The sequence below is a fragment of the Paenibacillus sp. LS1 genome (genome assembly GCF_026013365.1).
GTDB lineage: Bacteria > Bacillota > Bacilli > Paenibacillales > Paenibacillaceae > Paenibacillus.
This window is the reverse complement of the sequence record NZ_JAPDOE010000002.1, coordinates 1,038,090-1,095,760: the sequence shown is the minus strand read 5'-3', so window position 1 is coordinate 1,095,760 and position 57,671 is coordinate 1,038,090. Positions and strand designations below refer to the sequence as shown.

Annotated in this window: 56 protein-coding genes and 2 pseudogenes (2 of these 58 cut by a window edge); 47 read left to right on the top strand and 11 right to left on the bottom strand. The window is 46.7% G+C overall.

What is annotated here, in order from left to right; all coding sequences use genetic code 11:
- The 18 genes and pseudogenes from OM416_RS14235 to OM416_RS14150 form a co-directional block, all read left to right on the top strand.
- Nucleotides 1–367: the 3' end of a YdcF family protein gene (locus OM416_RS14235; RefSeq protein WP_264930228.1), read on the top strand. Its footprint begins 368 nt before the window's first position; only the last 367 of its 735 coding nucleotides appear in the window; its start codon lies off the left edge, out of view; its stop codon occupies nt 365–367.
- Nucleotides 368–535: 168 nt separating this feature from the next.
- A complete protein-coding gene (locus OM416_RS14230) occupies nt 536–1,057 on the top strand; it encodes a hypothetical protein (protein ID WP_264930226.1) in 522 nt (173 codons plus the stop codon).
- A 117-nt stretch (nt 1,058–1,174) separates the two neighbouring features.
- Complete coding sequence (locus OM416_RS14225) at nt 1,175–2,065, top strand: TIGR01777 family oxidoreductase (protein WP_264930222.1); 891 nt, start codon at nt 1,175–1,177, stop codon at nt 2,063–2,065.
- Nucleotides 2,066–2,626: 561 nt separating this feature from the next.
- Nucleotides 2,627–3,628: a beta-ketoacyl-ACP synthase III gene (locus tag OM416_RS14220; RefSeq protein WP_264930219.1), complete on the top strand. Its 1,002-nt coding sequence runs from the start codon at nt 2,627–2,629 to the stop codon at nt 3,626–3,628.
- A complete protein-coding gene (locus OM416_RS14215; protein WP_264930217.1) occupies nt 3,618–4,910 on the top strand; it encodes an ATP-grasp domain-containing protein in 1,293 nt (430 codons plus the stop codon). Before OM416_RS14220 ends, OM416_RS14215 begins: the two co-directional genes overlap by 11 nt.
- A complete protein-coding gene (locus OM416_RS14210) occupies nt 4,907–5,902 on the top strand; it encodes an NAD-dependent epimerase/dehydratase family protein (protein WP_264930215.1) in 996 nt (331 codons plus the stop codon). Before OM416_RS14215 ends, OM416_RS14210 begins: the two co-directional genes overlap by 4 nt.
- Nucleotides 5,896–6,756 (top strand): MBL fold metallo-hydrolase, encoded by an 861-nt coding sequence (locus OM416_RS14205; protein ID WP_264930212.1) that lies wholly within the window; start codon nt 5,896–5,898, stop codon nt 6,754–6,756. Before OM416_RS14210 ends, OM416_RS14205 begins: the two co-directional genes overlap by 7 nt.
- A complete protein-coding gene (locus OM416_RS14200; RefSeq protein WP_264930209.1) occupies nt 6,753–8,072 on the top strand; it encodes a F390 synthetase-related protein in 1,320 nt (439 codons plus the stop codon). The genes OM416_RS14205 and OM416_RS14200 overlap by 4 nt, the downstream gene beginning before the upstream one ends.
- 60 nt (nt 8,073–8,132) lie before the next feature.
- Nucleotides 8,133–9,053, top strand: a complete 921-nt coding sequence (locus OM416_RS14195) for an SDR family oxidoreductase (protein ID WP_264930207.1) — start codon at nt 8,133–8,135, stop codon at nt 9,051–9,053.
- Between the two features lie 205 nt (nt 9,054–9,258).
- Complete coding sequence (locus OM416_RS14190; RefSeq protein ID WP_264930205.1) at nt 9,259–9,840, top strand: DJ-1/PfpI family protein; 582 nt, start codon at nt 9,259–9,261, stop codon at nt 9,838–9,840.
- Complete coding sequence (locus OM416_RS14185) at nt 9,837–10,415, top strand: GNAT family N-acetyltransferase (RefSeq protein WP_264930203.1); 579 nt, start codon at nt 9,837–9,839, stop codon at nt 10,413–10,415. The genes OM416_RS14190 and OM416_RS14185 overlap by 4 nt, the downstream gene beginning before the upstream one ends.
- Nucleotides 10,412–11,298 (top strand): annotated as a pseudogene (locus OM416_RS14180) (serine/threonine protein kinase). The gene OM416_RS14185 and the pseudogene OM416_RS14180 overlap by 4 nt, the downstream one beginning before the upstream one ends.
- Before the next feature lie 88 nt (nt 11,299–11,386).
- The gene (locus tag OM416_RS14175; RefSeq protein ID WP_264930201.1) at nt 11,387–11,755 is read left to right on the top strand and encodes a hypothetical protein; all 369 of its coding nucleotides are present in this window, start codon (nt 11,387–11,389) and stop codon (nt 11,753–11,755) included.
- Between the two features lie 2 nt (nt 11,756–11,757).
- Nucleotides 11,758–12,477, top strand: coding sequence for a GNAT family N-acetyltransferase (locus OM416_RS14170; RefSeq protein WP_264930199.1), 720 nt, complete (start codon nt 11,758–11,760; stop codon nt 12,475–12,477).
- Entirely contained in the window at nt 12,474–12,656 is a 183-nt protein-coding gene (locus tag OM416_RS14165) for a hypothetical protein (protein WP_264930197.1), read from the top strand. The genes OM416_RS14170 and OM416_RS14165 overlap by 4 nt, the downstream gene beginning before the upstream one ends.
- The gene (locus OM416_RS14160; protein ID WP_264930195.1) at nt 12,653–13,039 is read left to right on the top strand and encodes a hypothetical protein; all 387 of its coding nucleotides are present in this window, start codon (nt 12,653–12,655) and stop codon (nt 13,037–13,039) included. The genes OM416_RS14165 and OM416_RS14160 overlap by 4 nt, the downstream gene beginning before the upstream one ends.
- A gap of 211 nt (nt 13,040–13,250) precedes the next feature.
- Nucleotides 13,251–14,033, top strand: coding sequence for a glutamate racemase (murI, locus tag OM416_RS14155; RefSeq protein WP_264930193.1), 783 nt, complete (start codon nt 13,251–13,253; stop codon nt 14,031–14,033).
- 25 nt (nt 14,034–14,058) lie between these two features.
- Nucleotides 14,059–14,610, top strand: a complete 552-nt coding sequence (locus tag OM416_RS14150; protein ID WP_264930191.1) for a histidine phosphatase family protein — start codon at nt 14,059–14,061, stop codon at nt 14,608–14,610.
- Nucleotides 14,611–14,679: 69 nt separating this feature from the next.
- Here the strand turns inward: OM416_RS14150 and OM416_RS14145 are convergent, their stop codons facing one another.
- The gene (locus OM416_RS14145) at nt 14,680–15,042 is read right to left on the bottom strand and encodes a DUF423 domain-containing protein (RefSeq protein WP_076330238.1); all 363 of its coding nucleotides are present in this window, start codon (nt 15,040–15,042) and stop codon (nt 14,680–14,682) included.
- A 68-nt stretch (nt 15,043–15,110) separates the two neighbouring features.
- Complete coding sequence (gene coaA / locus OM416_RS14140; protein ID WP_264930188.1) at nt 15,111–16,040, bottom strand: type I pantothenate kinase; 930 nt, start codon at nt 16,038–16,040, stop codon at nt 15,111–15,113.
- A gap of 194 nt (nt 16,041–16,234) precedes the next feature.
- Between coaA and OM416_RS14135 the strand changes: the two genes are divergently transcribed.
- The 5 genes from OM416_RS14135 (at nt 16,235) to odhB (ending at nt 23,314) form a co-directional block, all read left to right on the top strand.
- Nucleotides 16,235–17,023 carry a DUF3891 family protein gene (locus OM416_RS14135; protein WP_264930186.1) on the top strand — a complete coding sequence of 263 codons (789 nt, stop codon included), beginning with the start codon at nt 16,235–16,237 and terminating at the stop codon, nt 17,021–17,023.
- A gap of 230 nt (nt 17,024–17,253) precedes the next feature.
- Entirely contained in the window at nt 17,254–17,763 is a 510-nt protein-coding gene (locus OM416_RS14130; protein ID WP_264930184.1) for an 8-oxo-dGTP diphosphatase, read from the top strand.
- A gap of 291 nt (nt 17,764–18,054) precedes the next feature.
- The gene (locus OM416_RS14125; RefSeq protein WP_062833408.1) at nt 18,055–18,540 is read left to right on the top strand and encodes a GNAT family N-acetyltransferase; all 486 of its coding nucleotides are present in this window, start codon (nt 18,055–18,057) and stop codon (nt 18,538–18,540) included.
- Between the two features lie 623 nt (nt 18,541–19,163).
- Nucleotides 19,164–22,037, top strand: coding sequence for a 2-oxoglutarate dehydrogenase E1 component (locus OM416_RS14120; RefSeq protein ID WP_169478884.1), 2,874 nt, complete (start codon nt 19,164–19,166; stop codon nt 22,035–22,037).
- Between the two features lie 5 nt (nt 22,038–22,042).
- Entirely contained in the window at nt 22,043–23,314 is a 1,272-nt protein-coding gene (gene odhB, locus OM416_RS14115; protein WP_264930181.1) for a 2-oxoglutarate dehydrogenase complex dihydrolipoyllysine-residue succinyltransferase, read from the top strand.
- 137 nt (nt 23,315–23,451) lie between these two features.
- Here the strand turns inward: odhB and OM416_RS14110 are convergent, their stop codons facing one another.
- From OM416_RS14110 to OM416_RS14095, 4 genes are all read right to left on the bottom strand, one after another.
- The gene (locus OM416_RS14110) at nt 23,452–24,432 is read right to left on the bottom strand and encodes a lysophospholipase (protein WP_264930179.1); all 981 of its coding nucleotides are present in this window, start codon (nt 24,430–24,432) and stop codon (nt 23,452–23,454) included.
- A 41-nt stretch (nt 24,433–24,473) separates the two neighbouring features.
- A complete protein-coding gene (locus tag OM416_RS14105; RefSeq protein ID WP_264930177.1) occupies nt 24,474–25,454 on the bottom strand; it encodes a type I phosphomannose isomerase catalytic subunit in 981 nt (326 codons plus the stop codon).
- Between the two features lie 189 nt (nt 25,455–25,643).
- On the bottom strand, nt 25,644–26,228 hold the full coding sequence (locus tag OM416_RS14100; protein ID WP_264930176.1) for a class I SAM-dependent methyltransferase: 585 nt from the start codon (nt 26,226–26,228) through the stop codon (nt 25,644–25,646).
- Nucleotides 26,229–27,182 carry a TIGR01212 family radical SAM protein gene (locus OM416_RS14095; protein ID WP_264930174.1) on the bottom strand — a complete coding sequence of 318 codons (954 nt, stop codon included), beginning with the start codon at nt 27,180–27,182 and terminating at the stop codon, nt 26,229–26,231.
- 439 nt (nt 27,183–27,621) lie between these two features.
- On the opposite strand from OM416_RS14095, the gene OM416_RS14090 reads away from it, so the two are divergent.
- Nucleotides 27,622–27,822: a hypothetical protein gene (locus tag OM416_RS14090; protein ID WP_036610190.1), complete on the top strand. Its 201-nt coding sequence runs from the start codon at nt 27,622–27,624 to the stop codon at nt 27,820–27,822.
- 152 nt (nt 27,823–27,974) lie between these two features.
- Nucleotides 27,975–28,730 carry a tRNA (guanosine(46)-N7)-methyltransferase TrmB gene (gene trmB / locus OM416_RS14085; protein WP_264930171.1) on the top strand — a complete coding sequence of 252 codons (756 nt, stop codon included), beginning with the start codon at nt 27,975–27,977 and terminating at the stop codon, nt 28,728–28,730.
- Nucleotides 28,731–28,860: 130 nt separating this feature from the next.
- Here trmB and OM416_RS14080 read toward each other — a convergent pair whose 3' ends face one another.
- A complete protein-coding gene (locus tag OM416_RS14080; protein ID WP_264930169.1) occupies nt 28,861–30,264 on the bottom strand; it encodes a helix-turn-helix transcriptional regulator in 1,404 nt (467 codons plus the stop codon).
- Nucleotides 30,265–30,312: 48 nt separating this feature from the next.
- Between OM416_RS14080 and OM416_RS14075 the strand changes: the two are divergent.
- The 3 genes and pseudogenes from OM416_RS14075 to OM416_RS14065 form a co-directional block, all read left to right on the top strand.
- Nucleotides 30,313–30,603: pseudogene (locus OM416_RS14075) on the top strand (sugar ABC transporter permease); the annotation flags it as partial.
- Between the two features lie 96 nt (nt 30,604–30,699).
- On the top strand, nt 30,700–31,563 hold the full coding sequence (locus OM416_RS14070; protein WP_371327924.1) for a carbohydrate ABC transporter permease: 864 nt from the start codon (nt 30,700–30,702) through the stop codon (nt 31,561–31,563).
- A gap of 100 nt (nt 31,564–31,663) precedes the next feature.
- Nucleotides 31,664–33,217, top strand: a complete 1,554-nt coding sequence (locus tag OM416_RS14065; protein ID WP_413775784.1) for an ABC transporter substrate-binding protein — start codon at nt 31,664–31,666, stop codon at nt 33,215–33,217.
- A 140-nt stretch (nt 33,218–33,357) separates the two neighbouring features.
- Here the strand turns inward: OM416_RS14065 and OM416_RS14060 are convergent, their stop codons facing one another.
- Nucleotides 33,358–34,509, bottom strand: coding sequence for an MGDG synthase family glycosyltransferase (locus OM416_RS14060; RefSeq protein ID WP_264930162.1), 1,152 nt, complete (start codon nt 34,507–34,509; stop codon nt 33,358–33,360).
- A gap of 50 nt (nt 34,510–34,559) precedes the next feature.
- Nucleotides 34,560–35,087: a phosphatase PAP2 family protein gene (locus OM416_RS14055; protein ID WP_169478872.1), complete on the bottom strand. Its 528-nt coding sequence runs from the start codon at nt 35,085–35,087 to the stop codon at nt 34,560–34,562.
- 712 nt (nt 35,088–35,799) lie between these two features.
- On the opposite strand from OM416_RS14055, the gene OM416_RS14050 reads away from it, so the two are divergent.
- From OM416_RS14050 to OM416_RS14010, 9 genes are all read left to right on the top strand, one after another.
- Nucleotides 35,800–37,038, top strand: a complete 1,239-nt coding sequence (locus OM416_RS14050; protein ID WP_062833421.1) for a glycosyltransferase family 2 protein — start codon at nt 35,800–35,802, stop codon at nt 37,036–37,038.
- Between the two features lie 345 nt (nt 37,039–37,383).
- Complete coding sequence (gene infC / locus OM416_RS14045; RefSeq protein WP_062833422.1) at nt 37,384–37,878, top strand: translation initiation factor IF-3; 495 nt, start codon at nt 37,384–37,386, stop codon at nt 37,876–37,878.
- 24 nt (nt 37,879–37,902) lie between these two features.
- Nucleotides 37,903–38,106 carry a 50S ribosomal protein L35 gene (gene rpmI, locus OM416_RS14040; protein ID WP_017689665.1) on the top strand — a complete coding sequence of 68 codons (204 nt, stop codon included), beginning with the start codon at nt 37,903–37,905 and terminating at the stop codon, nt 38,104–38,106.
- Between the two features lie 88 nt (nt 38,107–38,194).
- Nucleotides 38,195–38,554, top strand: a complete 360-nt coding sequence (gene rplT, locus OM416_RS14035) for a 50S ribosomal protein L20 (RefSeq protein WP_017689664.1) — start codon at nt 38,195–38,197, stop codon at nt 38,552–38,554.
- A gap of 578 nt (nt 38,555–39,132) precedes the next feature.
- Complete coding sequence (locus OM416_RS14030) at nt 39,133–40,173, top strand: BMP family lipoprotein (protein WP_062833423.1); 1,041 nt, start codon at nt 39,133–39,135, stop codon at nt 40,171–40,173.
- A gap of 183 nt (nt 40,174–40,356) precedes the next feature.
- The gene (locus OM416_RS14025; protein ID WP_062833424.1) at nt 40,357–41,895 is read left to right on the top strand and encodes an ABC transporter ATP-binding protein; all 1,539 of its coding nucleotides are present in this window, start codon (nt 40,357–40,359) and stop codon (nt 41,893–41,895) included.
- Nucleotides 41,888–42,967: an ABC transporter permease gene (locus tag OM416_RS14020; RefSeq protein ID WP_169478866.1), complete on the top strand. Its 1,080-nt coding sequence runs from the start codon at nt 41,888–41,890 to the stop codon at nt 42,965–42,967. Before OM416_RS14025 ends, OM416_RS14020 begins: the two co-directional genes overlap by 8 nt.
- On the top strand, nt 42,968–43,930 hold the full coding sequence (locus OM416_RS14015) for an ABC transporter permease (protein ID WP_264930149.1): 963 nt from the start codon (nt 42,968–42,970) through the stop codon (nt 43,928–43,930). It abuts the gene before it with no gap.
- A 215-nt stretch (nt 43,931–44,145) separates the two neighbouring features.
- The gene (locus OM416_RS14010; RefSeq protein WP_047842246.1) at nt 44,146–44,535 is read left to right on the top strand and encodes a hypothetical protein; all 390 of its coding nucleotides are present in this window, start codon (nt 44,146–44,148) and stop codon (nt 44,533–44,535) included.
- A 6-nt stretch (nt 44,536–44,541) separates the two neighbouring features.
- Here OM416_RS14010 and OM416_RS14005 read toward each other — a convergent pair whose 3' ends face one another.
- Nucleotides 44,542–44,985, bottom strand: coding sequence for a GNAT family N-acetyltransferase (locus OM416_RS14005; protein ID WP_413775791.1), 444 nt, complete (start codon nt 44,983–44,985; stop codon nt 44,542–44,544).
- A gap of 604 nt (nt 44,986–45,589) precedes the next feature.
- Between OM416_RS14005 and ilvB the strand changes: the two genes are divergently transcribed.
- The 4 genes from ilvB to OM416_RS13985 all read left to right on the top strand — a co-directional run bounded on the left by ilvB (nt 45,590) and on the right by OM416_RS13985 (nt 50,758).
- Complete coding sequence (gene ilvB / locus OM416_RS14000) at nt 45,590–47,341, top strand: biosynthetic-type acetolactate synthase large subunit (RefSeq protein ID WP_264930145.1); 1,752 nt, start codon at nt 45,590–45,592, stop codon at nt 47,339–47,341.
- A complete protein-coding gene (ilvN, locus tag OM416_RS13995) occupies nt 47,338–47,820 on the top strand; it encodes an acetolactate synthase small subunit (protein ID WP_024628317.1) in 483 nt (160 codons plus the stop codon). The genes ilvB and ilvN overlap by 4 nt, the downstream gene beginning before the upstream one ends.
- Nucleotides 47,821–48,084: 264 nt before the next feature.
- Nucleotides 48,085–49,077 carry a ketol-acid reductoisomerase gene (gene ilvC / locus OM416_RS13990; RefSeq protein WP_036669754.1) on the top strand — a complete coding sequence of 331 codons (993 nt, stop codon included), beginning with the start codon at nt 48,085–48,087 and terminating at the stop codon, nt 49,075–49,077.
- A 139-nt stretch (nt 49,078–49,216) separates the two neighbouring features.
- Nucleotides 49,217–50,758 carry a 2-isopropylmalate synthase gene (locus OM416_RS13985; RefSeq protein WP_264930144.1) on the top strand — a complete coding sequence of 514 codons (1,542 nt, stop codon included), beginning with the start codon at nt 49,217–49,219 and terminating at the stop codon, nt 50,756–50,758.
- Between the two features lie 260 nt (nt 50,759–51,018).
- Here the strand turns inward: OM416_RS13985 and OM416_RS13980 are convergent, their stop codons facing one another.
- Entirely contained in the window at nt 51,019–51,999 is a 981-nt protein-coding gene (locus OM416_RS13980; protein WP_036669756.1) for an aldo/keto reductase, read from the bottom strand.
- 231 nt (nt 52,000–52,230) lie between these two features.
- Between OM416_RS13980 and leuB the strand changes: the two genes are divergently transcribed.
- From leuB to OM416_RS13950, 6 genes are all read left to right on the top strand, one after another.
- The gene (gene leuB / locus OM416_RS13975) at nt 52,231–53,316 is read left to right on the top strand and encodes a 3-isopropylmalate dehydrogenase (protein ID WP_264930143.1); all 1,086 of its coding nucleotides are present in this window, start codon (nt 52,231–52,233) and stop codon (nt 53,314–53,316) included.
- Nucleotides 53,317–53,594: 278 nt separating this feature from the next.
- Nucleotides 53,595–54,134 carry a peroxiredoxin gene (locus tag OM416_RS13970; RefSeq protein WP_036610146.1) on the top strand — a complete coding sequence of 180 codons (540 nt, stop codon included), beginning with the start codon at nt 53,595–53,597 and terminating at the stop codon, nt 54,132–54,134.
- Between the two features lie 356 nt (nt 54,135–54,490).
- A complete protein-coding gene (locus OM416_RS13965; protein WP_017689649.1) occupies nt 54,491–54,907 on the top strand; it encodes a hypothetical protein in 417 nt (138 codons plus the stop codon).
- Nucleotides 54,908–55,354: 447 nt separating this feature from the next.
- A complete protein-coding gene (locus OM416_RS13960; RefSeq protein WP_264930141.1) occupies nt 55,355–56,461 on the top strand; it encodes a PAS domain-containing sensor histidine kinase in 1,107 nt (368 codons plus the stop codon).
- A 121-nt stretch (nt 56,462–56,582) separates the two neighbouring features.
- Nucleotides 56,583–57,548 carry an AAA family ATPase gene (locus tag OM416_RS13955; protein ID WP_264930140.1) on the top strand — a complete coding sequence of 322 codons (966 nt, stop codon included), beginning with the start codon at nt 56,583–56,585 and terminating at the stop codon, nt 57,546–57,548.
- Nucleotides 57,549–57,552: 4 nt separating this feature from the next.
- Nucleotides 57,553–57,671, top strand: the 5' portion of a protein-coding gene (locus OM416_RS13950; protein WP_264930139.1) for a DUF58 domain-containing protein. Its footprint extends 997 nt past the window's final position; 119 of the gene's 1,116 nt are visible here — the first part of the coding sequence; its start codon is at nt 57,553–57,555; its stop codon lies off the right edge, out of view.

Genomic DNA, 57,671 nt, shown 5'->3' with positions numbered 1-57,671 from the left:
CAGTCATCCTCAGACACCGGTCATTGTATCGGGTGGGCAGGGACCTGGAGAATCGATTCCTGAAGCGCTCGCCATGAAAAACTATCTGATTGAACAGGGGATTAGCCCTACCCAAGTCATTATGGAAGATCGCTCCACAAGCACACAGGAGAATTTGGCCTTTTCCAAAAAAATCATTATTGATTCCGGGCTGGAGCACCCCGAGATCATGATCGTCACCAGTGACTATCATATGTTCCGCTCCAAATATATCGCTGCCAAGAACGGTTATGCGGCAGAATACGGCATATCCGCTCCGTCACCGGGATATTTGAAACCGGTCAACATGATCCGTGAATATTTTGCTACGATCAAAACATTTATCTAGTCTATCGGCATAAATCCAAAACAAAGAAAAAGAAAAAGAGAGTCTCAACTCAAGAAGACATCGGTTTACTCCTGACAGCGTGCGAACGTTGTCTTTTTGTGTTCAGATATCTGAATCTCAAACCATGTTATAATATAGGTCATTAATAGAAGAACGATGTAGGAGTGAATGATCATTACAGCATATCAATTACCTGCTCTATATGAGCAGAAGAAAGTTTCAATGCACGAGATGGAAGAGATTGTACGACTGTTGGCCCAAGCACCGCTACTATATGATGATGGGCAGAGCATTCAGGTTCAGGATTACATGGGAGGATTGGAGGTCGAACTTGAGCATGAGGTACGTCGTGCAGTGACCGAGTTGTACGAACTGGCTGTTCAGGCCTGCCGCGCCTTCGCTGATCCATTGGCGTATGAGCAGTTTCAGGATGCGCTTGGGTTACAGGCTGAGTTATGGCAGGAGGAAGTGCTCACTCTTGCGAAGTGGATGGACTGGTTGAAGCAGATTAGTGAAGGAAAGAAAATACTGCCAGAGTATAACTTTACAGCCATGCTTGGCAACTTGCCAGACGGATTCATGATCCATGACTTTTATGATGAACTCCGATATCAATTGGAACAAAACCCTGCAAACGCATGGGCGATCGAAGAGCGGGATTGCTTGTACGCAGCCCTGGGTGCGAATTAAATCAAACCAATGGGTCACCAGCGGTGTTTAATCTAATATAAGCAATTTGCATGCATAGAAACATTCCAATCTATATCTTGCGAGTTCTTTACCCAGTATGGGAAATGAGGGGATACCGTGAAGAAGATTGTATTGGCTGGTGGAACGGGATTTGTCGGACAGGATTTTGCCCAGAGGTTCAAGAAGCTGGGTTATGAGGTGCTGATCATCTCGCGTCAGCCCGGTCATATTGTCTGGGAGGATCGAGCAGGAATCATAGGGGCATTGGAAGAAGCAGAGATGCTGATTAACCTGGCAGGTAAATCGGTGAACTGCCGTTATACGGATGAGAATCGCAAAGTCATTCTGGAATCCAGAACCCGTACAACACGAATTCTCGGCGAAGCCGTGCTGGCTTGTAATCATCCTCCCGAACTATGGATTAATTCGAGTACAGCAACCATATACAGACATGCCGAAGATCGCCCCATGACGGAAAAAGAGGGCGAGATTGGCTCGGGCTTCTCGGTTGACGTTGCCAAGGCGTGGGAACGGGCTTTCTTCGAATTCAGTCTGCCGTCTACACGTCAGATTGCATTGCGGATTGCGATTGTGCTGGGTGAGGGCGGCGTAATGGTGCCCATGACGAACCTGGTCCGTTTTGGCCTGGGTGGTTCGCAAGGAGCTGGAACACAGCAGTTCAGCTGGATTCATATCGAGGATCTGTTCCGCATGGTGATCTATCTGCAGGAGCATCCACACCTGAATGGTGTGTTCAATGCCTCCTCGCCGCATCCCGTTACGAATCGCGAGCTGATGGCGAGCCTGAGAGAGCAGATGGGTGTTCGGATCGGATTACCTTCCCCTCGCTGGATGCTTGAAGTGGGCGCACGTTTTATTCAGACCGAAACAGAGCTTGTCCTCAAAAGCCGATGGGTGATTCCCGAGCGATTGGAGAGGGAAGGATTCACTTTCACATACGGTACGCTAGATACTGCTCTTGCGGAGATTCTGAATAAGAAGAAATGACACTTCATACAAAAGAAAACACAACAGGAAGGGCAGAGGCATCTGCCCTTTTATTATATATTTCAAAGCTGCTATTTGATGGCGTTTCGCCATTTGAGGTGGAGGATTCATTTCATTTATAAATGTTCAACTAAACATTTACACGATAACGGAGAGGGCAGAAATAACTTGAAGAAGCAGAGCGGTCGCCTAAAAGCTTTCTGCAAGAAAGCTGCATCGGAAGCATATGCTTATCCCCGGATTTTCCCTTCTTAAGAAGGGAATCAAAAAAATCTGGGGATAACAGCGATCGGAAAGTTGTTCTGTCATCGGAGTATCAGTGTAAATACAATTAGCTGAACTTATAGAGGTTTTTCAAAAAGTCCGCTTTTGATTACGAAGGATGCCTAGTGGCATCATCAGCATCGAATATGGTATTCAGCCGAAATGTCCGTTGCTCACGTAGTTTTCCTACGCTCCGCTACTCCATTTCTAGCTTCATCCCATCTTCTCGGTACTGAAAACCGGTCTTTTTGAATACGAACTTATTATCAGTCAGATGAACAGAAAGAGGTTGGGGAAATGCAACTTAGAAGAGTAAGGATCGCGGGAACAGGGAAGTACCTGCCGGAACAGGAAGTCACCGATGAGGAACTGGATCGCCGTTTGGGCGTGCCTGCCGGATGGGTCAGCAAAGCCACAGGCGTAGGTGTGCGCCATTATGCTTCGGGTGAAGAAACCTCCTCCTTCATGGGCGCGCGAGCTGCCGAAGCTGCACTGGCGGATGCAGGATTGCAATTCAGTGATATCGACTGCCTGGTGTGTACCAGTGGCACGAAGGAACAACCGTTACCAAGTACGGCAGTGTTTATCCAGCAGGCCATGGGGCAGCAAGATTCGGGCGTACCTGCCTTTGATATGGATGCAACCTGCTTAAGTTTCCTGAACGGACTGGATGTGATCTCCTATATGGTAGATGCCGGACGTTACCAGCGAGTACTGCTCGTAGCCACTGAGATTGCCTCAGCCGGACTGAATTGGTCGGATAAAGAAAGTGCGGCCCTGTTCGGAGATGGAGCGGCCGCCGTTATTATTGAACGTTCGCCTGAAGGATCATCGTCACAGATCGTCCATGCTTCACTTCGAACCTACAGCCGAGGTGCTCGCTTCTCGGAGATTGCCGGTGGAGGCACACGGCTGCATGCATCTAATTACAAGGCAGATCAGCCTGAACCCTACCTATTTCATATGGATGGACAGGCCATCTTCCGCATGGCTTCCAGACTTCTGCCCGGATTCATCAGCGACATGTTACAGGCGACCGGGAATCGGATGGAGGATTTCCAATTGGTTATTCCTCATCAGGGGAGTGCCATGGCGATGAGATTGATCCGCAAGAAGCTTGGGATTGCTGAAGATCGATTCATGGACATCACACGAAATCACGGCAATACGATTGCGGCATCCATCCCGATGGGGCTGCATGAAGCGATTAGACAACAGCGCATTCAACGGGGGGGTCGAGTGCTGATGATTGGCACAGCTGCCGGATTATCATTGGGAGGACTCATTTTTGACTACTAGATCTGGGGAAACCGGACATCACACATCTGCTTCTCTCCGTGTGCTGCTTACAGGCGGGAGGGCTCCCGTAACGCTCGATCTAGCACGCATGCTTCATCGGGCAGGCCATCGCGTCTATGTAGCGGAGAGTGCAGCAAGGCATCTGACCAAATCATCCAGTGCAGTGGAACAGTGTGCTGCGGTCCCATCGCCGCGACATGACACAAAAGCGTATCTGGCAGAGCTGGAACGGTTGGTTCAGGATTGGCAGATTGACCTGTTGATTCCGATGTGTGAAGAAGTCTTCTATGTGGCTCAAGGGGCAGACAGACTGAGTTCATACTGTCGTGTTCTGGTCTCTTCATTGGAGCAGCTGCATGAGCTGCATCATAAATATGATTTTATCCAGCTAGCAAGATCACTCGGTCTTTTGGTTCCGGATACACGCCTGATCAAAAGTCAGAAGGAATGGATGGAAACTCAAACTGTTCTGGAAACGATGGGGGATTGGGTATGGAAACCGGTGTACTCCCGTTTTGCCGCCAAAGTCCGCATGCCGAATCTTATGACAGATGACGCTGGGGCAGGGACGGATCAGCAAGGAAACGTAAGCGAAAAGAAACGTCGACATTTCCGTAACGACCCTCTGGACGAAGTAGCATTATCATCTATTTCACCTTGGGTTGCACAGGCCTACATTCCTGGTCAGATGTTATGTACATACAGCATAGCGCATGAAGGGCAACTGGTTGCGCATTCCACTTACGACAGCCGCTATCGTACAGGTAGCGTGGGAGCCAGTGTTTTTTTTGAACAGGTGGAACATGAAGGTGCCCTTGCGTGGGTGAGACAATTTGTCCAGGCAACGGGGTTTAGCGGACAGATTGGGTTTGATTTTATAGAAGGTCAGAATGGTCGAGTGTACGCAATTGAGTGTAATCCGAGGGCAACGAGTGGGATTCATCTGTTTCACCCCGGAGGTGACTTGGTACGTGCACTGACTGAACCTGAGACATTGATCAAAGAAAGAAAAATGATCATGCCGGCACAGGGCAGCAAAGCCATGCTCATGCTTCCCATGCTGGGAAGCGGGGTTCAGCAGATCTTCGGCAAAGGAAAGTTCCGGGTATGGATAGCAGCGTGGCGTGGCACCAGGGATGTGGTCTATGCACGACAGGATCTTCAACCTTTAATGGAACAATTCGGAGTGGTGCTGGCCGCATGGCGTCTGGCAAGATCGCAGAAGTGCTCGCTGACTGAAGCTTTGACTCACGACATAGAATGGAACGGTGAACAACAATGAACAGAGCATTGGTTACAGGAGCTACGGGATGTCTGGGTAGGCACCTCGCGATCCGACTAGCAAAAGAGGGATGGGAAGTCACCGGTATGGGCCGACAGCCTAAGGTTGGTGCAGAACTTGAGGCGGCAGGAATCCGATTCCAGAGTGGAGATATACGGGATGAGGCAGCAGTAAACGAAGCGTGTATGGGACAGGATGTGGTGTTTCACTGCGCAGCTCTATCCTCCCCATGGGGCCGATATCGTGATTTTTATAGCAGTAATGTAGAAGGGACACAGAATCTCGTAGATGGCGGTATACGTGGTAATGTACAGCGATTCATACACGTCTCCACGCCAAGTATATATTTTAACTACCACCCGCGATATAACGTACATGAGAATGATCCGTTGCCATCCAAACCAGCGAATCATTATGCCGCCACGAAGCTTCTCGCTGAGCAGGTTGTGATGGAGGGGCATGCGAAGGGACTTCCCTCGATCATGATTAGACCGCGAGCGATCTTTGGCCCGTATGATCAGACGTTATTTCCCAGAATTGTAGCAGCAAATGCGAAATCGGGCGTGCCCATGATCGGTGGTGGACAGGCATTAATCGATCTGACATGTGTGGATAATGTGGTGGATGCCCTATTCTTGTGCCGCGATGCCTCTGACGAAGCGCTCGGCCGAGCTTACAATATCTCCAACGGCGATCCGAGGGCGTTCAGTGAGTTGGTAAGCAGCTTGTTTGGCATGCTGGATATGTCATTGCGTCGTCGCAACATTCCTTATCGGACGGCATATGGAGCGGCGGCATTGCTGGAGCGAGTTCATGGCTTTATTCCTGCGTTGGGTGAACCTCCGTTGACACGGTACACAGTCGGCTCCTTATCCATTCCACAGACATTGGATATTACAGATGCACGGGAGCGATTGGGGTACATCCCTCGGGTATCTATTGAAGAGGGTTTGCAACAATTTGCAGACTGGTGGAGGGCTGAATCATGCTGACAACAACTCCGGTGAAACTATATTTGGGTGCGGCGGGTTACTGTACACATCCAGAGTTTCTGACGCTGCGCGGTGGTCGGTTGAGCCCAGTGACTTTCCCGGCAGGATTTGCCTGCATCATTCATCCCGTACATGGACCGATGCTGCTGGATACGGGTTATAGCTCCCGATTTTTTGAGGAAACGGCTCATCTGCCCAACGCACTGTATCGTCATATTACACCTGTGGTCTATCGTGAAGAGGATAGTGCCCTTCAATTTTTGGCTGGGCTTGGACTGAAAGCTTCCGATATTCGGTATATCATCCTCTCGCATTTTCACGGCGATCATATCGCGGGTGTACGAGATTTCCCAGAGGCACAATTCATCTATCTGCCCAGAGCTTATGATGCTGTGCGCTCACTCGGTCCGATTGCGGCTGTAAAGGCAGGCTTTCTTGCCGGGCTGTTGCCCGAGGATTTTATGGCCAGATCATTGCCTGTTACGTGTCAGCCTGAGCGGTTGACGAGAATAGGGGAAGGATTCCCTTTTGATGAGGTCTACGATATCTTCGGTGATGGCAGTCTGCTTGGGGTGGATGTATGCGGTCATGCGGAAGGCATGATGGGACTCCTGCTGCGTACAGAAGAACATGACTATTTTCTCTGCGCGGACGCGGTATGGTCGAGTCGGGCTTTTCGTGAACAGCGCAGACCTCATGCGCTCGCGGGTATTATTATGTCGAATCGACAGGAATACCACCGTAACTTTGACAAGCTGGTTCAGCTGCATCAGCAGTTTCCCCACATTCGGATTGTGCCGAGTCATTGTCGAGATGTACTGGACGTTTGGGGTGTGGGAGGGCCGAAACGATGAGCAATACCCTTCGTATTGTGGTTCATTATGCGCTTGCACGTGGGCTGCGAACATGGAAAACGCGAGAAAAACTGGAGCGCTGGCAAGAGCGCCGGGTTATTCGGCATGTCCATCAGATCCGTGCCCGCTCTCCGTTTTACCGGAAGTGGTGGGGTAGCTTGAACGCATCCGACTGGAGAAGATTTCCCTTGATTGATAAATCGATTATGATGGAGCACTTCGATACACTGAACACGGTGGGCATCACCAAGGACGAAGCGCTGGCTCTTGCAGGTGAAAGTGAAGCAACACGTGACTTCAAACCTTCCATTCAAGGCGTGACGGTTGGACTGTCTTCGGGCACGTCAGGGAACCGGGGGATATTTTTGGTGAGTGATCGGGAGCAGGATGCGTGGACGGGCACAGTGCTGGCCAAGTTGCTGCCTGGTGGACTGTGGAAACCTGCGAAGATTGCGTTTTTCCTGCGGGCCAACAGTAATCTTTATGAATCGGTGCAACGTGGCAAATTGCAGTTTCAGTACTTTGATCTGCTGGAGCGTGTGGAGACCTTGGTGAATCGGCTGGAAACCTACCAACCTACCGTGTGGGTGGCTCCTCCATCCATGCTGCGTCTGTTGGCGGATGCCTATGTGGCAGGCAATTTGACTGCTGTACCGGATAAAATCATCTCTGTTGCCGAGGTGTTGGACCCCCTGGATCGCAAGGTGCTGGAGCAGGTCTTCGGACAGACCGTTCATCAAGTCTATCAGTGTACGGAAGGATTTCTGGGTGCGACCTGTCGTTATGGCACACTACATTTGAATGAAGATATCGTGCATATTGAAAAAGAGTTCATTGATCCCGCCACCCGGCGGTTCGTGCCCATTATTACGGACTTTTCCAGAACATCACAGCCGATCATCCGGTATCGACTGAATGATATTCTGACCGAGGCGGCGATGCCATGTGCCTGTGGTTCCCCATTTACCGCCATTGAGCGGATCGAAGGCCGCTGTGATGACACGCTTTATTTTTCAAACATACATACGGGTGAGGCGGTACTAGTCTTTCCCGATTTCGTTACCCGTTCGGTTATTGCGGCTTCGCCGGATATTGAACATTATCGTGTGGTGCAGCAAGGGGACGGATCAATGGAAGTATCTCTTCGACTTGGCGGGAGCGCAGTGATGGCTCAGGTTGAGACAGATGTACTGCGGGAACTGATGAAGCTGGGAGAGCGGCTCGAATGTAATTTGCCTGAGGTCAAATTCGTTCCGTATACGTTCGAACCGGGAGTCACGAAGCTGCGCAGGGTGGAGAGACGGCATAGCGATTAAGCAGGAGTCTTGCGGTCTAGGTAGGAAGTAAGCAATTTACCGAGGAAAGAAGGTCACGCCGTGACAGCAGAGGAGCACTTAACAGAAGCCGGGCAGGGACGGATTAACACAGATTCGGATGTAGTGAAAAAAACGAAGGAGGGAGCTAACGCTCCTGTGGCCTTAATTACAGGTACATCCAGTGGTTTCGGTATGCTTACCGCAATCACCCTTGCCAAGCAAGGATATCGTGTTGTTGCTACAATGCGTGACCTGAGTCGAAGAGAAGAATTGGTGAAGCTGGCTGAACAGGCGGGGATATCCGAACGTTTGCAATATGTGCAACTGGATGTGACCGATGCTGAATCGGTGCATAAAGCTGTGAGTACCGTACTTCACAATAATGGCCGAATCGATATACTGGTGAACAATGCGGGATTTGCGGTGGGCGGGTTCATTGAGGAAGTATCGATGGAGGATTGGCGGCGTCAGATGGAAACCAATCTGTTTGGATTAATCGCCGTGACACGGGCGGTACTGCCTGTGATGCGTGAACAGAAGCAGGGACTGATTATTAACTTGTCCAGCGTCAGTGGGTTGTCCGGTTTTCCAGGGTATGCGCCCTATGCTGCCTCCAAATTCGCTGTGGAAGGATTCACGGAAAGTTTGCGCCATGAGATGTCTTCGTTTGGCGTTCGGGTGGTATTAGTTGAGCCTGGCTCTTATCGCACGCCGATCTGGAATAAAGGTTTGGGTGAGATTCACCGGAGCGAGAACTCCCCATATAAGCATAAGCTGGATGCGGTTCTTCGCTATTCCAAACATGCGAGTGAAACTGCACCTGACCCACAGGAAGTGGCAGATCTGATTGGCCGAATTGCGCGGATGCGTGCACCAAGGCTTCGATATGCGCTGGGAAAAGGTTCGCGTGTGCTGATCATAGGCAAAGCGGTACTACCTTGGAAGTGGCTAGAGCGGATCATCGCCCATGGCTTAAAATAGCGATTAGGCAGGAGATACGATTGCATAATTCCGATTGGGAGGGATAAGCATATTCGAATTCATCGTCATTATTTTACTTCTTGCGATTGTGGGTCTCCTCTTTCATATTAATAGCAAGTTGCCAGCGCGTGATCGGGTGAAGGAAGCAATGGAAAGGGATAAGGTTCGTAAAGCATCGCAATAAAAAAACACGGAGGTTTTTCATGTGAAAATTGCATTCGTTTTGTTTGATGGACTGACTTTCCTTGATTTTGCTGGATTTTATGATGTGATCAATCGGTTGAATTTCTTTGAACCAACCAAAGGGACGACGTGGGAAACCTGTGCCATGACAGATCAGGTCACGGATGAGTCTGGTTTAACGTTGAAGGTGGATCGAGTGAAGCCTGACCTGTCGGAATATGATCTCGTGTTTATCCCCGGGGGCATGGGAACGCGCAAGCTTCGATATGACGAGGCCTTCGTAGGTTGGCTGAAACAGGCTGAATCTGTGCCTTTGAAGGTTTCGGTGTGCACAGGCTCTCTGCTGCTAGGTGCGGCTGGTTTTTTATCCGGTAAAAAAGCAACAACACATCCCCGTGCATATGATTTGCTTGAGCCGTATGTCGCCGAGGTAATTCAGAAGCGAATTGTAAAAGATGGGAATGTAATTACAGCCGGTGGAGTAGCCACGTCCATTGATCTGGGGATTTATGTTGTTGGTTTGCTCGCAGGGCAGGAAGCGGCGGCGAATGTGAAACTTCAGATCGATTATCCTTATGAGATGCAGGGAGTGGTGGAAGAATGAACGAAGATCGAAAGCAAGAGACCTATATCATTCGCAATATTCAGCGAGATGAAGCAGACATCTACTGGCCTTTGCGACTGGAAGCACTGAAAAAACATCCTGAAGCCTTCGGGGCTTCGTTCGAGTTGTCCATTCAGATCCCCTTGAGTGAAGTGCAGGAGCGCATACATAATGAACCGGATGATTACATTCTGGGCGCATATACAGAAGAAGGAACCTTGGCGGGAATGATGGGTTTCAAAAGGGAACACGGCCTGAAGCTCAGGCACAAAGGTATGATCTGGGGCGTCTATGTAGCTCCGCAATATCGGGGAAGTGGGCTGGCTTCGCGCTTGCTCCGCGAGGTGCTGGATCGGGGAAGACATCTGGAGGGCATCAAGCAGATTAATCTGAGTGTTGTTACAACGAATGAATCAGCCAGACGTTTATACGAGCGATATGGATTTGAAGTATACGGCATTGAGCGAAACGCATTGGAAGTCCATGGTCAGGGATATGATGAGGCTCATATGAATTACTTTTATACGGAGCGTTCAACATTGGATGATGATACCAGCACAGGAGGAGTCCAATGACGGATCAGGTTAAACTTGAGATCGATGGTGTTTCTTTTGTCTTAAAAGAGTCTCATTCTTTCGATTGGTTACGGCCCTTGGGTACGGTCTTTCGCGTATTCGATCAGCAGGATTCAGGGAATCTCTCCTTCGGTATTGTGCAAAAGGATGGAAAGAAATTATTCGTAAAGTATGCGGGAGCACATACGATTCATGCGAATCATACGGGAAGTCCCCCGGAAGCTATTCGTAATCTGAAATCATCTGTTTCCGTCTACGAGGATTTGGCTCATGACACGTTGATTCGACTAACACATCATTTTGCAACGGATGAGGGCTATGCCTGTGTCTTCGATTGGGTGGATGGCGAGTGTCTGCACTCCCATTGGTATTTCCCGCCTCCGGCCAAGTATGAAGATCCACGTTCGCCCTACTATCGGTTCAGACAGCTTCCGGTGAAAACACGTATTCGGGCAATGGAGCAGATTCTGAATTTTCATATCGAGGTGGAACGAAGAGGTTATGTGGCTGTTGATTTGTAAATGGCAGTCTGATCTATGATTTTGACAGAGAATTCATGAAAATTTGCGATATCGATCTGTATCGGAAGGGCTCTTTTACCAATACCATGGGGCGTATGTGGGGATCTTCCCGCTTTATGTCTCCCGAAGAGTTTGAACTAGGCGCACCCATAGATGCGGTTACCAATGTATTCAATATGGGGGCAACGGCGTTCGGGTTGCTTGGCGGGGAGAAAGATCGTTCCTATGCCAGATGGGATGCCGGAGAAGCATTGTATCAGGTTGTGATGCGTGCGGTGAGTGCCGATCGGTCCGAGCGGTATGTAACGATTGCGGAACTCAGTGAGGCATGGAAAGAAGCTATGATGCAAGGTCATGAGTGAGTGGGTAGAATTTTCGCAAATATGCAAAATCCATTCGTATGTGCGTGTGAAATCCCGTATAATGGAAATTATTAAGGGGGTGCAGGCGATGTGCAGATATGCCATGTCAGGACCATACAAAGACATCTATGCATGCTTCAATTGTCGCAAATCATTTAAACAAGTTTCCCGACACGATCTGAGTCCTGAAGTGGCTACCAAGCTAGAATATAAGTGTCCGCAATGTGCCGTATCTATGGTTAGTATGGGACAGGATTTTCAGGCACCTAAGCAAAGTGATACCAAACAATGGACCAAAGTGATGACGCTATATCGTCATGGTTTTACCTACCATAATTGCGGGTGCGGGGCTGGATACCGTCCTTCTGAATTACGTGAATTGCCCGAATTTCTGGAGCAGCAGGAAGCTGGTAAAGGCAGTGTAGGCGAACGATTATTGCAAAGGTTAACTTCATAGTTATGCTTCCAAAATCGAACCTGTCACCTATGGAAATGTTGAAAATACAAGCGAATACTTTATATACGATCAACGAGCAGCAGCGCCTTTTAAATATTAACGAACCGGGTGGTGGGCAGGCTCCAGCCATTTTTATCGGCATGACTTCTGCCGGTTCACTGACCTATTACCATGAGCAGTTACCGCCGAATCTAATGGATCAGTTGGGTAAGGATAGCGAGCTTCCACTGGATATTCCAAAACTGATTCGAAAGATGGAAACCTTTGAGTCAGTCAACCGTGTGTGGATGGGACCAGCCTATGCTTTTCCTGAAACATTAGATGAGTGGGATCTGAAGGTGCAGTTGATTGGTCATGAGCAGCGTTATTTGCTTGCGGAGCATTTTCCGGAATTAACGGATCACTCGCATGAAAAAAGCCCTGTTGCCGCTTATGTTATTGAGGATTCTGCTGTGGCAGTGTGCTGCTCTGCATGGGTCTCCATTCATGGTGCAGAGGCGAGCCTCTATACCGCATCCGGTTATAGAGGACATGGATATGCAGCGGAGACGGTAAAGTGCTGGCAGTATGATGTTAAGGAGCGTGGACGCATGCCGATCTACAGTACATCCTGGGATAATCTCGCTTCACAGCATGTTGCCCGTAAATTGGGATTAATTCAGTTTGGTGTGGATTTCAGCATCACAACTCTGAATTCGAGGGAGGGCTGTGACGTCCAATGATCCGCACTTTCGTACAAAAGGACCTGCAATATGTCATCGAAGCGCATATCCGTATTTATCGAAAAGAGTATAATTATGATGATAGCTTTGCTGAATTTATTACAAATGCGGTGAATTCGTTTGGACTTACAGTCGAACCTGTTGAGTTTAACTCGTTGTTGAAAGGAGTGGTACAGTGAATCGCAGAAGACTGATTCTGGGTTTGTTATCCGTATGCACAGCATTGACGGTAGCAGCATGTTCGACTCGGACAGAAGACCAAGCATTATCAGTAACCATTGAAAGCAAGTTGCAGCAGATGGTTAGCGACCCTGTCCTCCTGACCAGCAGTAATCCAAATGATTATATTGCTGGTAACCGTGAGGCTTACGAGGACATCCTGAATACGGGTGAGGCAGGACTGCTTTTACTGCTACAGCAGCTCGAATCCAGTCCGGATAATAGTCTTAAGGAATGGATCATGGCTCAGGCTAGTAATGAACTGCTTGGAGAGCATAACCCCGTAGAGGCATGGCATAGTGGCAAGGACTGGCTCAGACAGTATAAAATGAACGTAGAATAATGGCTTATCTTCTCTATAGTACCTGACTTAGCGGAAGTAATGGAGGGGCGGAATCGATTCTGAAGAACGATCCGTAACCGGAATGGTTCCCGCAAGTCGTCAAGCACTGTAGTGTGTGATGAGCCGGAAGTACAAACCTCACCTCCAGTCAGCATGAGCAGCATTGAGAGGTTCCTGGAACCCGAAAGAATACATTATAGAGGTGAAATCCTTGACTAAGAAAATTGCTTTTTTTGATTCAGGCATTGGTGGTTTAACCGTTTTGCATAAGGCATTACAACAGTTTCCGGAAGAACAATTTCTGTATTATGCGGATACCTTGCATGTCCCATATGGAACCAAGTCTGCGGATGAGGTTAGAGGACATATTTTTGATTGTGTGGAAGCCATCTTTCAGGAGGATGTTCAAGCAATCGTTATTGCTTGTAATACAGCAACCAGTCTGGCTGTTAAGGATCTGCGCGCCAAGTACGATATTCCGATTATTGGCATGGAGCCTGCGGTGAAACCAGCCGTGGAGATGAATCGTGACAGTGGGAAGAGAGTGCTTGTATTTGCTACGGCCCTCACCTTGAGCCAAACCAAGTATAACGAACTGGTATCGCGTGTTGATGATCACCACAGTGTGGATTCCATTGCACTGCCGGAACTTGTGGAGTGGTGTGAACAGCTGGACTTTGATCCGAGCAAAATCGCTGATTATTTCCGGTTCAAGCTGGCAGATCTCGATCTTCAAGGGTATGGCACAGTGGTGCTTGGCTGCACGCATTATCCATTCTATACGTCCATTCTACGTACGGTTCTGCCAGATCATATACAGATTATTGATGGCAGTACAGGTACGGTCAACCACCTGAAACAGCGGCTTGAATTAGTGGGTCAGCATGAAGGCAGAACAGGAGAAAAAGTCACCTTTCTTAGTTCATCAGGCCGACCGGAAGAGCAGGAGAAGATGTACAGAGCACTTCAATATCTTGAGATGAACTCCAAGTAAGTTACACCATAGGGAGGTGATAGCTTTGCAGTCCATTTATCTTATCCGTCACGCCAAGGCCACAGGGCAGGAACCCCATGCAGAGCTTACAGATGAAGGGCTCAGGCAGGCTGAAAAACTTGCAGAAATCTTGGCTCATCATTCCATAACGTATATTGTCTCCAGTCCATGGAAAAGGGCCGTTCAGACGGCTATGCCACTGGGCATAGCAACGTCGCAACATATACATACGGATGAACGTCTCCAGGAGAGGATACTTAGCTCCGTTAATCTGCCTAACTGGATGGATGTGCTGAAACGTACATACGATGATGTGGACTGGGTGGAAGAAGGTGGGGAATCATCCAGAACCGCCGCTGCAAGAGGGATGGCATTACTGGAAGAGTTATGGAGCAGACCTGAACAGCACGGGGCCGTGGTTACACATGGAAACCTGTTATCACTACTTATTCGTGAGTATGAATCATCCTTTGGTTATGAAGAGTGGACCAAACTGTCTAACCCGGATGTGTATGTGCTGGAGCGACAACGGCCAGATGCAGGGCTACCCACCATTCGTAGAATTTGGACAAATTGAACAGCAAAAGAGTGCTCCAGTGATAGTATATCAGCCAGAACACTCTTTTCGTTTATCCATGGGGCATATTTACAATGCGGCAATAATGATCATAACCCATCCAGCTAGAAATGCGACTCCGCCAAGTGGGGTAATGGCTCCCAATTTGCGAACACCCGTTACACTTAAAGCGTACAAGCTACCCGAGAACAGGATGATCCCGGCGAACAGTAGCCATCCGGCAAGCATGACGAGTGAAGAGGATTCGAGACGGTCTGCCAGCAGTCCAATCAGGATGATTCCAAGTCCGTGGATAAGGTGATATTGAACGCCGGTTTCATAAATTTTGATCATGTCAGCGGATAATTTGCGCTTGAGCGCATGTGCGCCAAAAGCACCCAAAGCGACAGCCAGGAACATCATAATACTGCCTAGGATAATCAGGGTTTGCAATGTGTTTTTCTCTCCTTTTAAGGGTAATTAGATACAACATCAAATGAGTTGTCCAGCATGAATGTTGTTTACAGTTTGCGCAATTGAATCTGCCCAATGGAGTGATCGGCTTCCTTTTTCAGAATCAGCCTGGCCCGTCCTTTGGTTGGCAAAATGTTTTCATGCAGATTCTTGGCATTGATATCTTGCCAGATCTGGTTGGCCGTACGCACGGTTTCTTCTTCATCAATATTGGCGAATCGTTGATGGAAAAAGGAATCCGTGTTCTGAAACGCTGTATTGCGTAGCAGCTTGAAACGCTCAACGTACCAGTGTCTTATATGTTCTTCTTCCGCATCAATGTAGATGGAGAAATCAAAGAAATCACTGACCAGCAAAGGCGTTTCCTTTTTGATCTGAAGTACATTGATACCTTCAATAATGAGAATATCCGGTTGACAGATCTGCTTCTCTTCCCCTTGAATGACATCGTAGGCGAGGTGAGAATAGACCGGTGCTTTCACTTCGGGTTTGCCTGATTTCACATCGCCCATGAAATTAATCAGGGATTTGATATCATAGCTTTCCGGGAATCCCTTGCGGTTCATGATGCCCTTCTCTTGCAGCACGGCATTGGGGTATAAGAAACCGTCGGTTGTGACCAGGTCAACCTTGGGGCTATTCTTGCCTCTGGCGAGCAGTGCCTGAAGTAAGCGAGCCGCTGTACTTTTGCCCACGGCAACACTTCCCCCGATCCCAATGATGTAGGGGGTGGGGAGAGCTTCTTTTTTCATAAAGGATGCCGTCAGTCGATTCAGTTCTCGTGAAACTCTTGCATATAAGTCAATAAAGTGGGTAAGAGGCAGATATATATCTTCGACTTCTTGAATCGATACCTCTTCATTCAATCCCTTTAACTGTTCTAATTCGGCTTCCGTCAGTGGAAGAGTGGTCTGATGTTCTTTAAGCTCAGCCCATTCCTTGCGGTTAAACTCGATGTAAGGAGAGTATGAATTCATGAGATCCCGCTTTCTGTATGTAATATAATCGTGGACACAACCCTTAGTGTACCAAATTTCAGGAAACTGACAACACCTTTACATTGTGCATTCCACAATGCCTTTCGTCAAAATGGAGAGAAAAGCAACTTATAGGAAAGTTTAACCCAATTTATGTTAAAGTCAACGTATACCATGCGGAAGGGTGACAGCAAATGATCGTATATGAGAGAGAGCATGATTTTGTTTTGACCGCACAGCATGAGCATGGATTAGTAGCCGGAGAAATGGCTTCCCACTGGAAAAGTGAATTGCTTGCCGATGCTGCGCATCGGGATGATTTAATCCTGGCGGCGAGAGAACATGACCGTGGCTGGATCGAACTGGATTCATCTCCGTTCTGGAATGATTACAGTCAATCGCCGTATTCGTTTCGTGATTTTCCGCTGCGTCCGCGTTTTGTATTCTACCATAAAGGCATTGAAGAAGTTCGGCAGAAAAACCTCTACGCCGGATTACTGTGTAGCTTGATGTATACGGAACTATTCCAGAAAAATCTGGGGGCCAATGCTCAGGATGATGAAGACATCCGAGATTATCTGAACGAAGAGCTTGAACATCAGTTGAGTTGGGAGAACCAGCTTGGTGGTGATGCTGAAGCATTGAAACGAAGGTTGCAAAGCGATGTGGAAATCATGTTATTCTGTGATCAGCTCAGTCTGTTTCTCTGTATGGAGGAACCGGGAACACCTGCTGCGCGTTATGATTTTTTTGCAGAAGGCCTCAGTTGTACGTTTGATGCTTGTTCCAGACAACCGATTCAGGCAGAGTGGTTATCCAATGAGAAAGTGGGCCTGTCTTTTTTCCCGTTTGATGAAGACTTTACGGTTGTTTTGCCCTACAAATCGGTACCGAAGGCAAGTATCCGCAAATTTGGTATGCAGCAGGCTTATCGCCGGGCAGAGTGGAAGGAACGCCGGGTGTTGATTACGGAATTGAAGTGAGAACTCGAACATCCGAGCTTGAGGAATGCACAGCATAGAATATCACAAAACAGGCGGGCTTCTGATGTACAGGGCGTCCGCCTTTCGTATGCATATATATCATCATGAACTACACTTCGAGACTATTAAAAATACCAATAAATCAGCGTGGGAACAAAGAAGGAAAACACAGGTTATTCCCAGAAATGTTAGTGTACAGCAGAGAAGCGCACGTTAGCGGGAGGACGAAAATGAACACCAGAATAGAGATATTAACGATGTGTATGGTATGGGACAAAATGAATGATCAGGTGCTGCTCATGAATCGGCCGGATCGCAAAGGATTTCCGGGATATATCGCTCCTGGGGGAAAGGTAGATTTTCCAGAGAGTATCGTGGATGGTGCCGTGCGGGAGGTTTTGGAGGAGACGGGGTTAGCGGTCAATGAGATTACGTATAAAGGACTTGATGAGTTCTGTGATCCCGAACAAGGATTGCGGTACATGGTATTCAACTATTTGGCAACTTCATTTGAAGGTGAGTTATTGCAAGATCCTCCCGAAGGCGAACTGTTATGGGTGCCTGTGAAGCAGGTGTTCGAGTTACCTATGCAGGATTGGTTTGCTGAACGTATCCCGCGTTTTTTCCAAGCGGGTACCTTTGAGCGGAGTGTGATCTGGGAGAAGTCATCTGGACGTACCCTGCAGGAGACATTTATGGTGTATAGCGATTCGGTTCTTGAACAGAGTGAAGTTAGATAAGCCGATAGAAAGGTTGGATACAGCATGTAAAATTTCCATTACATGATGGATCATATTGTATCATCCCTATCTATATATTTATATCCATATATTATGATATAATGAAGTTTACTTTTTTTATGGGAGATGACGAGTGACATTATCAAAATCAATCCGGATCAGAAAGTGGTTAATAGATTGAGTGAACTAGTTTGTTGGAACGAAGAATAATATATTTGTAGATTCGCCATACATAGGCTTCTGCAAACAGGACGTAAATGAATATTGTACGATGAAAAGGTGGAGATTGGCATGAAATTGTCGTTCCGGATTTTGGACTGGGAAGAAGAGAAACCGTATGAGCTCTTATTGATGGCTGATCCTTCAAAAGCGATTGTTGACGAATACCTGAGCCGTGGTGTTTGTTTTATTGCCGAGTATGAAGGAGAGATGGTTGGGGAGTTCGTATTGTTGAAGACTCGTCCGGAGACTGCGGAGATTGTTAATATTGCCGTACAGGAAGAACTGCAGGGACAAGGTGTAGGCAAACATATGATCAAGGAAGCGATGGAAGCTGCACGGAGACTGGGCTGCCGGATTCTCGAGATTGGGACAGGTAACTCAAGCTTTCATCAATTAAAGTTATACCAACGTTGCGGATTCCGCATTATCGGGGTCGATCGCGACTTCTTTGTGAGGCACTATGAGGAAGAGATTATAGAGGACGGCATCCGCTGTGTAGATATGATCCGTATGGCCATAGATCTGGATGCTGTTACAGAGGATGAAAAGAAATAGGAATTACTCGCTGGGATTGAATTTGCTGTATCCAAAGAAGCTGCTCGGATCGTTTATGTCTGGGCTGGCTTTTTTCTGTTGAGCTTCTGAAGAAAAACCCAATTATTTGTTGAATGTGATGTCAATTGGTTAATGTTTAACTTGACGGTTTGTTTTTGAACATAATGGACCACAATTCAATTAAGGAGGTAAAATGGGAGATCGTATGCCTATTTGCTGTAATTAAGCGTTCGTTGTTCTACTCAAATTGCTCGATTTATTCGATTCATCTAATTTATGCATCAATTGAACTAAAAATAGGAAATGCTCCTGAGCGTAAAAGTTTATAGAATAGATATTAGAACACGGACTTCACTTGAAAAAGAGGAGAAGGTGTAACCTTCGAACGGATCAGGACAGTATTCGACATCTGTGCGACGGTATATACAATCATTGTTTTACTATGATTTTGAAAACGCAGACAAACCTTGACGGGAGCGTCGGACTAACGTTACTACCACCAACAGCACGATTATTGGACTTCATGAAAAATTTCGCTTAAAATGTTGAACGAACGCAAATTACGGCTTAGTCAATGATTTCCGTCAAAAACTTATGACTAAATCAAGACGGAGGGAACGTCGATGACGATCGTGGAAGGCAACAAGAAGCCCTGGGAAAGTTACTATGGCCCCAATATGGGATACGTACAGGAACAATATGAATTATTCACTCAAGACCCTGGTTCGGTAACACCGGCCTATCGGGAACTATTTGAACAATGGGGTGCACCGCCGATGTCTGGCAGGGATGCACGTACAACCTCTAATTCCGGCAACGCCCAATTGGCTTCCGGAAACGTAGACATTCAATTATTACAGAAAGCGGTTACAGCGGGCAAACTGGTATGGAATATCCGTACGTATGGTCATCTTGCTGCAGATATAGATCCGCTTGGAATCAGTGAAGATACAGATACATCTTTGCTGGAACCTCAGCATTTTGAATTAAACGAAGAAGATCTGAAAGCCTTGCCTGCTTCCCTAATCTGGGAAGGTGCAGATGGACAGACAGCAACCGGATGGGATGCAATCCAGCGCTTGCGTCAGATTTACACTGGACCTATGGCTTATGAATTCAGTCATGTGCACGAAGTTCAAGAGCGTGAGTGGCTGAATCGCCGTGCGGAATCCCGGACATCACCTGCCCCGCTTACAGCGAAGGAACGCAAGACTTTGCTGGAACGTTTGGTGGAAGTCGAGCAATTTGAGGATTACCTTCACAAAACATTTGTTGGGCAGAAACGTTTCTCTATCGAAGGTAACGATGTGCTTGTACCGATGTTGGATGAAGCTGTTCGCATCATGGCAGAAGCCGGATCAAGCCACATTTTGATGGGGATGGCCCACCGTGGACGGTTGAATGTATTGGCTCATGTTTTGGGCAAACCGTACAGCAAAATTTTCTCTGAGTTCCACCATGCTCCGAACAAAGACTTGGTTCCATCGGAAGGTTCGACCGGAATCAACTACGGTTGGACGGGGGATGTCAAATATCACATGGGTGCCAACCGTTTTGTGAAAGACGGGGAGACTGTGCAAGCCCGCCTTACTTTGGCGAATAACCCGAGCCATCTGGAATATGTCAATCCGGTTGTACAAGGATTTGCGCGTGCGGCTCAGGATGACCGTCGTGACCCTGGATATCCGAAGCAGGACGTAACGAAGGCAGCCACCATTTTGATGCATGGTGACGCAGCATTCCCTGGAGAGGGAATCGTTGCAGAGACGCTGAACTTCAAAGCTCTGCCAGGTTATCAGAATGGCGGAACCATTCATATTATCGTCAACAATCGTCTGGGCTTCACTACTGATAGCAGTGATTCCCGTTCAACGTATTACGCAAGTGACCTTGCCAAAGGGTACGAAATTCCGATTGTACACGTGAATGCGGACAATCCGGAAGCTTGTATTGCAGCCATTCGTATGGCAGCAGAGTATCGCAATCGTTTCAAAAAAGATTTCCTGATCGATTTGATCGGTTACCGTCGATACGGCCATAATGAAACGGATGATCCAGAAACGACGCAGCCTACCGTCTATGACAAGGTGAAAAACCATCCAACCGTAAGCCACTTGTATCAGGATCACTTGAAGCAAGAATCGGTTATCGATGATGCGTCTATTGCGAGTATTCGCGATGGAGTAATGAACAAATTAAAAGAAGCTTACGACCAGATGAAGAAAAATGAAGTACATGAATATTACCAACGAAAAATCAGCGAGCCAGAAGCCGTTACTATTACGCCGACTGCGGTACCACTGGAGAATCTGCGCAGCATTAATGCCGATTTGCTGAAATGGCCTGAGAACTTCAATGTGTATCCGAAGTTGCAGCGGATTTTGCAGCGCCGGAGCACTTCCCTGAACGAAGGGGAAAAAGTGGATTGGAGCCTTGCGGAGACACTCGCATTCGCAACCATTCTGGCAGATGGCAAGCCAATTCGGATTAGTGGACAGGATGCCGAGCGTGCTACATTCGCTCATCGGAATCTGGTGTTGCACGATTCGGAGAATGGAGCAAAGTTCTGCCCATTGCATCACTTGCCACAGGCAAAAGCATCCTTTGCAATCTATAACAGTCCGTTATCAGAAGAATCCGTTGTTGGATTCGAATACGGATATAACGTATATTCACCAGATACACTGGTTATCTGGGAAGCCCAATTCGGTGACTTTGCCAACTGTGCACAGGTTATTTTTGACCAGTTTGTATCAGCAGGTCGCGCCAAGTGGTCTCAAAAATCCAGTTTGGTTATGTTGCTTCCACATGCGAATGAGGGTCAGGGACCTGAACATACAAGTGCTCGTCTTGAACGCTTCCTGCAGCTTTGTGCAGAAGACAACATGACGGTTGCCAACTTGTCGAGTGCTTCCCAGTACTTCCACTTGTTGCGTCGTCAAGCTTCGTTGACTGAAACGGAAGATGCTCGTCCACTTGTGATGATGTCACCGAAAAGTCTCATTCGTAATCCGCGTGTTGCATCACCAGCAGTCGAATTCAGCGAAGGCAAGTTTGAGCTTGTGCTGGAGCAAGCTGGACTGGGTACACAGCCGGATCGCGTGGAGCGCATTATTTTGTGCAGTGGCAAGATTGCCATTGATCTAGAAGATGCTTTTGAAAAAGATAAAGCAGATTGGTCATGGCTTCACATTATTCGTGTGGAACAGCTGTATCCGTTCCCGGCAGAAGAGATCAAACGTGTACTCGCACGTTTCAGCAATGTAAAAGAGCTGGTATGGGTGCAGGAAGAAAACAAAAACATGGGTGCCTGGACATACATGGAGCCTCGTCTTCGTGAAGTCGCCCCGGAAGGCACAACCGTTAGATACGAAGGTCGCCCGGAACATGCAAGTCCTTCCAGCGGTTATCAACTTGTGCATAGTATGGAACAGCAACAGATTATTACATCTGCGTTGAAGCAAACGACGAAGAATAATATTCCACTGGGGAGGTAACAGCTGTGAGTGAAATTAAAGTACCTGCAATGGGTGAGTCAATAACTGAGGGAACTGTATCCAGATGGATGGTCAAAGAAGGGGAAACCGTTAATCAGGGCGATGTACTTCTTGAGCTGGAAACGGACAAAGTAAATATCGAAATCAGCGCAGAAGAAAGTGGAGTGCTGGAGAAGATCATTCGTCAGGAAGGGGAGACGGTAGAGATCGGTGAAACGATCGGTACACTCTCGGCTGGATCTGGAGGAGGAAGCGGTGCACCCGCTTCCGAACCGGCAGCAGCTGAGGAGAAAAAGACCGCTACTCCTGCACCTGAAGCCCCAATACCACCGGCACCTGTTGCGGCAGCACCAGAGTCATCCGATAGTGGCAAGACAGCTTCACCATCTGCTCGTAAACTTGCACGTGAGCGTGGGATCGAGTTGGATCAGGTTCAGAGCAAAGATCCGATTGGACGGGTATACCAGGATGATGTGAAGAGCCATAGCAATCAGGCGCCTGCTCCGGCTGCTCCACCTGCAAGTAAAGCTCCAGCAGCACCAAGTGCTCCGGCAGCGGGAAGTTCCACTTATACCAAACCAGTGGAGCGTCAACGCATGTCTCGTCGCCGTGCGACCATTGCCAAACGTCTGGTAGAGGCTCAGCAGACAGCAGCCATGTTGACTACGTTTAATGAAGTAGATATGACTGCTATCATGGATGTACGTAAACGCCGTAAGGACAAGTTCAAAGAGAAGCATGAAATTAACTTGGGCTTCATGTCCTTCTTCACCAAAGCAGTTGTGGGAGCTTTGAAAAAGTTCCCGACAATCAACGCAGAGATTGATGGCGAAGATGTTGTGCTCAAGAAGTATTATGATATCGGCATCGCCGTATCTGCGAAGGAAGGACTGGTTGTACCTGTTGTACGTGATGCTGATCGTCTGGGCTTTGCCGAGATCGAGAAGAGCATTGCGGATCTGGCATCCAAAGCTCGTTCCAATACGCTGGCATTGTCTGATCTACAAGGTGGAACGTTCACCATTACCAATGGTGGAACATTTGGTTCCTTGTTGTCTACACCAATTCTGAATACACCTCAAGTGGGTATTCTAGGGATGCATAAGATTCAGCTTCGTCCAGTGGCAATTGATGCAGAGCGGATGGAAAATCGTCCAATGATGTACATCGCATTGTCCTATGATCACCGGATTATCGACGGCAGTGAAGCCGTGCGTTTCCTGGTAACTGTAAAAGAACTGCTTGAAGACCCGGAATCCCTGTTAATTGAAGGTTAATCCATAAGGTTTGATCATGGCTATGGCTATTATTCATATTGTTTAACAAGAAAACCCCTGAACTGGAGCGCAGCGTGAGCTGTACATCCGATTCAGGGGCTTCTTGTTCTTGTGCTTGCTTATATGTTTCTGATCATTTAAATAGAGTCAGCCATCGCAGCAGGGCTCACTGCATCGTCGTGTTCACTAGAGTTAGGTGTATTCCGCTCTAGCCAGCTCACAACGTGCTGGGCCACTTCTGTTCGGTTCGTCTCATGCAGCATTTCATGGCGCCCACCTGGATACAGGTGGTACTCAATATTCTCCAGATGAAGCTTCTTATACTGGGAGACCAGATTAAGAACGCCTTTGCCATGAAGTCCAACAGGATCCTTCTCACCGGAGAATAGATATACGGGTTTATGTTTCGGTATACGCTCCATATTGTGTGGGAGATGGACTTCAAGTAGCAATTTGAAGAAGTCGCGGAAAAATCCTGCTGTACAGACCGCTCCGCACATGGGATCATCAATGAACCGTTGAACCTCTTGCGTGTCCCGGGACAACCAGTCAAAGGGTGTCGTCGCAGGGCGGAAAGAGCGGTTAAATCCTCCAAATACAATCGCATTGAGCAGCATGCTGGGATGAGTAGCACCCTGAATGCCACACTGCAAGAAGGCCAGTTTCTCTCCAACCCGGAGAAGACCGCGTCTGCCATTGGTCCCGGATAAAATAAAGGCATGGTACCGCTCATGACCAGCGTACATGAGATGCTGTACCAAGAACGAACCCATACTATGCCCCATTAGAAATAGGGGCACCCCAGGGTTTTCCTTGGCGGCTACTTCGCCCAGATTGATCATATCACTCGCCATCCAGCGGAAGGCATCGATACCAGCATTACCGAGCAAGCTGACACTTTCCACGGTTTTTCCATGACCCCGATGGTCATTGGCATAGACCGCGTAACCGTGTCGGGTAAGAGTGTCGGCAAACTCGGCGTATCGGGCCGCGGTTTCACCCATGCCGTGTGCGATTTGCACGACGCCCTTAACATTGCATTCCGGATCGGGAAGCCAGCGGTACACATGAATACGGGTACCTTCACTACCGACCAAGGCAAAGGTAGATTCCTGCATCTCGTGTAATTCCTCCTTCACAGGTTACATATAAGCTTGATTTATGGCAGATAAGAGCGAAGAACAGTGGTATTTCCATCTAATGTATAAGAACCCAGATTGGCTGGTAAGAGATAACATTGTCCGGCTTTCAATTCAATGTTGTCTGATTCAGCATGTGCCCACGACAGCGTTCCTTCGCCTTCACAGACAACGAGAATCGTGAAGCTATCAGGATTGGTGGAGAGTTCCCAGCGTTGTTCAGTCACGATGCCTTTTTCAACCACAAAATAAGGGCATTCCGCGAGCTTGAGCCATTCACCAGGAGTGGCGTTGTTTGTTTTCATCGTTGAGGCACCTGCGCCCTCATAGGCGGTTACATTCAGCGAGTCTTTAACATGCAACTCACGTGGCTTGCCATCCAGGCCTGGACGATTGTAATCGTAGATCCGATACGTCGTATCCGAGTTTTGCTGAATCTCAGCGACAACCACACCCGCACAGAGCGCATGTACCGTTCCTGCAGGAATAAAGAACGTATCACCAGCTTCAACAGGAACCTGACGAAGGGTATCCATCACCGTACCGTTCTCCAATGCTTCTTTCAATGTTGCACGGTCCACACCTTCATTTAAGCCATAGATGATGTGTGCGCCCGGTTTTGCGTCGAGTACATACCACATTTCTGTTTTGCCAAGCTCGCCAGGAGGAAGTGCCTCGTACTCGTCTGTCGGATGAACCTGAACGGACAGGTCATCGTTACAGTCGAGCAATTTAATCAAAAGGGGGAAGCGTCCACCTTTCTCGGAAACGCCTTTGGTTCCAAGCCATTCGGTGCCTAGCTGTTCACGAACTTCATCCAGACCCTTGCCAGCAAGTGCTCCATTTAATACCTTGGTTGTACCATTGGGATGATCTGCAATCATCCAGCCTTCTCCAATATGTCCTTCAGGGGGCGTAAGGCCAAATTGCTCCAGCGCACGACCGCCCCACACACGTTCTTTGAATTCAGGTTGGAATTGTAATGGGTATGGCGTAGACATCAGTAATCTCTCCTCTAGTATATGAAATGGTGGATCGCTTTAATCAGTCATGGGCATGTAGTCGCCATGAACAAACAAGTGAATACGTTTGCATATGTGTATGTAGAACACAGATCGCAGTAAGAGAACGCCAGTAATGGCTCACCTTGCGACTGTGTCTAGTTTATTGTATTTGGTGAACAAAGGAAATTATTTTTTCTCGATTCCGATCAGAAAAGGAGAAGTCTCTCGCTGTAATTGGCGATACATCACGACCTGTGCCTGTTCTACCGGCAGGGCAGAGGACCATTCCAATACAGCTTCTGCTTCCTGTGCCCCTCCGTCATGACCGGGGTAGAGCACAACCGTAATGATGCCGCGAGGACGTAATAAAGCAAGTGCAGCTTCGAGTGCAGCAATCGTACTGTCTGTCACGGTGATGATGGAGGAATCTGCACTTTCTGAAGGCAGGTACCCCAGATTGAACATGACCGCCCCAACTTCACCAACCCATGACTCAGGCACCGCTTCTGCCATGCGATCATGGCTTAATTCAAGCATGGATATGGAACCAAGCTTGGCTTCGTCGTTTTGTTTTCGTATGCGGGCCTGTGCCAACGTAAGGGCTTCACTTTGAATATCGAATCCAATCACTTGTCCACGTCTGCCTACTTGTTGTGCCAAAAATAATGTGTCTGCTCCTGTGCCGACCGTTGCATCTATGGCCAGATCACCTGGCTGCAGACGGGAAGCAATCCACTGATGCGCACAGCTGAGAACTGAAAGAAAGCCCATCTATGCTCGCCTCCAATACTTACCTTGCCAGGTATCCCGCTCTCGCAGCTCACGATCAATGGAGTTCAACACTTCCCATTTGTTCATGGACCACATCGGTCCAATCAGTAGCTCACGCGGTGCGTCGCCTGTAAGACGGTGTACGATCATTTCCGGTGGAAGCATCTCCAGTGTATCTACGATCAGCTTGATATACTCGTCCTGTTCCAGAAAACGTAGAAGTCCGGCTTCGTATTGCTTCACCATTGGTGTTTTGCGCATCAGATGTAGCAGGTGAATCTTGATGCCCTGTACATCCATGTTGGCGACGGCACGTCCAGTATCCAGCATCATCTCATGCGTCTCTTGCGGCAGACCATATATGATATGTGTACACACACGTATATTCCGTTTGCGCAGTTTCTCAACGGCTTCTTCGTAACACTTCGTGTCGTGCGCCCGATTGATCAATGTCGATGTGGAATCATGGATGGTTTGCAGCCCCATCTCAACCCACAGGTAGGTGCGCTCGTTCAGTTCAGCCAAATAATCAACGACGTCATCTGGCAAACAGTCCGGGCGAGTGGCGATGGACAAACCAACAACACCGGGTTGCTCTAGAATTTCTTCAAAATATTCGCGCAGCTCCTCAACCGGAGCATACGTGTTGGTATAGGCTTGGAAGTAGCCAATATAATGGGCTGTAGGCCACTTGAGATGTTGTTTATCTCTTATCGTATTGAACTGGGTGACCAGATCTTCACGTCTGCTGCCAGCAAAATCGCCTGATCCACGCGCACTGCAGAAGGTGCAACCACCTTTGGCAATGGAACCGTCACGGTTGGGACAGGTGAATCCGGCATCCAGCATCACTTTGAAAACCTTATTGTTAAATTGATCGCGCATCTCGTAATTCCAGGTATGGAATCGTTTATCTCCCCACAGGAGAGGGGGCTGTAATGCAGGTGCATTCATCTTCAGGGTACTCCTTTGGCTGTCGAATTACAGTAATCATACGTGAACAAAAGAAGAAGCGCTATGCGATTTCCATCAATGACAATCGATAGCGATAATAGGTGTCTTCATGAACATTAGCATTTTGCATTATTCGATTTGAATCGCTCACGGGTACAAGATATGGACAGGAAAAAGCATCCTGATCCATATCTTGCTGATTGGAAGACGCTTATGGGATTTATGCAAAATGCTCACTTTATCATTGTATCAAAAAACTGAAAAAAAAGGGAATCGAAACGCAAAAATAGGCCGTAAAATCAAGGTTTTCTGCTTGCTATAGTTTACACATTGTGTTATATTTAAATCAACGTCAGACACCATCTAATGGGTATTATTCATCATAGCATTTGAATCAACGTTGACGTCATGGACCATACTATACCGTGAGGTGATATGAATGAATTCCCAAGTTAAAAACAATGAATTGAATCATGTGTCTGTTGAATTGACGGCAGAAGAAGCACTGGCTTTAACAGGTGTTCGTTTTAATGGAAATCCGAAAGTGAAAGCGGCTGCAAGACAAAAAGTTCGCGATGCTTTCGAAAAGACATTTGATTTTTCACACCAAGATAAGGTAGACTATGAACTACTAAAGTAGTTGGACCCCAATTCCAAATAAATCGAAGAGGGAATCTTTGAGATTTGCCCAAAGTGGCAGATCCGAAGATTCCCTTTTCATTGCTCTTTACAATTTGCCAGTTCTTCGGCAAAATAAGTCTGAGACAAGTATGGGACAAACGGAGGAATAAAATGCGTTTACGTGGCAGAAAAGGGATAAGAGAAAATCTGGAGCAACAAGTCGATCTTGTTGTACTGGACCCCAAGCAACATAAAGGAAAATGGTCTGAACTGTTTGGCAATGACCATCCGATCTTCGTGGAATTTGGTATGGGTAAAGGTCAATTTATCAGCCAAATGAGTTATAAATATCCGGAATTTAATTTTATCGGTATTGATATGTATGATGAACTGGTACGTCGTGCCAGTGAGAAGGCTCGTAATGCGTGGAGTCAGGCTGATGTGGAGACACCTCCGAACCTGAAGCTTGCGCTGGCAAATATTGAACAGATCGAGGAAGTTTTTGAACCGGAAGAACTGGAACGCATTTATTTGAACTTCAGTGATCCTTGGCCGAAAGCAAAGCATGCACGCCGTCGGTTGACGCACCCGCGTTTCCTGAAGAAATATACGGAACTGCTTAATCCAAAAGGACAGATTCATTTCAAAACCGATTCCGAGACACTGTTTGATTTCTCGCTCAACGCGATTTCTGACTTTGGCCTGCAAATGACGAATCTGTCTCTGAATCTGCATCGCGATGGATTGAACGAAGAGCATGTGATGACGGAGTACGAGCAGAAATTCATGGGCAAAGGCATGAACATTCACCGCGTTGAAGTGATCGTTGGTGAAGAGGCCTTGCGTGAGTATCAGCAGACACGTCTGGACAAGTATAAAGTTCGTGAAGCTTCGGATGAGTCTGACGAAGATCAGGATCAGGAATAAAATCGAAATCAAAATTAAATTCATACAAGAAGAGCGACTTATGAGGTGAATGGTTCATTCTCATAGGTCGCTCTTTTTGGATCAACGCTCAATGTGCAACATTTAGTAAAACTCATGTCTTTTTATGAATTCAAAAGTTCTCTGAATGGAACTCTTTGCGGCGATAATCATTCGGTGTAACACCGTTGAACTTTTTGAACATGCGGTAGAAGTAGGAACTGTTGGTGAACCCGGTTCTCTCGGCAATATCGGCAACGGAGTTCTCAGTCTCTACCAGCAAATGCTGAGCTTTAGCTATCCGGGTTTCGTTAATCACATCCGTGAGCCCTTTCAGGGTGAGCTGTTTGTAGAGCCTGCTCACATAGATGGGCGACATGCCCAGTTCATCTGCAATTGAAGTTAGACAGAGATTGGGATCGGCATAGTCCCGCTCGATAATGCCATTGATTTTACGAATCAACTCTTCATGCTTCAGTGTGCGTTTCTCCTCGACTTTGGAACCAAGCTCATCAAACATCCGATAGAAGTGTTCATGTACTTCACTGATGTCTTCAGCGTCTTTGACAGGCAGCATTAAACCATCGGAGACGGAATCAAGCGTGAGCTGATTGTTCTTCTTGAGGGTGTTTCGTACATGATTCAATGTCATCGTCAGGTGGGATAAAGCTAGCTGGAAGACGGTAAACGGATAGGCGGCTGTCTCGCCGACGATGTCTGCATAGACTTGTTTGGCTTCTCTCGTCTTGCCTGTCATTAGATAATCGACAAGTTGTCTTTCCTTACCTGCCGGGAATGCGTATTCTTTCGTGTGATAAGCCATGATGTCAGCGGTATAGATTAGACAGCCTGGTCCCATGAACAAACGATGCAGTGAAGCTTCGGCTGATCTGGTGTAGGATGCAATACTGTCTTCCAATGAATCTTCTTCCGTGCCGATGGTGCAGGAGATGGAGCATTTTAAATGGGTCATTACAGCAGCCTGCATCATACGTAACAATTCTTCAATCCGGTTAGGAGCAGGTTGGCCAAGTTCAGGGAGTTCTTCTTTTTCATTGAAGATAAGAGTGATTAGATCGCCGCCCATGTCCACCGCTTCCGCATTGTAGTGGAGATCAGCCGTCTCGGTGCATATGTTCATCATGGCGTATTTTACAAGCTGGGTCTCGTCACGATACGTTTCATTGAATTCGGTAAAATGGTCAATCCGCAGCAATACTAGCCTGGATGCACGTTGAACGTCAATGGAGGAACCATAGAACCTCATTCGTTCTTCCAGCATACCTCCGGTTACTGTTTCACGGCCCTGCAGAGCCCCTCGCAGAAAATCCTGCCGTAACAAATGAAGACTGCCACGTCGCTCCGCTTCCATCACACGCAAACGTACAAGCACCTTATCAATAGGATGATACAGTTTTCGAGACACAAGGTAGGAGAGCAGCAAGCCTGCGATGAGAAGTCCGACACAAAACAGAACGGTGTGTGTACGCATACTCCGTATATCTGAGGTAATCAGATCATATGGTGTTATTCTCACATAACGCCAGCCCAGGTCATCGGGAGCGGTGTACGTAATGAGCGATTTCTCATCACGGTACCGATGCTGAAGCCAACTTTTGTCATTCTCCTGTTGTTCTCGCTTGGCAGCATCATGAAGGGGCAGTTCGACCTTTTCTATCAACTGATCGGCAACAACGGGGTGCTGTACAACGCGACGGATATCATCGATACGTATGTGTATCGTTCACTGAAAGTAACGTTTGATATCGGGATGGCAACAGCTGCCGGTTTGTATCAGTCGTTGTTCGGATTCATTTTGATCATGACCGTCAACTATATTATCCGCAAAGTAAATGAGGACTACGCCTTGTTCTAGAACGCCCGCAGGGCAGGAGGGAGAACGATCATGAACACGCCAATCAATACGCACACGCGAACGAATGCTCGTCTCAGAGATTCGGAATTCACCTTCATGTTTCAACTAATTGCATATAGCGTCATTATTATTTTATCGATCATGTGCTTGATACCGTTTCTGCTCATTCTATCCGGTTCATTCAGCAGCAACGAGTCCATTGTGAGGGATGGCTATCATCTCTTTCCGACGGACTTTTCCCTGGAAGGCTACAAAATGGTGTTCAAATTCCCGACCCAGGTGCTCAAGGCTTATGGGGTAACTGTCTTTACAACGGTGGTAGGGACTACGCTTGGACTTTTCCTCATCACAATGGCCGGATTTGTGCTTCAGCGCAAGGACTTTAAGTATCGAAATACCTTCTCATTTTTTATTTACTTCACAACATTGTTTGGTGGCGGACTCGTGCCCTGGTACATTATGCTGGCGAACTATTTCAATCTGACGGATACGTACACCGTACTTATTTTCCCAGGGTTGATGACGCCGTTTCTCATTATCCTGATGAAAAACTTCATTCGTTCGGCAGTGCCGGATGAATTGATTGAGTCCGCCAAAATTGATGGAGCGAATGACTTCCGCATCTATTTCAGCATTGTGTTGAAACTGGCGATGCCTGGTATCGCAACCGTAGGTCTGTTTCTGGCACTGGGGTACTGGAATGACTGGTTTACCTCATCGCTCTTCATTAACAATCCGGATATGTACCAGCTACAATTTTATCTTTATAACACAATGAACACGATTACCTTTATTGACCAGATGGCGATTGGCACAGGGATCACGCTCAGTCAGGATGTGCCAACAGAATCAACCAAGATGGCGATGGCGATCGTTGTGACGGGACCGATTTTGTTCCTGTATCCGTTTGTACAACGTTACTTTGTTAAAGGACTTACGATTGGTGCAGTGAAAGGTTAGAACGTGAACACGCTTTGGATATCAGGCCGTTCGTATTATCTCCGGTCTGAAGCATGGCGAGTCTGCGCTAACATATAAAGGTTCACCACAAAAAGGGAGGATGCGTATGCGTAACAAAACAATTCGGCACCTGTCTCTGGTACTTGCCCTGATGTTGTTCGCCGGGGTGCTTGCCGCATGTAATAACGGTTCGGGGGGATCGACGCAAGGAAGTGAGCAGGGAGGAACACCCGAGAACAAAGGCGAGAAAGTAACGTTACAATTTTACATGCTTGGGGATGCTCCCAAAGATCTGCCTGTCATTGAATCCGAGATCAATAAGCTGGCTGAGGCTGATCTGAATGTCAATGTGAAATTCAACTACACCTCATGGACCGACTGGGATCAAAAATATAAACTGCTTTTGTCTTCCGGACAGCCGATCGATCTGATCTTCACAGCGGATTGGACATTCTACCAATCCTATGCGAAGAAGGGCGCGTTCCTGCCGCTGGACGAAATGCTGCCAACAGCAGCGCCAGCACTGAAGGCTCATGTACCTGAGGATATGTGGAATGCTGTCAAAATCAATGACAAAATCTATACCGTTCCATCGACATGGATTGAGTATGTAACAGAGGGGATTGCGTACCGCGAGGACTTGCGCGAGAAGTACAATCTTCCGAAGCCGGAATCGCTGGAGACACTCGAAGCATATCTGGAGGGTATCAAAGCCAATGAACCGAACATGATTCCGATCGCGGATAGCAATGCTAACCATACCCATGGTATCCGTCAATTGACATCCAAGCTGGTTAATACGGCAGGTCAACTTCCATATGGACTGGATATTATGTATGACACACCATCGACCGTGACGTCCTACTGGGGATCGGCGCAGCATCTGGAAGACCTAAAAACATACAAGCGCTGGATGGACAAAGGCTTCTTCCCGAAAAACGTGCTGAATGTAAAGGATACTTCCAACTCATTGCTGCAAAATGGAAAAGCGGCAGTTGTTCTCTCCGGGGAGAACCCGAACAAATTTAATGCAGATGTAATCAAGGTGCAGTCTACGCATCCAGATTGGAAACTGGCTTATTTCCCATATCCGAATGCGAAAGGGTTTGCACAACCGGTTCACCCGATCCATAACGGATTTGCGATTCCGCGTAGCAGTAAAAACCCTGAAAAAGCATTGGCATTTTACGAGAAGCTCGTGACAGACAAACGTTACAACTGGTTGACTGAATACGGCGTTGAGGGCAAAAACTTCGAGGTAGATAATGGTTACTATAAAATGGTCGGCGATGCACAAACTAACGGCTTCCCGCGTGAAGGCATGAATGGTTGGGCATGGCGTAATCCGGAATTCATGCTCTATGATAAAACTTTTGATGATGTCCTGACCATGTTTGAAGATCTCGACAAAATCAAAAAGCCGGATATTTACACCGGATTTGCTGAAGACTGGACTCCGTACCAAGCCGAGAAGGCTGCATTGGAGCAAGTGGAAAAACAATATTTGTATCCGCTTAATGTAGGTTTGGTGGCAGACGTGGAGGCTGGATTGAACACATTTATGGAGAAGGCGAAGCAAGCAGGGTTGGAAAAAATTCAGGCAGAGTACATCAAGCAGTGGCAGGAGTACTTGAAGTCAGCAGGCATTCAATAATTTGTACTTTCCTTCATAAGAAAAGGTGCCTTCGGATTCGAAGGCACCTTTTCAATGTGGTTGCAGGCTTGTTTGAAGCCGTTGGTTAGAGCCGTGATTGGACCAACCCTGCGGGAAGCAGCCTCCCGTTTGGGATAAGATCATAAGCGAGCCTCTTCTGCGGATGAAGGACGAACGTCCTCAAGCAGATCGATGATGCTTTGAGCGCTCTCCATCGGATGAACCTTGGCGATCTCCGCCAGATGGCGTTGGCGTTTACGTACGACATCCGGGTAGTGATGCAACAGCTTGTTCATCCATTTGACCACTACGTCCAGCGAAGTTATGGGTTCACCCAAACCTCTTGCGGTAAAATAATGGACGTTTTCTTCTTCCTGACCAGGTATGGGGTTGTGAAACAACATTGGAATTCCTTTGGCCAAGCCTTCGCTGCAAGTCATTCCACCAGGTTTGGTGATCAGCAGGTCGGAAACTTCCATCAATTTGTCGATTTCGTTGGTGTAACCGATAATATGGATGTTTTCTTTTCGATACATCGGGTTCTGTTCCATGCTGATCCGTGCTTTATCATTGCGACCGAGACAAAAAATGATCTGGATATCTTCATGCCAGCGAGTTAGCAACGGATGGACCAACTTGTCACTTAACATTCCCCAACCGCCTCCCATGACCAGTACAGTCGGCATGTTCTTGAGGTTGAATCTGCTTCGGATCTCATCTCGTCCGGGATGCTCCCAGAAGTTCGGATGTACAGGAATGCCTGTGACTCGAATTTTGTCTATTGGTACGCCACGCAACATTAGTTTGGACTTAACCTCATCTGAAGAAACCAGATAAAGGTCTACTTCACGGTTAATCCATGTCCCATGTGCATCATAGTCGGTGATGACTGTGCATAGGGGAACCTGTACACCCAGACGTTTCAGTCTGGATATGACAGCACTTGGGATCGGATGGGTACAGACGATCGCATTGGGACGTAACTGACGCACGACGCTGCGTGTGTGTGTGTAGAACAGTTTATGCAGCGCCAGTGTTGTCAGCCGGTTCAATGATTTTTTATATTGATGTCTGTATACGTATCCTACGAGTTTGGGTTGGTTGGTAACCGTTTTTTTGTATGCCGTTATAATTAGAGGTGCCACCTTGGGATTTAAAAAACTTCCCAGTTCAAGCACTTTCGTCTGCACGTCTGGCGACAGCTTTCGCAAATTGCTGGACAGTGCATAGGCGGCTTGAGTATGACCCGTACCAAAGCCTTCAGATAATAGTAATACTCTTTTTTTCTCCACGCTTGCTTCACCTGTTCCTGCTAGGTTTTTCTGAGTCTAACATATCGGCTTTAAGACCAGAATGCAACTGTGGCAAGTGCGACTAAAGTACCTATTGTGGCACCTGCCAAAACATCGGATGGATAGTGTAATCCCAGATAAATTCGAGAGAATCCGACAATAAGGGCCACAGGCAACAATATTAGCAATAAGATTGGATCAGTGGTCATAAATGGAACCGTGACCGAAAAAATGGCAGTCGTGTGTCCTGAAGGAAACGAGTGATCCGTCAGGGGATTACGGAACGTGATGGTATCCGGCAAGGCCAGATAAGGCCGAATGCGGGGATACAATTTTTTCGCGATGGCTACAGGAATATGGCTGACCGCAAGAGCGATACAAGCCTGAAGTCCTGTTGTACTCCATGGAGCTGGAGCGAGCAACCAGATTAACAAGGATACTGCAATAGAAGAAGTTGCTCCACCCAGATGGGTGAAATAATACAGCCAAAAATTCATAAAACGATTATGAAGTCGGCCGTTGATCCACATAAAAACATTTCGATCATAATCTTGAAACTTTAAGAATAAACGGCTCATATTGGCCTCCTGCCAGTCAGGCCGCCCGTAATGGCGGCAGTATTTCCGGTGATTTTTCTGCATCCGGTTTCGTCCTGATTAGTATATAACCGTTTTTCGTGAACTTGAGGTTATTTCAGGTATATGTTTATCATATTTTTAAATGTTGTCCTTTTCAAGAAGAACACATGTAAAGAACGTAAAATTCATGTTAAAGAGTGGATATATACCCATCTTAACTTTTTGACTTGAGTCAGCCAAAAAAGATACAATGATTCAACATGGCTGAAATGAGGTAAAAAAAATGTGAGTTTTGGTTTAAACTTTTTGAGGTCTGTTTGCGTTATTTGTTATAGAGCCTCTGACGAAGAATAACATGCTGATGAAAAAAGCAGGGACTTTAGAAATAAAAATCAAGTAAACGGCTGAAAATAAGATATAACAGGCATGAATGCGAGGTTGTGGTATCACGAAGTGTCTATTCAGCGTTTAAAGATCACATTTCTGCTTAAGAAAGTGGAATTGGGGTTTTGACAAATCACTGAAAAGAATACAGAATCGATAAAGCAGCCAACTGATAGCAACCAAGCTTTGAAACATTGCCTGATATAATCACGTAGTACACAAAAGAACAGGGTCATATTCTGCAGATCACAAAAAAATAAATTGCAGAATCAGGAAGAGAAATGCTTGAGTAAACTGGGTTTTGAAAAAAAGGGGGTAACAGAGAACGATGTTGGACGCTATATTCGTCACGATGCAGGTCATTCTGGCACTGCTAGCCGTGTACCAATTCACGTTTTCGCTGTTCGGTCTGATTAAGAAAAAGAAAAAGAAACATTATCCGGCGACAAAATCATTCGCTGTACTCGTCGCAGCACACAATGAGGAACAGGTCATTGGTGCCTTGATGGAGAACTTGAAACAACTTGATTATCCTGAAGATCTGTATGATGTGTTCGTCATCTGTGACAACTGTACGGATGGAACGGCTCAAATTGTCAGAGAACATGGGTTGAATGCCTGTGTACGTACCAACGCCGATCTGAGAGGTAAAGGGTATGCCATCGAATGGATGCTTAAATACCTGTGGAAATTGCCACGTCAGTATGACGCAGTTGTTATGTTTGACGCGGATAACCTGGTTGACCGTAACTTCTTGCTTGAGATGAATGATGACTTGAACAATGGTTCGCGTGTTATCCAAGGATACATTGATACGAAAAATCCGGAGGATTCCTGGATCACTGCAGCATACGGTGTATCTTACTGGTACATTAACCGTCTATGGCAGTTGTCTCGTCATAACTTGAATATGGCGAACTTCCTCGGAGGTACCGGAATGTGCTTCGAGACCAACCTGTTGAAGGAAATTGGCTGGGGCGCAACAAGTCTGGTAGAGGATCTGGAGTTTACGATGCGCAGTGTGCAACGTAATGTGTATCCTGTTTTCAACTATGATGCCAAAGTATTTGATGAGAAGCCATTAACGTTCAAAGCTTCAGCGCGACAACGTCTCCGCTGGATGCAAGGTCACTTTACAGTTGCACGTAGATACTTCTTCCCACTGCTCTGGCAGTCCATTAAGGAAAGAAGCTTGGTGAAATTCGACCTTGCTATCTATGGAGCCAATGTCTATGTTGTATTGCTTACATTCCTGATGACTGCTGCGATGTGGGTAGACATGGCAATATTCAACGGTCCGCACATTGCGAATATTTATGGATACTTCCCGTTATGGGTTGGATTCGTGGCCATTGGCCTGAATATTCTGACGTTCCTGTTGTCCATGGCGCTGGAGAAGGTTACCTTTGCCAAAGTTTATCTATATCTGATTCTGTTCCCGATATACCTGCTGTCATGGTACCCGATCACGTTCTACGCTTTCTTTACGCAGAACAACAAACAGTGGAGTCACACCCAACACACGCGTGTTGTGCGCTTGGATGAGGTACAGAGCAAACAAGGGTAAGGAACATGCAAGCTTGACTTTGTCGGCATCGCATATAACAAATGTATAATTTCAGAAAATAAAGTTGTAGAGATGTTGACAATGCATTTCGTGAATGTTATAGTATTCAAGTGCTTTAAAACGGCTTTGAAACGAATAGCAATGGAATCACAAGTAGAAGTCCGACTTCTCACCTGATCAACATGATGTTGGCTGGTCAACGATCCCAATAATTTATGAAGTGTATACTCATGAAGAATTGTGTTGATTACAGGGATGTCGGTAGCTTGACCGGCATCCCTTTTATTTTTGTGTAACAGGATATTCAAAATGACCTGGAGGTGGACGGTTATTAGTAAAGATCACATGATTAATGATGAGATTCGGGCGAAGGAAGTACGCCTTGTCGGAGCTGAAGGAGAACAAATTGGGATTACGCCCATTCGCGAAGCACTGCAAATGGCGATTGACCTGAATTTGGATCTGGTCAATGTGGCACCACAGGCTAAACCGCCGGTGTGTCGCATCATGGACTATGGCAAATTCCGCTATGAGCAACAAAAGAAAGAAAAAGAAGCCCGTAAGAACCAGAAAATTGTTGACATTAAAGAAGTATGGTTCCGTTCCAATATTGAGGAGCACGATTATCAAACGAAGCTTCGTAATGTAGTTAAGTTTTTGAACGAAGGCGACAAAGTGAAATGTTCTGTTCGTTACCGCGGACGTGAAATTGCACATGCCGCGATTGGTCAACGGATTTTGGAACGCGTAAAGGTAGAAGTTGCAGAACTTTGTACTATTGAACGTCAACCGAAATTGGAAGGCCGCAGTATGATCATGATTTTGGCTCCTAAAGCCTGATAACATTGGAGGAGGAAACACAAAATGCCTAAAATGAAAACACACAGCAGTTTGAAAGGACGCTTCAAAATTACCGGTTCCGGTAAAGTCCTTCGTTACAAAGCTCACAAAAACCACTTGCTTTCCCACAAATCCAAACGTGCTAAGCGCGTTCTGAACGGTAACCCAGTTATGGCTGCCGGGGATGTTAGACGTTTGAAACAAGGTTTGGCTAACTTGAAAGGCTAATTCTAATTAGTACATTCCGTATGGGGGATCGGCTACGGCCGTACACATACCACGGATACATTTATATTTATTTGGGAGGTTCTTTAATATGGCAAGAGTAAAAGGCGGTTTTGTAGTACGTCGTCGTCATAAAAAGGTTTTGAAACTGGCAAGAGGTTATTTCGGTTCCAAACACCGTATTTTTAAAACAGCTAACGAGCAAGTAATGAAATCCCTGGTATACGCATACCGTGACCGTCGCAACACGAAACGTAACTTCCGCAGACTGTGGATCGTTCGTATCAATGCTGCAGCACGTATGAATGGTTTGTCTTACAACAAACTGATCCATGGTTTGAAACTTGCTGGAGTAGACATGAACCGCAAAATGTTGGCTGATCTGGCCGTTAACGACATCAATGCGTTCAACTCTTTGGCTACTGTAGCTAAAGGCAAAATCAACGCTTAAATTGTATGATACAAGCCGCCGTACCTATATGGCGGCTTTTTTTACGGCTTGGAAGAAATCTGAAAGTGAATCTCTGAATGAGTAGAGCGAATAGGCTATAGTCTGAAAGGGAACAATGAAACCAGATGACTGGTGAATAACAGACCATGGGAATACATAAAATACGAACGGTGAAATAATACAAATAAAAACAGGGGAACTCCAATCATCACTAAAGTCTGCGGTATGTTTTTGTTATATAACATCACATCACTGTAACGTTAGTGTGTTAAATCGCTAAAATATTAAGCGTTTTCAATAAAAAAAGAACAAAAAAATGTGATATTTGGTGATGAAACATCTGGATTTTAACACTGGTTGATTGTATAATCACCTCTAGTAGGCTAGTCCTAATTTTTCTCTCCATGTCATAATGTTCGGTTTTTCGACAGATGATTGGATGCTTTAAGGGTGAGAATGCGCTTTTAATGTCGAAGAAACCATACATTCTGCATAAAAGTCATTCCTGCTATCTGTTAACCGTTCAAATGTGGGCTGGATTGGAATGAGGATATATCATTAAGGGGGAAAAAGAGAAAATGAAAAAGATGCTCAGCTTGTCTTTGGTAATGTTGCTGGCGGTATCGGTTATGCTCGCAGGTTGCGGTAGCAAACCGAAAGAAGAAACAAATGCCGGAGGAGATACAGGTGGCACATCCACTGAAACTAAATCCGATCTCAAAATCGGTATGGTTACTGACGTAGGTGGAGTTAATGACAAATCCTTTAACCAATCCGCTTGGGAAGCTTTGCAAGCGACTGAAACAGAAACAGGTACTGCAGTTAAATACCTGCAAAGTAAATCCGATGAAGAGTACATTCCTAACCTGAACGAATTCGTTAAAGGCGGATATGATCTGACTTGGGGTATCGGTTTCCAATTGGCTGATGCAATCAAAACGGTTGCTGACCAAAACGCCGATGCAAAACTCGCGATCATTGACAGCGTAGTGGATTCTCCTAATGTTAAGTCCGTAACTTTTGCTGAAGAAGAAGGATCTTTCTTGGTTGGTGTTGTTGCCGGTCTGACAACAAAAACGAACAAAATTGGTTTTGTAGGCGGTATGGAAAGCCCACTGATCAAAAAGTTTGAAGTAGGATTCAGAGAAGGCGTTAAAGCAGTTAACCCTGATGCTCAATTCATTTCTAACTACACAGGTGCATTTGATAAACCTGACCTTGGTAAAGCAGCAGCAGCAACACTTTACAATGAAGGCGTAGATATTATCTTCCACGCTTCTGGCGCGACAGGTAACGGTGTGTTTAACGAAGCAAGTGCTCGTAAGAAACAAGGTCAAGATGTATGGGTTATCGGTGTTGACAAAGACCAATCTCTTGAGTTTGGTGATGAGATCACTTTGACTTCCATGATCAAAAAAGTTGACGAAGCTGTTAAGCGCGTTAACCAAGAAGTAATCGACGGTACATTTGCTGGCGGTTCCGAGAACCTGACGTTGAAAGAAAACGGCGTAGGTATTGCTGATACTTCTACTGCCAACGTATCTGCTGATATACTTGCAAAAGTAGAAGAGTACAAAGAAAAAATCATCAGCGGCGAAATCAAAGTACCTACTGAGTAATTTGATCTTCGTAGCAAAAGAATAATCATTGGGGCCGGTCTTGACCGGCCTTATGACTGCAAGAACAGGAACATTTGATCAAGTCATCATAACAATTGTACAAGGTCACTGTGTATCAACGCTCCGGTAGGAGCTTTTCTTTCGTTTGCGGAACCACACTATATCAGTTATAAGGGTGATTACATGGGTGCAGCAACCCCCGTCGTTGAGTTAAAACAAATTACGAAGCGTTTCCCAGGCATTGTTGCCAACGACGCCATCAGCCTTCAGCTTCGTAAAGGCGAGATCCATGCGCTACTGGGCGAAAATGGCGCTGGTAAGTCAACGTTGATGAATATTGTATTTGGTCTCTATCAGCCAGATGAAGGTTCCATTGAAGTGAATGGCAAGCCTGTCATCATCGACAGCCCTAACCGAGCGATCGATCTTGGCATCGGCATGGTGCATCAGCACTTTAAGCTTGTACAGCCGTTCACGGTAACAGAGAACATTATTTTGGGATCTGAACCAACGAAGGGTCTCAATATTAACTATAAAAAAGCAGCTGCTGAAGTTCAGCGTCTGTCCGAACAGTATGGACTCAAGGTGAATCCTCATGCCAAAATTCATGATATCTCTGTCGGAATGCAGCAACGTGTAGAGATTGTTAAAACGTTGTATCGCGGTGCAGATATTTTGATTTTTGACGAGCCTACAGCCGTATTGACTCCTCAAGAGATCAAAGAACTGATGACCATCATGAAGAAGCTCGTTGCCGAAGGCAAATCGATTATTCTGATCACGCACAAACTGAAAGAGATCATGGAGATCTCTGACACGGTAACGATTATCCGTCGAGGTAAAGTGATTGATTCGGTCAAAACATCGGAAACCAATCCAAATGAACTGGCTGAGAAAATGGTAGGTCGGAATGTCACATTCAAAGTGGACAAAAAGCCGGCTACACCTGGAGCCAATGTGCTCGAGGTCAGCAAACTAACCGCCAAGAATAAAGAAGGCATTGCAGTTCTGAACCAACTAAACCTGAATGTACGTGCGGGGGAGATTGTCGGAATCGCAGGCGTGGATGGTAACGGTCAAAGTGAACTGATTGAAGCCCTTACCGGACTTCGTAAAGTCGAGAGTGGTTCGATTCGTTTGGAGGGCAAGGAGCTGTCCAATCATTCTCCGCGCCATATTTCGGAGTCGGGTGTAGCCCACATTCCGGAAGATCGACATAAACACGGACTTGTACTTGATTTTTCAGTGAGTGAAAATATTGTTCTGGAATCGTACTATAAGGCACCATACACACGTAAAGGGTTCCTTAACTTCGATGCGATCAAAAAGCAGGCGAAGCGGCTTGTGGAGGCATTTGACGTGCGTACACCAAGCATCGAGACCAAAGCTCGTTCCTTGTCCGGAGGAAACCAGCAGAAGGCCATTATCGCCCGTGAGGTGGATAAAAACCCTGAACTGCTTATTGCTGCCCAACCAACGCGTGGTTTGGACGTAGGGGCTATTGAGTTCGTGCAAAAGCAATTGATTGCACAACGCGATCAAGGCAAGGCTGTTCTGCTGATTTCATTTGAGCTTGATGAGATTATCAATGTATCTGACCGAATTGCTGTTATCTATGAAGGTCAGATCGTTGGCGAGGTGCTGCCGGAAGAAACCAATGACAGGGAGCTCGGCTTGATGATGGCGGGCAGCACCCAAAAGAGAGGTACTGCGCATGAATAACGTATTGAAATGGTTTACCCGAGATTCATTTATTTTGCCTGTAGTCGCCATTGTTATGGGTCTGATTCTCGGTGGGGTTGTCATGCTGATCGGTGGTTACAATCCGATTGAAGCCTATGGCGCATTGTTCACCAAGGTATTTGGAGACATGTACAACTTTGGTGAAGCGGTACGTGAAATGACACCACTGATCATGACTGGACTTGCATTTGCATTTGCATCACGTGCAGGGCTGTTCAACATCGGGGGAGAAGGTCAATTTCTCGTCGGTATGACAGCTGCAACATTTGTTGGTGTTAAGTTTGCAGGTTTGCCGATCTACCTCCATGCGCCACTGGCTTTGATTGCCGGTGCATTGTTTGGTGGTCTTTGGGCCGCGATTGCTGGTTATCTGAAAGCAGCACGTGGGGTCAATGAAGTTATCAGTAGTATCATGTTGAACTGGATTGGTCTGTATTTGGCCAACCTTATCGTTCGCCAATTCTTGCTGTTAAAAGGTGAGAATCGTTCCGTGAATATCAGCGAATCGGCTTCGATTAGTTTGACATGGCTCTCTGAACTGATGGGCAACTCCCGTGTACACATGGGAACGTTGATTGCCATTGTGATGGCTGTGCTCTTTTATATCTATATGTGGAAAACAAAACAGGGTTATGAAATCCGCGCGGTAGGTTACAACCCTAATGCGGCTGAATATGCAGGTATGCATGTTAACCGAAATATCGTAAAAGCGATGTTCATCAGTGGTATGCTTGCCGGTCTTGGTGGTGCATTCCAGGTGCTTGGGGTGTTCCAGTACCAGACTGTAATGTCGGGTTCACCGGGAACAGGTTTTGACGGAATTGCGGTTGCCCTGATTGGTTTGAATCATCCGTTTGGGGTGTTATTGGGGGCAGTGCTGTTCGGTACCCTCACGTACGGATCTGCAGGTATGAGTTTTGCTGCGGATGTTCCGCCTGAGATTATTCGGATTGTGATCGGTTCGATTATCTTCTTCATTGCGGCACAAGGCATCGTGCGCTGGATACTTAAACCGTTCTATTCGAAGCGTAAGAAAGAGAAGGTGTTGTAGATGGACTTGTTGACAATTGGGCAAATTATCAATACGACGCTTGTCTTTGCTACGGCATTGATTTTTGCATCACTCGGCGGAATTTTTTCGGAAAAATCAGGTGTAACCAACCTTGGACTTGAAGGTTTTATGGTCTTTGGTGCCTTTGCAGCTGGAATCGGGGCGCATTATGCTCAAGAAGCGGGCATGGGTGGAACGACATCGGCCTGGATGGGGGTTTTGCTCGCGATTGTATTGGGCGTACTGGTATCTCTGATTCATGCCGTTGCGTCTATCACATTTAAGGCAGACCAGATTATCAGTGGTATCGTTATTAACTTTTTGGCAGCAGGAAGTACGTTGTACTTGGTTAAACTGTTGTTTGAAGGTTCTGGTGATTCACCGTTGGTTCAAGGCTTCAGCAAGTTTGATGTGCCATTCTTGAAAGACATTCCTTTGCTTGGAGAAGCCTTCTTTAAGAACGTATATCCAACGACATATCTGGCCATGTTATTCGTATTCCTGACGTATTACATCATGTTTAAAACGCCATTTGGTCTGCGCCTTCGTTCTGTTGGTGAACATCCAAGTGCGGCTGATACGGTAGGCGTTAAAGTGCTTCGTTATCGCTATATTGGCGTTATGATCAGTGGTGCGCTTGCGGCTATTGGTGGAGCTGCGATTACGTTGACGACTACGGGTACATTCTCACACAATACGGTTTCCGGCCAAGGTTATATTGCCATTGCAGCTATGATCTTTGGTAAGTGGAACCCGATTGGTGCCTTTGGTGCTGCTGTGTTCTTCGGATTCTCACAAGCGATCCGAAACTATGTACAGTTGTTCGAATGGTCACAAAGTATTCCCCAGGAAATTATTTTTATGTTGCCTTACCTGCTTACCATCATCGTTCTCGTTGCAGCGGTTGGACGTTCTTCGGCTCCGTCTGCACTCGGTGAAGCATATGATCCGGGTAAAAGGTAACAACCTTCTCCATATCAGTTTAGCTATTCAGAGTTTTGATAAAGGGTCCGCTTTGTGCGGGCCTTTTTTTTGTTTTTATGAACGCCCATCGACTTTGACACGCTTAACTTGGTTCTCGTGCAGATACCCATATTTTCAGGTAGGGACAAAGAAACAGGCGAATCCAGTCATGGACGAATACACTGTTTTGAACGATCCGAGGAGGAGGGGAAAGTATGAAACAACAAGTTACGCGTGATGAAGCGATGAAATTAATAGGCAAAAATATTGTTGCAATCAAAAAAGACGGCACTCGGGTTACGGGAAAGCTGTTGAAAGTATCGGGCAACAAACTGGTACTCAAGCGTTTGAATGGCAAAAAAGTACGTACAAAAGCGATTCTGCCACTGGTATTGTTTGATCTGCTTGCTATTGCCACACTGCCTTATGCTTATGGAGGTGGTCCCGGCTTCGGTCCCGGATATGGACCTGGACCAAAACCAGGCCCTGGATATGGTCCAGGCTACGGACCGGGATATGGACCTGGAGGACCTGGTGGTGGATATGGACCTGGTCCTGGATTCGGTCCTTATGGTCCAGGTCCACGCCCGCCAGGATTTTTCTAGGACATTCTATAGTGTTTTTTCCAATTCGTAGCAGCGGCTTATCATAACGTATCGAATCGCATGATATCCATTTTTTTGATAAAACTGAAGTCCTTTGGTATTGCCTTCATCCACCATGACTTTCGATCTTTTACAACCCCGCGATGCCGCAAAGCTCTCTGCTTTGAGTAACAAAGTTTGCCCGTAACGTTTGCGTTGCTCTTTCGGACTAACAGCCATCATATCGACATATAGAAGTTCCCCATGCATGAGAAAATGGATGAATGCGACAGCAGCTTTGTCTGGCTCCGGCGAGACAACAAAGGTTATGCCCCTGTTCATTCGCAGGGGTATTTCTTTGCGTATTTTATTAATTTCTTTTTCACTCATGTGTGAGAGAGGCACAAGTTGAGTGTCAATCAGCTTCATGATGGCGCCATCATCCAGCTTGGATGTGCGTTGCCGAATCACCATGCGGAGCCTCCTTTCAGGACCAGTCGTGCTGCTCGTATATCCTATGCCCGAAGCAAGATAAAAGGTGACTGAATGAAGCGCTGGGATTAGGGCAACCTTAAAGGCTGAAGAGGGAGGATGGAAGGTGCTCTGAATTTTTATGCAAAACAGGTATTGACTTATCGGTTAGAGGAATCATATAATGTTCCTAACATTTAACGAGAATATTTCATCGGCTATGAAGAGGACGAAGTTTTAAGGGCTCTTTTGCTCAGAGAGTGGCTGGAATTGCTGAAACCACCACCATTATCCCTTATATACGAGCTCACCTCGGAGCTGTTTTCCTGAAAAGCACTGGATGTCACTCCTTTCGCGTATTAGGGAAAATCGTATGTCTGCGTTACAGACAACAGGTATGGGAAACGACTATGTTCGTTTGAGCTATTCGTTTTGTTGTACCTGGTAAGGTCCGTTATTGCGAAATTTCGGACAAAGTTGGGTGGTACCACGGAAGCGATAACCTTTCGTCCCTCGCAAGCATGAACTTGTTTGCAGGGGATGGAAGGTTTTTTTTGTAACTTTAAATGTCAGAATGGTGTAAATTTCGAGAGGAGGATGACTAATGGGAGCTCAAATTCCAGAAGTACGATCGACAGATGAATTACGTGAAAAATGGATGAAGCCGGAGGTCATTAGCGGTTCCGAGATTTTGCTGAGAAGCTTGTTGCTTGAAGGTGTGGATTGCGTATTTGGTTACCCGGGTGGCGCAGTGTTGTACATTTACGATGCAATGTATGGTTTCGAGGACTTCAAACACGTCTTAACCCGTCACGAACAAGGTGCAATTCATGCAGCTGACGGATATGCACGTGCAAGCGGCAAAGTCGGTGTTTGTATCGCTACCTCCGGGCCGGGAGCAACCAATCTGGTTACTGGAATAGCCACGGCATATATGGATTCCGTGCCGCTGGTTGTCATTACGGGAAATGTCAATTCCAGCCTGATTGGCTCGGATGCTTTCCAGGAAGCGGATATTACCGGGATTACAATGCCGATCACCAAACACAGCTATCTGGTAAAAGATGTTAAAGATTTGTCGAGTATCATTCATGAGGCATTCCATATTGCCAACACCGGCCGTAAAGGTCCTGTACTGATCGACATTCCGAAAGATGTCTCAGCCAACAAAACCTTGTTTGAACCGAGTACTGAACCTGTTACATTAAGAGGGTACAATCCACGGACAGTACCAAACAAACTGCAAGTTGACCGTTTGGCTCAGGCCATTCAGGAAGCAGAACGTCCAATGATTCTGGCCGGTGGCGGTGTGGTATACTCGGGAGGACATGAAGAACTGTTCGAGTTTGTTGAGAAGACAGGCATTCCAATTACGACAACCCTTCTGGGTCTTGGTGCATTCCCAAGTGGGCATGAACTATGGACAGGGATGCCGGGAATGCACGGAACATACACATCCAACCTGGCCATCCAACAGTCGGATCTGCTGATTAACATCGGGGCACGATTCGATGATCGGGTAACGGGTAAGCTTGACGGATTCGCTCCACATGCCAAAATCGTTCATATCGATATTGATCCGGCTGAGATTGGTAAAAACATTGCAACCGATATTCCAATCGTTGGTGATGTGAAGACGGTACTTGAAATAGCCAACAAAGAAGTTGGACGTGCAGAGCGTGCAGATGCATGGAGAGACCAGATCAAGCAGTGGAAACAAGAGAAGCCTTACAGCTATACGGATTCAGACGAAGTGCTGAAACCGCAGTGGGTTGTTGAAATGTTGAATGATACAACCAAAGGTGAAGCGATTGTGACTACGGATGTGGGACAACATCAGATGTGGGCAGCACAATATTATAAGTTTAATCAACCACGTTCATGGGTAACTTCGGGTGGTCTCGGAACGATGGGCTTTGGATTCCCTTCTGCCATTGGTGCTCAGATGGCCAATCCGGACAGACTCGTTATCTCCATTAACGGTGATGGCGGAATGCAGATGTGTTCCCAAGAACTCGCAATCTGTGCCATTAACAATATACCGGTAAAAATTGTGATCATTAACAATCAGGTACTCGGAATGGTTCGCCAATGGCAGGAACTCATCTATGAGAACCGTTACAGCCACATTGATCTGGCAGGAAGTCCGGATTTTGTAAAACTGGCTGAAGCATATGGCGTGAAAGGATTGCGTGCAACGAATAAAGAAGAAGCGGCGCGTGCTTGGCAGGAAGCTCTGGATACACCAGGACCAGTCGTTGTCGAATTCGTAGTACGCAAGGATGAAAATGTGTATCCAATGGTTCCGCAGGGGGCAACAATTGATCAAATGTTGATGGGGGATGCTGAGGAATGATTAGACATACGATTTCAATATTGGTAAACGATCAGCCAGGTGTCCTTCAGCGTGTATCAGGGTTGTTCGGTCGACGCGGATTTAACATTGAGAGTATTACAGTAGGTCAATCGGAAGAACCCGGACTCTCCCGGATGGTTATTGTCACCATTGGTGACGATAAAACACTGGAGCAGATTGAGAAACAATTGTACAAAATCATCGATGTCATTAAAGTGGTTGATTTCAGCCTGAAACCGATGGTAGCTCGTGAACTTGCATTGATTAAGGTAAAAGCTGAGCCTTCCGAACGTCCAGAAATTCTGGGTGTGGTGGAAACATTCCGCGCATCCGTTGTAGATGTTGGTCCAGGCAGCCTGATTGTCCAGGTAGTCGGAGATACGGATAAAATTGATGCGATGATTGAATTGCTCAAGCCATACGGCATTCGCGAATTATCTCGTACAGGCATAACTGCATTGGTACGCGGCAACGTATAAGGTTATAATGAATAAAAAAGGGGCGACGGTTAGCTAACATATATAGTTGATCTTATGTGAGAGTGTCAGTCCCTTAACAGTTGTAATGTAACATTTTAGTGATGTAACGCTTGAAAATATAGCTACATTCCCGCATTAATGGGCGGGTGTCTGAACGGATCGGATCAGACCAGAGACGCTTTCGACACACCAAGCGAGCCGGTCCATTGAGACACCCGCTCATTAATGAAGGGTTCTTTACAATACAAAGGAGGACTTATAAACATGCCAGTAACTACTTATTATGAACAGGATGCAGAGCTTAACGTATTGAAAGGAAAAACGATCGCGGTAATCGGTTATGGTAGCCAGGGCCACGCCCAAGCCCAAAACCTTCGTGATAGCGGATTGAACGTAGTCATCGGACTTCGTGAAGGTAAATCCTTCGACACTGCAAAAAATGACGGATTTGAAGTTCTGTCCCCGGCTGAAGCAACAAGCCGCGCAGATGTAGTTCAAATCTTGCTGCCTGACGAAACTCAAGCTTCTGTATACAAAAACGAAATCGAACCAAACCTCAAAGAAGGCGCAGCATTGCTCTTCTCACACGGTTTCAACGTTCATTTCGGTCAAATCGTTGCTCCAAAAAACAGCGATGTATTGCTGGTAGCTCCTAAGTCTCCTGGTCACATGGTACGTCGTACTTATGTGGAAGGTTTTGGTGTACCGGGCCTGATCGCGATCGAGCAAGATGCAACGGGTAAAGCTAAAGAAATCGGTTTGGCATATGCTAAAGGTATCGGTTGTACACGCGCAGGGGTTATCGAAACTTCTTTCCGTGAAGAAACAGAAACAGATTTGTTCGGTGAGCAAGCGGTTCTGTGTGGTGGCGTGAGTGCGTTGGTAAAAGCTGGATTCGAAACATTGACAGAAGCGGGTTACGCTCCTGAAATGGCATACTTCGAATGTCTGCACGAACTGAAGCTGATCGTTGACATGATGTATGAAGGCGGACTTTCAAGCATGCGTGATTCCATCAGTAACACAGCTGAGTACGGTGACTATGTAACTGGACCTCGCGTTGTAACTGAAGATACGAAGAAAGCAATGAAAGAAGTTCTGACGGATATCCAACAAGGTAAATTCGCACGCGACTTTATCCTGGAGAACCAATCCGGACGTGCATTCTTGACAGCAACTCGTCGTAACGAAGCTGAACACCCAATCGAAGTGGTTGGCGGACAATTGCGTGAGATGATGCACTGGATCAAGAAGTAAGCATTAAATTTTAAAACATGCACTTTAAGGCATTCAAGTAAACTTAGAGCTTTAACTGGGAATAGCGGCCGTGCTTATGCGTGAGCCGCTATTGCTGGTTCAGAGAAACAATATAATACAAGTACAGGAGGTGCGAAGCGTGCGTAAAATCTATGTATTTGACACAACGCTGCGTGATGGAGAGCAATCCCCGGGAGTCAATCTGAACACTCGTGAAAAGGTGGAAATTGCCCATCAGCTCGAGCGGCTTGGCATTGACCGGATGGAAACTGGTTTCCCGGCGGCATCTCCAGGCGACCTGGCAGCTGTCAATGCAGTCGCAAATGCGGTCAAAAATGTGACCGTAATTGGCTTGTCCCGTTCCAGAGAGCAAGATATTGATGCAGTTAAGGAAGCACTTAAAGGTGCACAGGATCCGTGCATCCACGTTTTCCTGGCAACTTCACCTATTCACCGTCAACATAAATTGCGTATGGACAAAGCGCAAGTACTGGATACAGCTCGTTCCGCAATTCGTTATGCGAAGAAAACATTCTCGAAGATCGAATTCTCACTTGAGGATGCAGGTCGTACCGAGTATGATTTCCTCGTAGAAATGGTGAATATGGCTGTTGAAGAGGGTGCGGCCGTGGTGAATATTCCGGATACGGTCGGCTACCTGAGCCCATATGAATACGGAAACATTTTCAAACATCTCAAGGAGAATGTGCACGGTATTGAAAAGGTACAGCTGAGTGCCCACTGTCATAATGACTTGGGTATGGCGACAGCCAACACACTTGCAGCCATTCTCAATGGAGCCGATCAGATCGAAGGTACGATCAATGGCATTGGTGAACGTGCAGGGAACACGGCGATTGAAGAGATTGCTATGGCGCTGGAGACACGTCAGGAATTTTTCCAGGCGAAAACATCGCTGCAGTTGTCTGAGATTGCACGGACCAGTCGTCTGGTTAGCCGTTTGACAGGTATGGTTGTGCCTGGAAACAAAGCCATTGTTGGAGCAAACGCCTTCGCACATGAATCCGGCATTCACCAAGACGGTATGCTGAAGGAAAAAACCACGTACGAGATCATGACTCCAGAGTCCATTGGTCTGAAAGAAAGTAAACTCGTACTGGGCAAACATTCCGGTCGTCATGCGTTCCGTGAGCGGTTGATTGATCTGGGATATGAGCTGGAAGAAGAAGCGTTGAATCGTGCTTTTGCCCAGTTCAAAGATCTGGCTGATAAGAAGAAAGAAGTGACTGACGAAGATCTGCTCGCGGTAATTGAAGAGAAATTGCAGGATGCACCTGAGGTGTATAAACTGGAATCGATCTTCGTTACGTACGGAGATGAATCGGTACCAACGGCCAAAGTTCGCATTGCGACGCTTGACGGGGATACGGTTGAGAAGCAAGCAGAGGGTAATGGATCGGTAGATGCAATCTACAATGCGATTGATCTGGTGAGTGGGGAAGAGGTAACTTTGTCTGACTATTCCATCAAATCGGTAACGCACGGTAAGGATGCATTGGGTGAAGTACATGTTGTGCTGACTCAAAATCAGGTTTCGGTACAAGGTCGTGGCGTGAGCACGGATATACTGGGTGCAAGTGCACGTGCCTATGTGGACGGTCTGAACCAATTGATTGAGAAACGCAAAACATATACGAACCGTGTAAACGTGAACCTGTAAGTTCCGGTGCAGCAAGCACGAATCCTTCATTGAACTGAACTTCAAGCTGGAACGCATGTAAACTGCCAGGATGATCTGTCTTAATCTTAATGGATATAGAAGATTTTTCGCCCTGCTTTGCTCTGTTCAGTGAGGTGCGTAAAGAGTCTGACTCTCTTATGGAGGGTCAGACTCTTTTGCTTTTATTTATATGATTATGGCAGTGGAACACAGTGCATGTTATACGGTTATCTATTACATTGGCTTACGCTATCGAGCTATTACCACGCATAAGCATTAGGTGCATGTCCACCTGGACCCGGGAAAATCTCATCCAGACGTTTGAGCACGGCTTCATCCAAAGTCACATCCAGACATTTGAGTGCAGTTTCAAACTGCTCCAGTGTACGCGGTCCGATAATCGGGGCAGTCACTGCGGGATTGGCTGCAACCCAGGCCAAAGCCACTGTATCCTGTGGTTCACCGAGATCACGACACAGTGCTGCGAAGTCTTCAAGTTGAGTTTGCTGCTGCTCGATCCGTCCAGCGATACCTCCGCTACGTGTTCCTTCCAGCTTCTGCAGCGCATTACGTCCCAGTAATCCACCATCCAGTGGACTCCATGGGATGACGCCGAGACCCAGCTCTTTGGCGGCAGGCAATACTTCCAGTTCAGGCAAACGACAGTTAAGGCTATATTTATGTTGTTCGGACACCAGACCGAGGAAGTGGCGATTCTTGGCCTCGCTTTGAGCAATTGCAATCTGCCATGCAGCAAAGTTACTTGATCCTACATAACCGATTTTACCCTGATGAACCGCATTCTCGAACGAACCCCACAGCTCATCCCATGATATGGCAGGGTCTACATGGTGCATCTGGTATAGTTCGATATGATCCGTCTGCAAGCGGCGGAGGGAACCCTCCAGATGACGTCTGATTTTATAGGCGGATAGTCCGGCTTCGTTGTTGGGGCCGTCTGTATCATCATGCATGGAGCCATAGACCTTGGTAGCCAGCACTACTTTTTCACGTCTGCCACCGCCCTGATTGAACCAGCGTCCGATAATTTCTTCGGTAAGTCCGGAATTCTCACCCCAGCCGTAGATGTTAGCGGTATCAAAAAAGTTCACGCCTGCATCGAGTGCTGCGTCCATAATACGGAAAGCTTCTTTCTCATCTGTAGCAGGCCCGAAATTCATGGTACCAAGACAGATTCGGCTGACCTTAAGGCCTGATTTACCCAAATACGAATATTGCATGTTAACTATCCCTCCTGCGTACTGATTTGAATTCAGCTATATTTTACCCTACCGGGAGGGTCGGAACAACTTGTGGAAGCTAATCTCTATTAGCTTATAGGTAAAATCTATTAAAGTCATAGATTGTATATCTTGGTCAAATGACCTTGGAATATGATACAAAAGAGAGAGTTAATATGAGACGTTACTTTATGAATAATTAATGAATGAAATATAAGGAGTGGACAACCCATGGCAGACGTAAAAAAAATTGCAGTTATTGCAGGTGACGGAATCGGTCCTGAAGTCGTAGCTGAGGCTGAGAAAGTTCTTAAACGTACAGAGGAAGTATTCGGTTACCGTTTTGAGACAGAGCATGCGTTGTTTGGTGGAATCGCGATTGATGAGAAGGGCACACCTCTTCCAGAAGAAACACTGACGGTATGTAAAGGTGCAGATGCGGTTCTGCTTGGAGCGGTTGGCGGTCCAAAATGGGATAACAACAGCAAGGAACTTCGTCCGGAAACAGGCTTGCTGGGTATTCGTAAAGCGCTCGGATTGTTCTCCAACCTGCGTCCGGCTGTCGTATTTGATTGCCTGAAGGATGCTTCAACTCTGAAGCCTGAAGTACTGGAAGGTACGGATCTGATGGTGGTACGTGAGTTGACTGGTGGGATCTACTTCGGTGAGAAGTTCAGACGTGAAAGTGCACAGGGCGAAGAGGCGGTAGATACTTGTGCATATAATGTAACGGAAGTGGAGCGGATCGTTCGTCAGGCGTTCGAGATTGCGCAAGGACGTCGCAAAAAGCTGGCTTCGGTAGACAAAGCCAACGTATTGGAAACTTCCCGTCTCTGGCGTGAAGTCGTGAACCGGGTAGCACCGGATTATCCGGATGTTGAACTGGAACATGTACTTGTGGACAACTGCGCGATGCAATTGCTGCGCCGTCCAGCCAGCTTTGATGTCATCGTAACAGAAAATATGTTCGGAGATATCCTGAGTGATGAAGCAGCGATGCTGACGGGTTCCATCGGCATGCTGGCATCTGCATCACTGGGAGAGGGCAGCTTTGGACTTTATGAGCCGGTACACGGTTCCGCACCAGATATCGCAGGTCAAGGCCTTGCTAACCCGATTGCAACCATTCTCTCTTTGGCGCTGATGTTCCGCACAACCTTTGGTTATGCAGAAGGCGCGGACGCTATTGAAGCAGCTGTATCTGATGTACTGAACGCGGGACACCGTACGAGTGATATTGCTGTAGATAAGAGCACAGCGATCAGCACGACCGAAATGGGCGATTTGATCGTGGCGGCTATTCAGAAACAAGCGTAATTATATTACCAACAACAAGGCAGCCCTTTGTTTCCAATTATGGAATGTACAGAGGGCTGTTCCTTTATCATTTTTGCCACGAAAAATCCTTATTTATAATGATTATAAAAAAATAATGTTTATAATCTTGACTTTGGGAAGTCCGGATGATAACATTTTACTTGTACTTGTTATCAAGATTCAAATCATTTTAATTACAGGAAAAGCGTACGCGTTTTTCTTGATGATGAGCAATCCGCAAGGATGCTTACATAATCCCAAAGGAGGAATTTTTAGTTATGGCAGAACGTTTGGTAGGTAGACCAGCACCGGATTTCGCAATGGAAACAGTATCGGGAGACGGACAAGACTTTGGTTCCGTTAAACTGTCCGATTATCGTGGCAAATGGCTCGTATTCTTCTTTTATCCTTTGGACTTCACATTTGTGTGCCCAACTGAAATTACAGCTTTGAGCGTTGCTTCCGAGCAATTCAAAGCTTTGGATACTGAAATCCTTGGCGTGAGCGTAGACTCCGTACACAGCCACAAAGCATGGATCAATACACCTGTAGACAGCAATGGTCTGGGTCAATTGAACTTCCCACTGGCTTCCGACATCACGAAGCAAGTAGCTAAAGACTACGGCGTTCTGATCGAAGAAGAAGGAGTAGCATTGCGCGGTCTGTTCATCATCGATCCAGAAGGCGAACTGAAATATCAAGTGGTTAACCACAACGATGTAGGCCGTAGTGTTGAAGAAACACTTCGCGTACTGCAAGCACTGCAATCCGGCGGATTGTGTGCAATGAACTGGAAACCAGGCGACACTAACCTGTAAGCCAAGTTAACTTGAACGGTTTTTGTTCAAGCCCTCATCCCGTTAGGGATTGAGGGCTTTTTGCACCCTTTTGCCGGAAGTTATCACGAAGTTAATCAAAAGTGTTTGAACAAGCAGCTAAACGTGTTAATGATGTATTAGAAGAAAGTCTTCTTTTTATCTGTTGAAAGAGGAATTGATGGCCTTCAAGGCGAATAGGGTATGGAAACCCGGTAAATATTCCGGTGCTCTGCATTTATAATCTGTACATGAATGTGATACACTGATGGAACTATTCCTTTTCGGAAGTGCTGGAAGTGTACGGGATTGCATTTTAACATAAAAGTCCCGGCACGTAATAAGGAGGGTGAACAAAAATGAGTTACTGTTGTGGGGCAAGTATGGTTGGAACGAAGGGCACGCTGAAGCATTACCGCACCCAGGTTCATAATGTTCCCCTGCTGTTTTGCCCGGTGTGTCATCGGGTTGAGGTGCATTATAAAGTGGAAAATGAATATGAAATTCTCGCAGAATACGCGCATGGAGACGGTGCGTCCGAGATCGATTTTCAAGATTATGTAACAGAAGATGAGGATGCGATTTTCGAAAACTGTGTAAACCGTGAGAGTGAGGATGCTATGGTCATTGTGCAGCGCCAGATTGATATGGCTCTGGATCTGCTCAGGCTCGCGAAAGAAACAAAAGACGAGAAGTGGGAAAGCGAACTTAAACGTCGATTAGCTGTGATGAGTCAGCGCAGACTGAAAATTCAGCATAATAAGACCGGACTATAGATGTTCTCGGATATATCATAAAGTAAAGATATTAAAAACGAAGCTGATTTGCCTCCTGGGCGAAACGGCTTCGTTTTTGTGCATTGATCTGGAACTAATTCGAGGTTTTTTTTAAAATAATTTCCATTCGACACTTTCTCCGATTGACTCTCTTCTATAAACTTGTCTATGATAAAAACAGACTTGCAAAAGAGGCGGAGCAAAAAATGTTCGTGTTTGGGAATAGGAGAATGTCAGAATGGGACAAACGTATATGATTTTCCGGATCGACTGTTGGTTACCGGGAATAGACCAGCTTGAGTTCCGGACATGCCATCCATATTTTCGGCTCAGCCCCCCAACGAAAGGGCACCGGTAATGAAAAATAAAATCGGCCCTTCCTGTTTCTGTGATGATATGATGTCCGAATGGCAAGTTTATCATTTACGTGAAAAGGAGGAACCTGACATGATTAGTGAATTTCAGGATACAGTGCCTCAATCAACGGATGGATTCCCGCCCGTACATCTGGATAACAACAAGTATGAGAATGTACTGGAACATCTGGATAGCGGTATTATGTTGTTTGACAGCCACGGTGTATTGACGTTTATTAACGTTCAGATGGCAAAATTGTTGGAGCTTCCAAGAAGTCTGTTGAGCGGCTGCACCCTGATGCAAATGCTGCATCATCCACAGATGAGCCGATTCAAGAAAAAGAAAATTTTACGCATTTATCGGGAAACCATCTTCCATCGTAAGCGCTATCATGAGTTGATTGATGAATACGGAAGGCATTGGCTGGTTACTGTGACGTACGGGGATCAGATGGACGGAGACTTCTTGTTCAGTGTCAAGGATGTATCTGATTATAAACAGATTGAACAGACCGCTTATCAAAATGACAAACTTGCGATGCTGGGGCGCATTTCGGCATCTATTGCTCATGAAATTCGTAATCCGTTAACCGCAATCCGCGGGTTCATCCAGTTGCTTCGGCCCCATCTGCTGCAGCTTGGCAAAGATGAGTACGCTCGCATCATACTGACGGAGATTGATCGGGCGAACGACATCATCTACGAATTCTTGAATTCTTCCAAACCGTCAGCCCCTCAGAAGACCGTGATGTCTGTCGACTCTTTGCTCAAAGAGGTGGTCTTGCTGACAGAGAGCGAAGGTTTGATGAAGGGATGCGAGATCACGTTGGATGAAGGGGATGCCCCGCTGAATGTGTCCATTGATGTCAAACAGATTAAGCAGGTTATTTTGAATATGGTGAAAAATGCAATGGATGCCATTGAGGAAGTCGGCGAAGAACACACCGGCCTGATTCGAATATCTACCGCTACGGAAAACAAGTTCGTGCAGATCTCCATCGCCGATAACGGTCAGGGAATGGACCATAACACACTTGTTCGTCTGTTTGATCCATTCTTCACGACGAAGGAGAGCGGAACGGGTCTGGGACTCTCGGTGAGTTACCGGATCATTAAGAACCACGGAGGTACCATCTCGGTAGATAGCAAAAAAGGCGAAGGCACGCGGTTTATGATTATGTTACCCTTGGTATATTGAGAAGAGTGGGGCGTAAAGGAGTCGGCAAATAGCCGACTTCTTTGTTTTTTGTTGCCAAAAAGGGTTATAGTTAGTAATGAATGCGAATACATAAGCTCCATTAACGGAAGGATGAGATACGATGGATATCCAAGGGATGGAACGAATGAATCAACAATTGATGGATCACGTGGGAAAAGTGATTGTGGGCAAAGAGCATACCATAGAGCTGGTGATGACAGCGATCATAGCGTCAGGGCATGTGCTGCTGGAGGATGTACCGGGTACCGGGAAAACGATGCTCGCCAAATCGGTAGCCTCCTCATTGGACTGCACATTCCAGCGCATACAGTTTACACCGGACTTGCTGCCATCTGACTTGACAGGTATTCATTTCTTTAATCAAAAAGAAGGGGATTTTGAATTCAGACCCGGCCCCTTGTTCGCCAATCTTGTGCTAGCGGATGAGATTAACCGTGCTACACCGCGTACGCAATCAAGCTTGCTGGAGTGCATGGAAGAGCACCAGATCAGTATCGATGGTTCAACGAGACAGCTGGAGCGGCCATTTATCGTTATTGCTACCCAGAACCCCATAGATAACCAGGGAACTTTTCCGTTACCTGAAGCGCAGATGGATCGTTTTATGATGAAAATTCGCATGGGTTATCCGAGCAGTGAAGAGAGTATAGAAATTTTGAGACGTACGGTAGCCAGTCGCTCTGTTGACGACTTGTCGGCAGTGATTAGTCGTGAAGAACTTTTGAAGGCCCAGGATACGTATAAAACAGTGCAAATCAACGAAGATTTGCTACGATATATCACTCAGTTAACCGAAGCGACAAGGCAACATCCCGAGCTCTCGCTTGGCGTAAGTCCACGAGGGGCTCAGGCATTACTCAAGGCAAGTCAGGCCTGGGCTGCACTGCATGGCAGAGACTTTGTTTTGCCGGATGATATTAAAGTTCTGGCGGAACCCGTGCTGGCCCACCGACTTGTATTCCGTAACCGGATCAGACAACAAGAAGGCTTGGCAGAGCGTATCATCCAGGAACTTCTGAATCAGACAGAAGTGCCAACGGAGAACCTCGCTACAAGCGGGCGTTAGTCTTATGGCATTATTATGGCTTGTCCTTGTAGGAGGCATTGTCGTTGGCATACACGGTGTATGGTTCGGACGACCTGCACTGCGAAAGCTCAAGTACAGCAGACAATTCAGCAAGCTGCGTTG

Coding starts and splice junctions, on each gene's coding strand:
- OM416_RS14230 (WP_264930226.1), top strand. CDS start 536: ATGATCATTACAGCATATCAATTACCTGCTCTATATGAGCAGAAGAAA.
- OM416_RS14220 (WP_264930219.1), top strand. CDS start 2,627: ATGCAACTTAGAAGAGTAAGGATCGCGGGAACAGGGAAGTACCTGCCG.
- OM416_RS14210 (WP_264930215.1), top strand. CDS start 4,907: ATGAACAGAGCATTGGTTACAGGAGCTACGGGATGTCTGGGTAGGCAC.
- OM416_RS14205 (WP_264930212.1), top strand. CDS start 5,896: ATGCTGACAACAACTCCGGTGAAACTATATTTGGGTGCGGCGGGTTAC.
- OM416_RS14200 (WP_264930209.1), top strand. CDS start 6,753: ATGAGCAATACCCTTCGTATTGTGGTTCATTATGCGCTTGCACGTGGG.
- OM416_RS14185 (WP_264930203.1), top strand. CDS start 9,837: ATGAACGAAGATCGAAAGCAAGAGACCTATATCATTCGCAATATTCAG.
- OM416_RS14175 (WP_264930201.1), top strand. CDS start 11,387: ATGTGCAGATATGCCATGTCAGGACCATACAAAGACATCTATGCATGC.
- OM416_RS14170 (WP_264930199.1), top strand. CDS start 11,758: ATGCTTCCAAAATCGAACCTGTCACCTATGGAAATGTTGAAAATACAA.
- OM416_RS14165 (WP_264930197.1), top strand. CDS start 12,474: ATGATCCGCACTTTCGTACAAAAGGACCTGCAATATGTCATCGAAGCG.
- coaA (WP_264930188.1), bottom strand. CDS start 16,040: ATGAATTCATACTCTCCTTACATCGAGTTTAACCGCAAGGAATGGGCT.
- OM416_RS14135 (WP_264930186.1), top strand. CDS start 16,235: ATGATCGTATATGAGAGAGAGCATGATTTTGTTTTGACCGCACAGCAT.
- OM416_RS14130 (WP_264930184.1), top strand. CDS start 17,254: ATGAACACCAGAATAGAGATATTAACGATGTGTATGGTATGGGACAAA.
- OM416_RS14125 (WP_062833408.1), top strand. CDS start 18,055: ATGAAATTGTCGTTCCGGATTTTGGACTGGGAAGAAGAGAAACCGTAT.
- OM416_RS14120 (WP_169478884.1), top strand. CDS start 19,164: ATGACGATCGTGGAAGGCAACAAGAAGCCCTGGGAAAGTTACTATGGC.
- OM416_RS14110 (WP_264930179.1), bottom strand. CDS start 24,432: ATGCAGGAATCTACCTTTGCCTTGGTCGGTAGTGAAGGTACCCGTATT.
- OM416_RS14105 (WP_264930177.1), bottom strand. CDS start 25,454: ATGTCTACGCCATACCCATTACAATTCCAACCTGAATTCAAAGAACGT.
- OM416_RS14100 (WP_264930176.1), bottom strand. CDS start 26,228: ATGGGCTTTCTTTCAGTTCTCAGCTGTGCGCATCAGTGGATTGCTTCC.
- OM416_RS14095 (WP_264930174.1), bottom strand. CDS start 27,182: ATGAATGCACCTGCATTACAGCCCCCTCTCCTGTGGGGAGATAAACGA.
- OM416_RS14090 (WP_036610190.1), top strand. CDS start 27,622: ATGAATTCCCAAGTTAAAAACAATGAATTGAATCATGTGTCTGTTGAA.
- trmB (WP_264930171.1), top strand. CDS start 27,975: ATGCGTTTACGTGGCAGAAAAGGGATAAGAGAAAATCTGGAGCAACAA.
- OM416_RS14070 (WP_371327924.1), top strand. CDS start 30,700: ATGTTTCAACTAATTGCATATAGCGTCATTATTATTTTATCGATCATG.
- OM416_RS14065 (WP_413775784.1), top strand. CDS start 31,664: ATGCGTATGCGTAACAAAACAATTCGGCACCTGTCTCTGGTACTTGCC.
- OM416_RS14055 (WP_169478872.1), bottom strand. CDS start 35,087: ATGAGCCGTTTATTCTTAAAGTTTCAAGATTATGATCGAAATGTTTTT.
- OM416_RS14050 (WP_062833421.1), top strand. CDS start 35,800: ATGTTGGACGCTATATTCGTCACGATGCAGGTCATTCTGGCACTGCTA.
- infC (WP_062833422.1), top strand. CDS start 37,384: ATGATTAATGATGAGATTCGGGCGAAGGAAGTACGCCTTGTCGGAGCT.
- rpmI (WP_017689665.1), top strand. CDS start 37,903: ATGCCTAAAATGAAAACACACAGCAGTTTGAAAGGACGCTTCAAAATT.
- rplT (WP_017689664.1), top strand. CDS start 38,195: ATGGCAAGAGTAAAAGGCGGTTTTGTAGTACGTCGTCGTCATAAAAAG.
- OM416_RS14030 (WP_062833423.1), top strand. CDS start 39,133: ATGAAAAAGATGCTCAGCTTGTCTTTGGTAATGTTGCTGGCGGTATCG.
- OM416_RS14025 (WP_062833424.1), top strand. CDS start 40,357: ATGGGTGCAGCAACCCCCGTCGTTGAGTTAAAACAAATTACGAAGCGT.
- OM416_RS14020 (WP_169478866.1), top strand. CDS start 41,888: ATGAATAACGTATTGAAATGGTTTACCCGAGATTCATTTATTTTGCCT.
- OM416_RS14015 (WP_264930149.1), top strand. CDS start 42,968: ATGGACTTGTTGACAATTGGGCAAATTATCAATACGACGCTTGTCTTT.
- OM416_RS14010 (WP_047842246.1), top strand. CDS start 44,146: ATGAAACAACAAGTTACGCGTGATGAAGCGATGAAATTAATAGGCAAA.
- ilvB (WP_264930145.1), top strand. CDS start 45,590: ATGGGAGCTCAAATTCCAGAAGTACGATCGACAGATGAATTACGTGAA.
- ilvN (WP_024628317.1), top strand. CDS start 47,338: ATGATTAGACATACGATTTCAATATTGGTAAACGATCAGCCAGGTGTC.
- ilvC (WP_036669754.1), top strand. CDS start 48,085: ATGCCAGTAACTACTTATTATGAACAGGATGCAGAGCTTAACGTATTG.
- OM416_RS13980 (WP_036669756.1), bottom strand. CDS start 51,999: ATGCAATATTCGTATTTGGGTAAATCAGGCCTTAAGGTCAGCCGAATC.
- leuB (WP_264930143.1), top strand. CDS start 52,231: ATGGCAGACGTAAAAAAAATTGCAGTTATTGCAGGTGACGGAATCGGT.
- OM416_RS13970 (WP_036610146.1), top strand. CDS start 53,595: ATGGCAGAACGTTTGGTAGGTAGACCAGCACCGGATTTCGCAATGGAA.
- OM416_RS13965 (WP_017689649.1), top strand. CDS start 54,491: ATGAGTTACTGTTGTGGGGCAAGTATGGTTGGAACGAAGGGCACGCTG.
- OM416_RS13960 (WP_264930141.1), top strand. CDS start 55,355: ATGATTAGTGAATTTCAGGATACAGTGCCTCAATCAACGGATGGATTC.
- OM416_RS13955 (WP_264930140.1), top strand. CDS start 56,583: ATGGATATCCAAGGGATGGAACGAATGAATCAACAATTGATGGATCAC.